The following is a 55562-nucleotide window of genomic DNA, read 5'->3' on the forward strand; positions in this document are numbered from 1 at the left end:
CCCGCCTGCCCGGTGACCGGCCGCCGGGGCCCCGGCGGCCGGTCAGGCCAGCCGCTTCAGCAGTTCCGCGGCCAGCGGGGCGGAGGAGGCCGGGTTCTGGCCGGTCACCAGGTTGCGGTCGGTGACCACGAACGGGGCCCAGGCCTCGCCCTCCTGGAAGTCGGCGCCCAGCGCCACCAGCCGGTCCTGCAGCAGCCACTTCGCCCGGTCGGCGAAGCCGGCCTGGGTCTCCTCGGCGTTGGTGAAGCCGGTCAGCCGGTACCCGGCGAACGGCGAGGCGCCGTCCTCGTCCCGGGCCGCCAGCAGCGCGGCCGGGCCGTGGCAGACCACGCCCAGCGGCTTGCCGGACTCCAGCGCCAGGGTGAGCAGCCGGCCGGAGTCGGCGTCCACCGCGAGGTCCTCCATCGGGCCGTGCCCGCCCGGGTAGAACACGGCGTCGTAGTCCTCCAGGGCCACGTCCTGCAGCTTCAGCGGGTGCTGGAGCCCGGCGATCCCGGCCAGGGCTTCCGTGACCGCCCGCGCGCCCTCCTCGCCGCCGTTGACCTCCGGGGCGAGGCTGCCCTTGTCGACGGTCGGGACCACGCCGCCGGGCGTGGCGAAGACGACATCGTGGCCGGCGGCCGTGAACGCCTGGTACGGGGTGACGGCCTCCTCGGCCCAGAAGCCGGAGGGGTGCTCGGTGCCGTCAGCCAGCGTCCAGTGGTCGGCGCCGGTCAGCACGAAAAGGATCTTTGCCATGGTCGGTTCACTCCGAGGGGTGGTGGGCCGGGCGCCGGCGTCCCGTGGCCGGAACGCCGGATCGCTCATCGCCTCGAACGTAGCCCCGCCCGGCATCGGCGACCAATGGGCGCACCGATGCCGGACATCGGAAGACCGATGCCTCGTCCGGGAATGCCCCGCGCGCCGGCGCGGCCCCCCCCGGGGCCGGGTGCGCGCCCGGTCCGGAGGGCCCCGGACGGCCCGTAGACTCCCGCCCATGAGCGATCGGGACGCCCCCGGGGCCGGCCCCCTGGACCTGAACCTGCTGCGCACCTTCCTGGCGGTCCACCGCTCCGGTTCGTTCACCGCGGCGGCCCACCGGCTCGGGCTGTCGCAGTCCACGGTCACGGCCCAGATCCGCACGCTGGAGCAGCGGCTGGGCCGCCGGCTGTTCGAGCGCGGCGCCCGCGGGGTGACGCCGCTGGCCTTCGCCGACGAGTACGCCGCCCGGCTCCGCACCCCGTTGGACCAACTGGCGGCCGTCGCCCGCGGCGAGGGGGAGCCGACCGCCGCGGAGCCGGTCCACCTCGCCGGGCCGGCCGAGTTCCTCGGCACCGTCCTCCTCCCCGCGCTGGCGCCGCTGGTCGTCGAGGGCCTGCGGCTGCGGGTGGCCACCGGGCTGACCGATCCGCTCCTGGAGGAGCTGCGGGCCGGCCGGCACGACCTGGTCGTCGCCACCCGGCGGCCCCGCGGCCGGACGCTCAGCGCCGTGCCGCTGGCCGACGAGGAGTTCGTCCTGGTCGCCGCGCCGGACCTGGCCCGGCGGCTGGCCGGGCGGGACCTGCCCGAGGCCTTGGACGAGGTGCCGCTGATCAGCTACGCCGAGGACCTGCCGATAGCCCGCCGCTACTGGCGGCACGTCTTCGACCGCCGGCTGGGCACCCGGGCCGCGGTGACCGTCCCCGACCTGCGCGCCGTCCTGGCGGCGGTCACCGCCGGCGCCGGCTGGAGCGTCCTGCCGGGCTACCTCTGCCGCGACCGGCTCGCCTCCGGGGATCTGGTGCTGCTGCACGACCCCGAGGACCCGCCGATCAACACCGCGTACCTGGTACGGAGGCCGGCCGGCCCGGACAACCCGCAGGTGGAGCTGGTCCGCGAGCGGCTGCTGGCCGTGGGGAGGACCTTGTGACGCCCGGCCGGGCCGGCTCCGGGGCCCGCCCGGCGCCCCGGACGCCCCGGGCGCGCCCGGCCGGCCGTCCCCGAACGGCGGACCAGCGGCGCCCGGCCGCGGGCCGCCGGCCCGCACCCGACCGAACCGACCCGAGGAGCACCGAGTGAAGCTGACCGACCTCCTGGCCGGCCACCCCTACACCGTTCTGCGGGGCGACCCCTCGCTGGAGGTCACCGGCGGGGTGTCGGACAGCTCGGCCCACGCCGGGCAGCGGTGGCTGTTCGTCGCCGTCGCGGGCCGTCGCGCGGACGGGCACGACCACCTGCACCGGGCCGCCGCGGCCGGTGCGGTGGCCGCGCTGGTCGGCCGCCCGCCCGCCGACCTGCCCGAGGGCATGTGCGTGGTCCGGGTCGAGGACACCAGGGCGGCGGCCTCGCTGGCCGCCGCCCGGTGGTTCGGCGAGCCGGGCCGCGCGATGGACGTGGTCGCCGTCACCGGCACGAACGGCAAGACGTCCGTCGCGGCGATGATCGAGAGCGTGGTCACCGAGCTCACCCCGGCGCCGGTCGGCGTGATCGGCACCGGCGGGCCGCGGCTCGGCGGCCGGCCGGTGCCGCTCGCCACCAGCACCCCGACCACCCCGCAGGCCGTCGACCTGCAGCGGATCCTCGCCCACCTGCGGGACGGCCGGGCCCGGACGGTGGTGATGGAGGTGTCCTCGATGGCGCTCGCCCAGCACCGCACCGACCACGTCTTCGCCCGGACCGGCGTGTTCACCAACCTCAGCCCCGACCACCTGGACGACCACGGCACGATGGCCGCCTACAAGCAGGCCAAACTGCGGCTCTTCGAAGGGCTCTGCGAGCGGGCGGTGGTGAACGCGGACGACCCCGTCGCCGCGGAGATCCTGGCGCTGATGCCGGCGGCGCTCACGTACGGGATCGACACCGCGGCGCACTACCGGGCGACCGATGTGGTGGTGACCCCCGCGGGCAGCGCCTTCCGCCTCCAGCACGCCGGGCGGACCCATCGCGCGCGGGTGCCGGTGCCGGGCCTCTTCGGCGTGTACAACGCGCTGGCCGCCGTCGCGGCCTGCCACCAGCTCGGGCACGCCGTCCCCGACATCCTCCGCGCGCTGGAGCGGCTCCCGCAGATCCCCGGCCGCTTCGAGACGACCACCACCCCCGCCGGGGCCACCGTGGTGGTCGACTACGCGCACTCCACCGACTCGCTGGAGAAGGCGCTGGCCACCGTCCGCGGCTTCGCCACCGCACGGGTGATCACCGTCTTCGGGTGCGGCGGCGACCGGGACGCGACCAAGCGGGCCCCGATGGGCGCGATCGCCGGGCGTTACTCGGACCTGGTCGTCCTCACCAGCGACAATCCGCGCAGCGAGGACCCGGAGGCGATCCTGGACGCCATCAGCGAGGGCCTGCGCGGCACCGGCGCGGCCCACGAGCGGATCACGGACCGGCGCCAGGCGATCGCCCACGCGCTGGAGCACGCGGGGCCGGGCGACATCGTCCTGGTCGCCGGCAAGGGCTCGGAGACGTACCAGCTGATCGGCGACCGGGCACTGCCGTTCGAGGACATGCGGGTGGTCCGCGAGCTCAGTGCCCGCTGACGGAGGCAGCCCGCCGCCCTCGGTCCCGCTTGTCGGCCCGTCACCCCGTCACCCCGTCGGCCCGTCACCCCGCGGGCCCGTCGCCCCGTCACCCCGCGGGCCCGTCGCCCCGTCACCCCGTCGCTCCGTCACCCGCTGGGCGGGGAGCGGAGCGGACGGCATCCGGGTGGACGCGAGGGCCGGAACGGCCCGGGGTCCCCGCCCCGGCGCCGGGCTGATGGTAGGACTGGGGCGGGCGGCCGCCGCGGCCGAGCCCCGCACCGGAGGAGCCGGCATGAGCATCGAACAGCACCCGCTCGCCACCGCCGTCCACGAGGTGGACCGTGAGCTGCGCCGTACCGCCGTGGACCCCGTCTGCCGGGCCCGCGACCAGCGCTTCCGGCTGGGCGACGAGGAGTACCTGCTGGCGGCGGTGGCCGCGGCCGTCCGCAGCCTGGAGCAACTGTCCGAGGGCCTGGCCGACCAGCTCACCGGCGCCGCCTCGCGCGGTGTCCTGGACACCGCGGCCAGGCGCCTCGCCGACGTCTCGTCCCTCCTGAGCGACGGCGTGTCCCGGGCCGCCCGCGCCGCCCGGGCCACGGTGTAGGACCTCCCACCGCCGGCCACCCCGGCGTCGGGGCGAGCCGGGCCCGAGAAGGGTGAGCGAATGCCGACCGTCGCCACGCGGGCGCGCCGACCGGTACCCGGGGGCGGGTCCCTCGCCGTGCCGGCGCCCCGGGCCGTCCGGTGAGCCGTCGCCTGCCGCAGTCCGCGGGCCCCAGGCTGGCGGCCTCGACGGTGGCCGGAGCCCTGGTCGGGCTGCTCGTCGGCGGGCTGGCCAGGGTGCCGCTCGGGATCCTGGCCGGCATCGCCACGGCCGGCTCGATCTTCGTGGTGGCGGGCTGGGCCGTGCTCTGGCCGATGGACGCCGACGCCACCCGGCGCAACGTCCGGCGCGAGGACTTCCGTCCGGTCACCGAGGAACTCCTGGTGGTCTCCGCCGCCCTGGGCGGCCTGCTCGGCATCGTGATGCTGCTCCTGATCGGCCGCCCCGGCGACGCGCACTCGGCCGGCGGCCGGGTGGCGGCGGCCGTCGCGCTCGCCGGTGTCTTCGCGGCCTGGGCGGCCCTGCACCTGATGTACGCCACCCGGTACGCCGACCTGTACTACGGGGAGCCGGGCGGCGGCATCGACTTCAACTCCGGGGAGCGGCCGAAGTACAGCGACTTCCTCTACTTCAGCTACAACCTCGGCATGACGTACCAGGTCTCCGACACCAGCGTCTCCAGCTCCAGGATCCGCGCGGTGGTCCTGCGCCACTGCCTGCTGTCCTACGTCTTCGGGGCGAGCATCCTCGCCACCACGATCAGCCTCGTCGTCGACTTCGTCACGAACTGACGCCCGGGCCCGTCGGCCCCGCACTCCGGGCGTGGGCCCGCCGGAGCGGCCGCCGTGAACGCCGGGGAGCCGTCCACGGCGAGCGCTCCCGCAGCGGCCCCGGGCCCGCGCCGGGGCTCTACATCCGGAGCCCACCCCTCGGCCCCTCGGGGCGGCAAGGCGACTGATATGATCCATTTGTCCGTGTTGCAGATTTTTGGCGCCCGCAGTGATGAACCACTGCCGCCCTGCCCGGCCCCTGGGAGTGGGAATGACTGGCCTTCCCGAACCGATCAGCCCGGCGGCCCGTACCGCGCTGGAGCAGGAACTCGCCACGCTGCGCACCGAGCGCGAGACGGTCGCCGCGACCTTGCGGGGCACCGACGCCGACTCGCCCGGTGACCTGGCGGACCAGGCGGACGAGTTGCAGCGGGCCACCGAGGCGGCCCGCCTGGACTCCCGGATCGCGGTGATCGAGGCGCGGCTCGCCCAGGCCGCCGCGGCCGCCCCGCCGGCCCCGGGCGTGGTGGGTGTGGGCAGCACCGTCACGGTGCGGTTCTCCGACGGCGCCACCAGGTCCGTCCACCTGGGCGAGATCGCCGATGCGGCGGACAACGCCCTGGTGACCGCCGACAGCCCGCTCGGCCGCGCCCTGCTCGGGCACGGCGCCGGCGAAACGGTGAGCTATCGGACTCCCGGGGGGCCGGCCAGCGCGGTCGTGGTGTCCGTCGGCGCTCCGCCCGCCCCGGCCTGAGCGGCCTCGGCCGGGCGGATGCGACCCGCCGGGCGGGCGTGACGGGCCGCCCGGGGGCCGGCCCCGTCCGGGGCCGGAATTCGGTGAAGAGCACCACCACCGGCCCGGGGCAGGGCAGACTTGCGGACGTGTCACCCAGCAACCCGCCCCGCCGCGCCCAGGTCGTCCTCTCGCCGTTCGCGGAGGAGCAGCTGGCCGGCCTCTCGGCCGGCCAGGCCCAGGCGCTGGACCGGGTGTTCGCCGTCCTGTCCGTCCGCCCCGACCTCGGTGAACCACGTTCGGGCGGCCGGCTCCGGCTGTACCGCGACGAGGTGGACCACGTGCTGGTCGTCTACCACGTGACGGTGCTTCGGACGGTGGTCGTCGTCGGGTACCTGGAGGTCGACTGACCGTCGGCGGGACGGACGGTCAGGTCCGCGGGGCGGGGGTCAGCCTCGCGGGCCGGTCCCGGCGGCCCGGCTCCGGCCGGCCCCGGCGGCCGCCCCGGTCGGGGCCTCCTCGGGGGCCGGGGACGGTCCGGGCTCCGGTCCGGTGCCGGCGGTGACGGCCGCCGCCTTGCGGGCGCCGGCGTCGGGCATGGTGAACGCGAACACGGCGGCCGCCGCCGCGATCACGGCGAGGGCCAGGTAGCTGTGCTGGTAGGCGGTCAGGGGCGGCCCGCTGCGGCCCGCGCCGGTGGGGTGGAGGACGAGCAGGGTGGTGACGGTCGCCGGTGCGAGGGCCGCGCCGGTCTGCCGCACCACGGTGTTGAGGGTGGCGGCGTGGGCCACGTCGGCCCTGGCGACGGTGGTGAACGAGGCGATCGTGGTGGGCATGAAGAACGCGCCCATCGCGAGGCCGAGCAGGAACATGTAGCCGCGCATCGCCCACAGGCCGGTGTGCGCGTCCGCGGTGGCGAAGAGCAGCAGGGCGGCGGTGACGCCCAGCAGCCCGGTGCCGATGATCACGCGCGGGCCGATCCGGGCGTAGAGCACGCTCACCACCTGCATGGTCAGCAGGACGCCGAAGGACTCGGTGAAGGTGACGCTGCCACTGGCCAGCGGGCTGCCGCCGAGGGCGTCCTGGACGAACAGGGGGGTGAGGAACATCGCGCCCAGCACCGGGACGAAGCCGACCAGGCTGATCAGGTTGGTGTCGCGGAACAGCCGGTCCCGGAACAGCCGTAGCCGCAGCACCGGCTCGGTCACCCGGAGTTCGGTCCGGATCGCCAGCGCGAGCAGCACGGCGCCGCCGGCCAGGGCCGCCAGCACCAGGGGCCGGCTCCAGCCGAGGTCCGGGCCGGCGCACACGCCGTACATCAGGGTGCCGGTGGCGGCGGCGCTGAGCAGCAGCCCGCGCAGGTCGAGCCGGCCCGGTGCGTGGTCGCGGTGCTCGGCCAGGAAGAGCAGGCCGAAGAGCATGGCCAGGGCGCCGATCGGCACGTTGACGTAGAAGACCCAGCGCCAGGACAGGCCGGTGACGAGCACGCCGCCGAGCAGCGGTGCGACGGCGGGGGCGATCTGCTGCGGGATGATCAGCAGCCGGGACAGCCTGACCTGTTCGGAGTGGCTGAAGGTGCGGAAGAGCAGGGCCTGCGAGGTGGGGGTGAGCAGCCCTGCGGCCAGGCCCTGGAGGGCCCGGGCGCCGACCAGCGAGGGCAGGTCGGGGGCGGCCCCGCAGAGTACGGAGGCGGCGGTGAACACGCCGAGGGACCACAGCAGCATCCGGCGCCCGCCGAATCGTTCCAGCAGCCACGCGGAGGAGGGGATCATGATGCCCAGGCAGACCGGGTACACGACCACGACACTGCTGAGCGAGGCTGCGGTGAGGTGGAACTGGCGGGCGATGCTGGGCAGCGCGACGGTGGTGATGGCGCCGTCGACGATGCAGATGAAGGTGATGGAGACGGTCATGATCGGTACGACGTAGCGCTGGCTGATGCGAGTGCTCATAGAAGCTGAGCATACTCACTATGATGGTGCTCATGAAGCGCGGGGACGAGGAGAGTCGCACCATGGCGGACGAACAGGGCTTTGGCAGCAGCGATGTACTGGTGGACGAACTCTTCGCCACCACCCATCAGTTGCGGGTCTTCGTCGACGGCCGGCTGCGGGAGCACGGGGCTTCGGTGGCCCGGCTGAGGGCCCTCCGGGTGCTCGCCAGGACCGGGGAGCCGCTGCGGATGCGCGACCTCAGCGACCTGCTCGGCAACGCCCCGCGCACCACCACGACGATCGTGGACAGCCTGGAGCGCGACGGTCTGGTCGAGCGGGTGCGCCATCCGGAGGACCGGCGGGCCTTCCTGCTCGCCCTCACCGACCTGGGCGCCCGGCACTACCGCGAGGCGGAGGAGCTGGACGGCGTCGCGCTCGCCACCGCCACCGGGACGCTGGCCCCGGCCGAACGGGAGCAACTGCGGGCACTGCTGGGCCGGATCCGGCAGGCGGTCGCCGACAGCACCGAGTGAGCGAGGTGGCCGGGGGAGGCGTCCGGGGGAGGCGTCCGGGCCGACCGTGCGGGACCGCGCCGTGTTGAACATCGTTGTGTTCGACCGCGTCGTGCCGGACTGTGTCGTGCTGGGCCGCGTCGTGCTGGACCACGCCGGACGTCCGGGTGACCGGTCCGCCAGCCGATCGGGTCGCGGGACGGCCGGGTGTCCGTCCCGTGCGGGGCCGGTGTGCGGGCCGGAGCCCGGTGCCCGGGGTCACGACGCGGGGCCGGCGGGCCATGACGGCCGCCGGCCCCGCTCAAGCCGTGGAAGGACGTCAGCCCTCGTTGATGCAGACGTTGCCGAACGCCGGGTTCAGCGCGCCCAGCACGTTGACGCTGTTGCCGCAGGCGTTGATCGGGATGTGGATCGGGATCTGGATGACATTGCCGGACAGGATGCCCGGCGACCCGACGGCGATGCCCTCTGCGGTGGACGAGGCGCTCGCCGCGCCGGCCGATCCGAGCACGAGCGCGGCGGCGGCACCGGCGAGAACGAGAGCCTTGCGGAGGTCTTTCACGGTCTTCTCCATTCCTGAGGGGATGGTGCAGGTTCATGAAGAAGCCACCGCCGGCAGCATGTCGTGCCTGGCGGTGACACCTCCCGACCAGTCTTTGCACCAACCCGGCCGCGCGTCGCGCGGGCACACGGTTCGTTCACCCGCCCGAACGGCATCCGGCCCAGCGCGGCCCCGGGAGGCCCGCCCGCTCCCGGTGCGCCCGGGGGAGTGCGGCCCGCCGGGCGGCCCCCGGCCCGGCCTGCGGAGGCACCGGCCGGCCCGCACGGTCCGGCGGCCGGTCCGGCCCGCTCAGCGTGGGCGGGCGGGCGGTCGACGGCCGGCCGACGGGTGCGGCACGCTCCGCAGGTGATCGACGGCCCGGGCGCCGAGCAGCCGGCGCAGCCGCGCCGTGCCCTTGGCGGTGCGGCGCCGCACGGCGCCCACCGGCAGGCGGAGGATCCGTGCGGTCTGCCGCTCGGAGAGGCCGAAGGCGTGCCGCAGGACGACGCAGGCCCGTACCCGGAACGGCAGCCGGGCCGGCGCCTCCCGTACGTCCGACACGGCGGCCGGGGCGGCGGCTAGGTCGTCGGCGGTCTCCGTACTACCCGTCAGGAGGGGGACGAGACGCGCGAGTTCGGCGTGTCGGCGTTCGAAGACGTGGGCGAACCCGGTGGCCGCCTCGGCGGAGATCATGCCCTCGGTGCGGCCTTTCGAGGATGAAATGTGAGCGTTGACAGATTCGGCGGACCGGCAGCGTGCCAGTCGGTCCGGGCCGTGCATGCTTGTCGGATACATGACGGTCACGGGAAATTCACGCACCGGCTCTACCCGCATAGACAGCCGGGGCGCCATCCTGGTCCGGCGGCACCGCTCCCCAGGTCCCGCCCCCTCCGGAAGCGCACCCCTGAGCCGTGCTCCGCCCGTCGTGCCCCGGCCCCGCCGTCGTCATCCGTTGCCCGGTCGGACCTCCGCCCCGGGCGCGGCCGGCAGCCGCGCCGGCCCCGGCGGACGGACGGCCAAGGCACCCGTACCCCCTCGTCCGAGGTCCACCGCCCCACCCGGGAGAGCGAATGAAGCCCCGTACCGCAGTCAGCGTCGTGGCCCTGGCCATGGCCGCGTTCAGCGTCACCGCCCCCGCGGCCGTCGCCAGCGGCAGCAAGGTGTCCCAGGCGACGGCCGCGAGCCAGTTCAGGAACGCCGGGATCACCTGGAGTTCCAGCGGCAACTGCACCACCCGCTCCAACTCGACCTGCACCTCGTTCGAGCAGATCAACTCCGGCACCGTCAGCACGATCATCACCCTGAAGCAGTCCAGCGGCTGCGCCATCAACATCACGGGCGGGACTGAGGTCGGCCACGCCTCCGGCACCTACAGCCACTACAACGGCTACAAGGTCGACGTCTCCCGGAACTCCTGCATCGACGCGTACGTCCAGAACAGCTTCACCTACATCGGCTACCGCGGGGACGGCTACCCGCAGTGGAAGGCGGCCTCGGGCAACCTCTACTGCAACGAGGGCAACCACTGGGACATCACGGTCTACTGACACCGGCGGACCACGGGTGCGGGCCGGTCGCCGGTCCGCACCGGCCGTGCTCCCGCCCGCCCGCCTTCGCAGACCGGGGCCGGCCCCCGGGGCCGGTCTGAGTACGCCGTGGCGCCGGACCTGAGTAGTGGCGGGGAAGCTGAGTATCCGAGCGCTGCCGGACGCCGGGGTGCCCGGGCCAGGATCGCCGCATGACCGATTCCGTTGCCCCGTCAGTTCCCCGGGCCGCCGCCACGCGCGGTCGGTGGTGGCGGGCCCCGCTCGTCTCCACCCTGGTGAGCGTCCTGCTGCTACCGGTGGTGCGCGCTCTGCGGGGATTCGCCGAGATGGCCACCGACCCCTGCTACGAGCCCGGTTCCTGTCCCTCGACCTTCGCGCACCTTCAGGTCGCCGACGTCGCCCTGGTCGTGGCGCAGGTGCTGATCCTCCTGCAGTGGCCGGCCGCCTACCTGCTCCGGCCGGTCCGGGTGCTGGTCTCGCTGGCACCCGCCGCGGCCTACCTGGTGGTCGTCGGCGCCGTGTTCAGCATTCCCGCGGGCCGGTGAACCGGCAGGTGCCCGGGGCGGGAAGGTCCGGCCGGGCCGGTGCGGCCGGGTGCCCGGCCCCTCGGGTGCCGGCCGGGGCCGGTAGCCTGCGCGCATGACCGCGACCACCGATGACGACCGCCGATTCCCGCCCGCCCTGGCCGAGGTGGCCCTGGTGGAGTTCGACTACGGCGACGAGGGGGAGGGCGTCGACTTCGAACCGTACGACGCCTTCGACCCGGCGGCCGACACGACCGACTGGCTGCGCAGCTGGACGGGCAACCGGGAGGCCGACGGCGGGGCCTACCGGATCTTCGGGCAGGACGGCACCGGCGGCCTGGCCGCCCTGTGGTGCGTGCGGCCGGGGCGCCCCCTCGCGGATCAGCCCGTGGTCTTCGTCGGCTCGGAGGGCGAGAGCGGTGTGGTGGCGGGCAGCCTCTCCGACTTCCTGTGGCTGCTGGCCGACGGTTTCGGGCCACTGGAGGCCGCCCTGGAGGAGGGCCGGGAGGCTCGCCCGGACGCCGTCCTGACCGCCGTCGCCGAGCGGCACGCCACCACCCCGCGGCGGCCGGCCGGCCTGATCATCGCCGAGGCCCGGGCCGAGTTCCCGACCTTCACCGAGGATCTCCAGGACCTCTGCCGCTGATCGGCTCCGCCGGCGGGGGGCCTGCGCCGGGAACGCGACGGTGCCCGCGAGGCGTGCGGGGCACGTCCTCACGGGCACCGGTCCGGACGCCGTGTCCGGGGCCGTGCGTCCCGCCGTCGCGGCTGTAGCCGCCCGGTGGGCCGGCACGGCCGTGCGGGTGGTGCGGGCGGTGGTCGCCGCCGCCCTACCGGGCCACCGCCGGGGCGCGGACGCCGACGGCCCGGCCGCGGGTGCGGGCCACCAGCTCGCGGGCCTCCTCCGGCGAGGCCACCGCCGGCGGCGAGCCGGGCAGCGGGCGGCCGGCGCTCTCCGGCATCAGCCAGACCGCGACCGCGCCGATCACGGCGGCCGCCATCATGTAGTACGCGGGCATCATCCGGTCCCCGGTGGCATTGATCAGCGAGGTCACCACCAGCGGCGTGGTGCCGCCGAACAGCGAGACCGAGATGTTGAACCCGACCGACATCGCGCCGTACCGCACAGGGGTCGGGAACAAGGCCGGCAGCGAGGCCGGCATGGTGCCCGTGAAGGCGGTCAGCAGCAGGCACAGCGCCCCCACGCCGACCAGCACCCCCCACTGCTCACCCCGGCGGATCAGCAGCAGCGCGGGCACGGAGAGCAGCAGGAAGCCGAGGCAGCCGGCCATCAGCACCGGCCGGCGCCCGATCCGGTCGGAGAGGTGTCCGACCGGCCCGTTGACCGCCATCATCAGCACCATCGCGGCGATGATCACCAGCAGGCCGTGGGTGGCGTCGAAGGCCAGCTCGGCGGTCAGGTAGGTCGGCAGGTAGGACAGCAGCATGTAGTCGGTCACGTTGTAGACCAGGACCAGCGCCATGCAGAGCAGCAGGGCCCGCCGGTGCGTGGTCAGCAGCTCCCGCAGCCCGCTCTTCGGGCGCTTGCGCCCCGCCGGCTCGGCCTGCTCCTGGAGCTTGCGGAAGGCCGGCGTCTCCTCCAGCCGCATCCGCAGGTAGAGGCCGATCAGCCCGAGCGGTCCGGCGATCAGGAACGGCAGCCGCCAGCCCCAGGAGAGCAGGCTCGACTCGTCCAGGGCGGAGGTCATCAGCGTCACCAGCGCGGCGCCGGACACGTACCCGACCAGGGTGCCGAACTCCAGCCAGCTCCCGAGGAAGCCCCGGCGCCGGTCGGGGGCGTACTCGGCGATGAAGGTCGTCGCACCGCCGTACTCCCCGCCGGTGGAGAAGCCCTGCACCATCCGGGCGGCCAGCAGCAGGACCGGGGCCCAGATGCCGATGGTGGCGTAGGACGGGATCAGCCCGATCGCGAAGGTTCCGGCGGCCATCATGATCATGGTGGCCGCGAGCACCTTCTGCCGGCCGATCCGGTCGCCCAGCGGCCCGAAGACCAGCCCGCCCAGCGGCCGGATCAGGAAGGCCGCGGCGAAGGTCCCGAAGGTGGCCAGCAGCTGGGTGGCACCTCCGGCGGTCGGGAAGAAGACCTTCCCGAGGGTCACCGCCAGGTAGCTGTAGACGCCGAAGTCGAACCACTCCATGGCGTTGCCGAGGGCCGCGGCGGACACCGCCCGCCGCAACATCCCCCGCTCGACGACGGTGACGTCCCCGACCGCGAGGGATCTGCCGGCGGGCGCCGGGGGGACGGCGCCGGCGGTGCGGGTGCTGTCGGCGGGGGCGCTGCCGCCGCCGTTGGACAGTTCGGCTCTCGATGACGCTGGACTCAAGGGTTCACTCTTCGTGCCGGGAACAGGGACCGCTCCCGTCTGACCCGTTCGTCTGCGCTCAAACCCCTCGCGGCCGGTACTGAGAGATGCCTCACCCCTGGTCCGCGCGCTACTGCCGGGCGCCGGCCCCGGTGACGGGCAGCGGGTCCGGCACCTCGTCGAGCAGCTGCGCGCCGTTGTTGCGGACGGAGTTCACGGCGGTGGAGACCGGCGTGATCCGCAGCTCGTCGCCGGCCGGGGTGTGCAGCAGCCGGCGCAGTTCGGCGGCGTCGGTCAGCTCGGGGTCGAGCCAGGCGTCGAAGTCCGCCGCGTCGATGGTCAGCGGCATCCGGTCGTGGACCCGGCCGGCCGCGTCGGTGGCGTCGGTGGTGATGATCGTCGCGGTGGTGAGCCAGGCCGCCGGGTCGTCCTCCGGCACGCTCCGGTCCCGCCAGAACTCGTACAGCCCGGCCATCGGCATCAGCGTCCCGGCGGCCGGCGCCAGGAAGTACGGCTGCTTGTAGGCCTTCGTCCCCCCGGCGGCGGGCACCGGCTTCCACTCGTAGTACCCGTCGGCCGGGATCAGGCACCGGCGGGTGGCGAACGCCTTGCGGAAGGCGGGCTTCTCGTGGACGGTCTCGGCCCGGGCGTTGATCATCCGGGACCCGCCGCCCGGATCCTTCGACCAGGACGGCACCAGGCCCCAGCGCACCTGCCGCAGCCGGCGGACCAGCTCACCGGTCTCCCGGTCCAGGCGTTGCAGCGCCACCACGATCGGGTCCGTGGGCGCCACGTTCCAGCTCGGGGCGAGCGTCTCGGCGGTGGGCAGGCCGACCGCGCCGAAGAACTCGGCGAGGTCCTGGACGGAGGAGGTGGAGACGTAGCGACCGCACATACCCCCACCGTGCCATCCCGGGGGCCCCGCCGAGGGGCCGACGCACCAATCCGGCGCACCGACGCGACCACCGACGCGACGCACCAAAGCGACGCACGGACCCGGCCGGCCGGCCGCGGCGGCGGAGTGCCCCGGAGCGGGACCGGGCGGTCGCTCCGGGACGCGGGCCAGGCGGGTGCCCCGGCGCGGCGCCGGGGCACCCGCGGCGTTCAGCGCCCGTCCGCGGTCGGCCGGTGGTGGACGTACTCGACCACCGTCCCGTCCGGGTGGCGGGCGTTGAACCCGGCCCCGGTGGGCACCTGCTGGAGCGGGACGACGATCTCCGCCCCCTCGGCGACCAGCCGGTCGTGGTACGGCCGCACGTCGTCGACCAGCAGGGTGCCGGTGGTGGAGCGGAACGGCGCCAGCTCCTCCTCGGCGCCCTCGATCAGCAGGAAGGCCCCGACGGTGGCCAGCCGCAGGGCGCCGAAGGTGAACCGGGCGTCGGTGGTCACCCCCTGCAGCAGCTCGTAGAACCTGGTCCCCGCCTCCAGGCCGCCCGGGTCGAGGAAGACCCGGACCAGGACCCGGGGCACCGTCCGATGGGAGGAGTCGCTCTCACGGCGCCACACCTCGGGCGCCCGCTGCTGTTCCGTCATGCCGCCAGGCTGCCCCGGGCCGCCCGGGGCGACCAGGCAGGTGTTCATGGGGGTGACCGGCGCTCATAGGACCGGCGCGCCGGCCGGGCCCCGGCGTCAGTAGCTCCAGGGGTGCTGATCGGCCGGGTCGGCCTCGGCCGCCAGGTCGTCCGCCAGCGCGGCGATCACGGCGCGCCCCTCGACCTGGGCCAGCCAGGCGTGCGGGAGGCGGACGTCCCCGTGCAGCGCGCCCAGCAGGTTGCCGCAGAGGGAGCCGGTGGAGTCACTGTCGCCGGAGTGGTTGACGGACAGCAGCAGGGCCGCCTCGACCGGGGTCCGCGGCGGGTCCGGGTGGCTGTGCCTGCCGTCCTGGTCCACGTAGAAGACCTGCGGCCGGGTGGGGGCCAGCGCCGCGTAGACCGCGATGCCGAGCGCCTCCTCGGCGACCCAGCCCGCGCCCAGGCTCTCCACCTTCTCCGCGGTCGCCTCGCCGTCGCCCGCCAGGTCGAGAGCCGCGCGGAGGGCGGCGGTCGTCTCCTGGTGCCCCGGGTAGCGCGACAGCAGGTGCAGCGTCCGCAGCACGGCGGCCTCCAGCGACTCACCCTGGACGAGGTGGCCGACCAGCGCGGCGAAGGCCCCCGCCGCGTAGTAGCCGGTGGGGTGGCCGTGGGTGATCCGCGCGCAGGTGGCGGCGAGTTCGAAGGCCCGCTCGGGCGCGAGGCCGGTGAAGCCGAACGGCGCCGAGCGCATCACCGTCCCGCAGCCCTTGGAGTCCGGGTTCACCGGCCCGGGAGTGCCGTCCGGCCGGCCGTTCCCGCGCGGGACGTGCGCCGACCGCAGCCCGGACAGGCAGGCGTTGCCGGGGGCGCGGCGCGCGTACAGCCAGGCCTCCTCGCGCAGCCACCCGTAACGGTGGCCGGCGCCCCCGGCGGCGGGCGGGGCCGGGTGGTCCTGGGTGTCGAGCCAGCGCAGGTACGCCTCGCGGACCAGGCCGGTCTCGTCGACCGGGCTGCCCGCCGCCCTGGACCGGGCGGACCCGAGCAGCAGGCCCTCGGCGGTGAACAGCGTCATCTGGGTGTCGTCGGTGACCCGCCCGGTCACCCCCTCGGCGTCCGGGACCGGCCCGGTGACCCCGGCCGCGCCGTACTTCGCCCGGATCGCGTCCAGGGACAGGAACTCGACGGGATTGCCCAGGGCGTCCCCGATCGCTCCGCCGAGCATGCTGCCGCGGATCCGGGCGCGGCGGACGGCCGACTCGTCCCACGAACGGTGCTTCACTGACAACTCTCCCGTCTCCGCCGGCCGACGGGCGCCACCCGCTGCGGCGCCGCCGGTCCGGCTGCCGGCCCATCCTGCCAGGCGGGCCCGGGGAACGGACCTGACGGTCCCTCCGCCCGGTCGCTCCGTCCGGTCCGTCCGTCCGGTCCGTCCGCCCGGTGACGGGGCCGGGTGCGACCGGTGGCTCCCGGCGCGCGGCGGTGATCGCCCTACGGGGTCCGCGCCCCGGCGGCGACATGGGCGCGGTCGCCGCCGAGGGCTGTGTAGAGCTCGGTCCAGCGGCGGTCGGTGCCGGTGGCGGGCCTGCCGTCGCAGAAGTCCTTCGTGCCGTTGGCGGTGTAGTAGCGCATCAGCTCCAGCACCGACCCGGTGTCGGCGTGCTCGCCGGCGGTGTAACGGCTGCCGGGAGCCTTGGACTGGTGCACCAGGCAGGTCGGGGCGGCCGCACCGGCCTGGGCGTCGAGCGAGCCGTCGTCGGACGCACCGCAGCCGCTCAGGGCGGCGAGCAGGAGCAGTACGGCGAACGGGACGGGGCGTCGGTTCATGACGGGGTCTCCGGGAGGTCGGGCGGTCAGAGGAGCGGAGGCAGGCTGCGGATCATCAGGCCGAGCCCGACGACCAGCACCAGCACCGCGGTGAGCAGGGCGGTGTAGGGGGTGAGGCGGCGGAGCAGGACGAACGCCGGGCGTGCGGAGAGCCGGCCGAGCCGGTCGCCGACCCGTACCAGGAGGAGTCCGACGGCGGTCAGGGTGGCGGCCATGCCGAACCCGTAGGCCACCACCAGGGCCGCGCCGAACACCGTCCGGCCGAGGGCCACCGCCCCTAGGAGCACCACCAGGGCCGAGGGGCTGGGGACCAGACCGCCGGCGACCCCCAGGCCGACCAGGCCCCGGGTGGTGAACGGCTGCGCCTCGGCGGCGGCCGGGCCGTGGGAGTGGCGGTGCCCGAAGAGGCCGTGGCGATGGGGCTTGTCGTGGTGGTGCTGCGGCTGGGTATCGTCGTGCGGGTGGGCCTCGTCGTGCACGTGATGGTGCCCGTCGTGCGGGTGGGGGTGCTGGTCGTGCGCGTGCTGCTGTCCGTCCGGCACCGGGTCGGCGGTGACGCCGACGGCCGCCCCGACCAGTACCGGCCGCCGCGCCGGGTCGGAGGCCGGAGCGCCGCCGGGGCGGTGCTCGTGCAGGTGCTCGTGGTTGTGCTCGTGCCGGCCGGGGTGCTTGTGGTGCCCGTCGTGGTGGTACTCGTCGTGCTCGCGCTCGTGATCGTGCCCGTGGTGCTCCGGGTGGCCGTGGTGCTCGTGCGCTGCCTCGCGCCGCCGGGTCCCGCGCTGCCCGCGCCGCGCGTCGGCGAGCAGACCGGCGCCGACCAGCGCGACCAGGGCTCCGCCGGCCACGCCCAGCCAGCCGAGCACGGTGTCCCCGGCCAGGGCCGAGAAGCTGGTCAGGGCCAGCCCGACGAGCAGCACCCCGGCCGTGTGGGTGGCGGTGACCGTCGCCCCGACCGTCACCGCGTCCCGGGTGCGGCCGCGCCGGCCGGCCAGGTAGGCCGCCATCACGGTCTTGCCGTGGCCGGGCAGCAGCGCGTGGCCGGCGCCGAGCAGGACGGAGAGCAGGACGGCGAGCAGGCCGACCGGCACCGTGAGCCGCTCCGCCCCCGCCAGCGCGGTCAGCTGCCGGGCCAGCCCCTCCAGGCGGGCGGCCGGACCGTCCGCCGCGGGCGTGACCGGCCGCGCGCCGCCGGTACCCGCTCCGGCCCCGCCCGCGACGGCGGTGAACTCGGCCCGGGTGTCCCCCCGCGGGGTGTCCAGCAGATCACGGGGGTAGTCCCGCAGCTCGTCGGAGGCGGAGGTCTCCGGCACCCCCGACTCCGACAGGCGGGCGCCCTCCGCCCGGGCGGTGATCTCGTTCCAGCCGACCCGGGTGGGGTCCGCGCCGGTGTCCACCCGGAGCGCCACCGGCCCGCCCGTCAGGTCGAGCGGCGCCCGTAGCCGGCACTCCAGCCGGCTGGTGCGCAGCGCCGCCTGGCCGGGCGCGTAGCCGAAGGAGGCGGCGGTGACGGTCCAGCCGAGCCGCCGGCCAGGCCCGGCCGGTGCGCCGGGGCCCGGTGCGGCGGTGGCCACCAGCCCCTTGGCGGTCTCGGCGCAGCGGGCGCCCGCCCAGGCCGCCCGTTCGGCCTCGCTCGGGGTGCCGTCGCCGTCGGTGTCGACGGCGGGTGCCGCCTGCAGGGTGGGGATCTCGGCGGTGTCGGTGACGGCCAGGGCCTCGACGCGGTCGGTGCGGACGGTCAGCCCGGTGTAGTGGTTGACCGAGAAGTTGCCGAGCGGGTGGGCCTGGGCGGCGGGCGCGCCGGCGCCGAGCAGCCAGAGCGCGCAGCCGGCCACGGCCGCCGCGCGTCGCGGGACATGACGGTGTGTCACGGGGTGCCTCCGAGGGCGGCGAGGGCGCTGCGGGCCTGCGGTGCGTGCAGCGGGGAGAAGTGGGGGTCCAGGCGCAGGGCCTCGGCGAGGTGCTCGCGCGCGGCGTCCGGCCGGCCCAGGGCGCGTTCGATCTCGCCCTGGTGGTAGGCGAAGAGGGCGTTCCGCCAGCCGTGGCGCCGGGCCTGCCCGGCCAGCGGGAGGGCCTCCTCGTCCTTGCCCTGCCGGTGCAGGGCCCAGGCCAGGGCGTCGGCGACCAGGACGGACCGCCGGCGCTCCCACTCCCCGCGCAGCAGCGCGACGGCCTGCGCCGGGTCGCCGTGGTCGGCCTGGAACCGGCCGAGCGTGAGGTCGTCCAGCACACCGTTGGCGGCCGCGAGTTGCTGCTCGGCGGTGAGCAGCCGGTACTGCTCCTCGGCGGCGGCGCGGTGGCCCAGCGACTCCTGGAGTTCGCCGAGTTCCAGCAGGTACTGCGGCAGCGGGACGCGGGCGACGGCCGCGGTGTAGTCGCGGACGGCGGCGTCCGGGTCGCCGAGGGCCGCCTCGGCGCGGGCCCGGCCGGCCAGGGCCGGGGTGAAGGAGGCGTCGTCCGCCAGGGCCTCCCGGTAGCCGGCGATGGCCGGCCCGGGCCGGCCGGAGTCCTGGTCGAGCTCGGCGATCTGGTACCGGCAGAAGGCCCGGTCGGCCGGGTCGTAGGAGCTGTCGAGGGCCTGTTGGAGGGCCTGGCGGGCTTCGTCGGTACGCCCGTGCTGTTCGAGTTCGTAGGCGGCGCGGGTGAAGGAGGCGGTGCCGGGGTGGCGGTCCAGCAGGTCCTGGACGGCTTCGGTGGCGCCGGCGTCGTCGCCGAGCTGGGTCCGGGCGTCGGCGAGGACGGCGTAGGCCTGCCAGTGCAGCGGCGCCAGGCCGATCGCCCGGTCGGCGAAGTCCCGTGCCTCGCTGAAGAGATGCCGGGCGTTGGCCAGGGCGCCGAGCGCGGTGAGCGCGTCGACGTTGTCGGCCGGGCGCAGGGCCAGGGAGCGGGCCAGCGCCTCGTCCGCCTTCGGGTAGTAGGACGGGTCCGCGGTCAGCCGGGCCTGCTCGACGTACTCGGCGCCGAGCCTGGCCCAGCCCCCGGCGTCCTGCGGGGTGTCGCGCAGGTGTCGCTGGTCGGCCGCGATGCCCCGGCCGAGGGCGTCGCCGTCGGGCGTACCGGCCGTGGCGGTACCGGCGTCGCGCCGGTCGGCACCTGGCGCAGGCGCGGGGGCCGGTCCTTCGCGGCCGAGCGCGCCGAACGCGGCCAGCGTGCCGCAGAGCGCCACGGTGGTGAGCAGCAGGGGCAGTCGGCGCATCGGGGATCCTTCGGGTCGGGCTGGGGTGCGGGACGGGCCGGGGTCCCGCACCGCGTCGGGTCCACCCGGGGGCGGGGCCCCGCCCGGCCGCGCCGGGGAGCGGGCGGCCGGGCGGGGGAGAGCTGTGCCGTGCCGGGGTCGGGTGGGGGCGCTCCGGGTGCGCGGTCGGCCCCGGGCACCCGTACCGGTGCGGGCCCGGCCGTCAGGACCCGGCCCGCACCCGCTTCCGTCAGCCGGCCTGGTTGACGGCCTTGGCGTAGGGCAGTGCCACGTACGGGAACGCGGCGGCGAACGGACGGCCGGCCTGGTTGACGCCGTCACCGGCGGCGAGGGCGGGGATCAGGTTCCCGGGGGTGGCGCCCTCCATCACCTGGAGCGCGATGTCGACCACGTCGTCGCCGAGGCGCCGGCCGTTCGGGAACCCCTGGAAGTCGCCCGCCAGGATGCCGAGGCGGTTGGGGGAGGCGGCGACGGGGGTGGACATGTTGAGCCGCAGCTCCTCGGCCGGCACGAACCGCCGGGCGTCGATGTCCTGGTTCATCAGCTGCGAGTTGAGGTCCACCTGGAAGGGGCCGCCGGTGGCCTTGGCGATCCCGGTGAGGAAGATCTCCTGGAGGTCGGTGCGCGGCGTCGCCGGGGCGGGCAGGCCGTAGATCGCCTGCACCAGCTTCGGGACCTCGGGGTCGAGGACCTTGGCCACCACGGCGGGCTGGTTGTGGTCCTCCGAGGGCGGCAGCGCGTTGAAGGCGTCCTTCAGCCCGGCCGGCACCACCACCTCGTTGACCAGCGGGTTGCCCAGCCGGGAGACCTGGACGTACTTGCCGGTCGGCTCCTCCTTGCCGGGGCTGAGCTTCATGGTCCGCTTCTCGGTGCTGCTCCACACGCCGATGACGGGGTTGCGGGTGGCGTCGCCCTTGTAGGCCAGCCGGCTCTTGGGGACCTGGATGGAGAGGGTGTTGACGTTGTATCCGGCCAGGGTGTTCTGGCCGGTCTCGGTGAGGTTGCCCCCGTAGAGGAGGTCGAAGACCCGCAGGTCGAGGAAGAACGGGTCGGCGGCCTGGGTCGCCACGGTCTGCCCGCCGCCGGGCAGTTGGACGGTGGCCTGGCTGCGCAGCCGCCCGTAGTCGGGCATCGAGGCCTTGCCGGTGTCCGACGGCGCGGCGGTGCCGTGCTCGACCAGGGTCTTGGGCTCGCAGCCGGAGCGGAGCTCCTGGAGCGTGTAGTACTGGCGGAACAGCAGGGTCGGGTCGGCGAGGTTGTTCACCGGGCCGTTGTTGTAGAGGAAGGTGTTGGTGCCGCGCTGGTCCTCGGTGTGGAAGGTCCAGCGGTAGGTGAGGTCGGGCTTGCCGGTGCCCTGGGAGTCGATGTTGATGTCGTAGTGGGCGCCGTCGGCCCAGGGGTAGAAGTTCGGGCCGCCGTTGGGCTCCTGGAAGGGCAGCCAGTTGGCGACCAGGGTGACGCTGTCCTGCTGGTCGGGGCTGGTGAAGGCGTACACGTCGGTGTTGTCGACCTGCGGGTCCGCGGCGATCAGCGGTGCCTCGCGGTGGCTGGACGCCGCGCCGACCCCGGCGCCCGGGCCGGCCAGCGCGCTGGTGGCCAGCGCGAGGCCCATGGCGGCCGTGGCGGCCGCGGTGCGGAGGGTGGACTTGGATCGGGCGCGCCCGAGCACAGGGTTCATCGTTCTCGCTTCCGGTGGGGGCGACTGGGTCGCCCGGTCGGCGTGCGGCGACCGCCGCCCGGTCGGGCCGGTCAGGTCGATCGCCGCACTTCACGGGCCGTTCGACGCGGCCGGCGGGCCGGATTGCCCGGCTCACCCGCACGGCGCAGTCCGTCCACCCGATCGGCCCCCTGCCGGCCTCGGGGCGCGGCCCCGGGCGGCGGGCCGGACCGGGACGCGCGAGTCCCGAGGCCCCGTCATGTCCCCCGTTCGGTCGGCCCCCGGGCCCTGCTGACGGAGGGTCGGACCGACCCGTCGACGGTTGGCCCAGTTGGCCCAGCTCCCCGGGAGATCGCTGCGGCCCCGTGTGATCGTCTTTCCACAGCTGAGCTTTCCTGGGTGGGCGGCAGGTCCGACGTGGTGAAGAGCCGCGGCCCCCCGGTCCGGAGGGCCGTCGTCGACCGGCGGCCCGGTCTTCCAGGGGCTCGACCCCAGGAAGGAAGACACCATGACCGGCAAGCTCTCCCTGACCGTCATAGCCCGCGCGGCCACCGCGACCGCCGGCGCCCTCCTGCTCGCGCTCGCCGCGCTTCCGGGTCAGGCCGCGGTCGCGGCACCGGTGGTGCTCCAGCTGCGGCTCACCCCGACCGGCGCCACCGCCGGCGCCGAGGTCTCCGCCACCCTCACGGTGCTGTCCTCGCGATGTCAGACCGTCCGGTCGCTCGGGGTCGGTGTCCGGGACTCCGCCGGGCACAACCTGGACTTCCCCGGTTCGGCGTCGGACGTCCGGATCTGCCCCACCGGAGTCACCTTCACCACCCGGGCCCGGGCCTTCCCGGCCGGCACCTACACCCAGTTCGGCTTCTACCGGGACGCCTCCGGCTACCACAACCTGACCGGCACGACGCTGACGGTGCGACCGGCCGCGGTCCCGGCCGTCCCGGTCGTGCCCGCCGTGCCGGCCGTCCCCGCCGTCCCGGCCACGGCGCCGCCGCTGGGCGGCAGGTCGCCGGTCTTCCTGGAGGAGTTCAGCCGCCCCCTCGACTGGGGCGCCACCTGGGTCGGCACCCGGACCAGTGCCTACGAGTACGGCGACCACAACCCCAAGGACAACAAGCTGGACCAGCTCACCCAGGACGCCGTCACCGTCGCCGACGGAGCCGCCACCTTCACCGCCCGGCCCGGCTCGCGGGTGCTGGAGAACGGCCTGCGGTCCTGGACGACGGGCCTGCTCACCACGGAGGGGTCGGCGCAAGGTTTCAAGGTCCGTACCGGCGACTACATCGAGACCAGGGTGCAGCTCCCGGCCCGGACGGGGGCCTGGCCGGCCCTGTGGACCTGGAAGGAGGGCGGCAACGAGGTCGACGTGTTCGAGTACCACCCCGACCACCCGGACCTGCTCGAACTCACCAACCACGTGCGGAGCGGCTCCGCCGACTATGCGAACCCGAGGGCGGTCGCCCCGGGCGGCTGGGTCACCATCGGGGTGCTGTGCGGCGCCGGCTCGGACGACTGGTACGTCAACAACACCAAGGTCTACTCCGACCGGACGGGCGTCGGCAGCCAGTGGTCGGCCTACCTGATCCTCAACCTCTCGGTCAGCGCCGGGCGCTACCACCCGGCCCCCGACAGCACGAAGCCGATCACCTTCGCCGCCGACTACGTGCGGGTCTGGCGGTAGGGCCCGCCGGGCGGTGTCCCGGGCCGGCCGCCCGGGCCGTATCCCGGGCCGGTCGCCCGGCCGGCCCGGTGGGCCTCGACACGCGGGGCCGGTCCCTCCTTCGGAGCAACCGGCCCGGCGTGTCGTACGGGCAGTCAGCGGGTACCGGGAGGCGGTGGGACGGCAGGCCAGGGCCGTCCCACCGGCCGTACGGGCGGTGCCCGCCGGGGCACGGGCGGGTGAATCCGGCTGGCCGTCAGGGCCGCCCGGCGGTTGCATGAGGTCAAGCCATTCCCGCCTGACCTTGGGAGGGTCCCGTGCACGAGATGCGAGCCGAAGCCGACCACAGCACCGAGGGGCGGAGTCTGCTGTGGCATGTGGTCGCGAAGGAGGACGGCAGCCGGTCCCTCTGCGGCAGCCGGTTGCAACCGACCGGACCGGCGCCGGCGCCCGGTCCCGGTGGGCCTGACGGGCTGCCGGACCGCTACTGCGCGCCCTGTCTGGACGCCGTGCGCCGCACGATGCAGGCAGCCGGCGGCGCGCCGGGTTCGGCGGCGGTCCCCCCCGCCGCGATCGGCGTGGCCGACGCGCCGCCGGTCGGTGATCCCCAGCCCGCGGGGTGACGCGTGCCGGGCCGGGAGGACCGGCCCGGACGGACGGGTGCGACCCCGGCCGTGCGCGTAGGCCCTGCGGATGGGCCGTGCGTGGAGGCCGTGCGTGAAGCAGGACCGGTGCCCCGGCGCCCCGGGGACGGCGTGATCCGTCCCCGGGGCGCCGGGGCGTTGCCCGTGCCGGGGCTCGTCCGCCGGCCGCTCCCGGGCGCGGGGGTGTTCCCGGCCCCGCCTCTCCGGCGCCCCGTTTGCTCTCCCCGTTTGCCTTCCCCAGGGGCGGAGCGCTTTAATAAATGAATAAGCATTTATTAATGAGGGAGCAGCGGTGGCCGGACGTCCCAGAGGGGTCGACGACGTGGTGATCCTCCGCGCGGCGGCCGAGGTGATCGGCCGGGTGGGCCCCGCCGGATTCACCCTGGCGGCGGTCGCCGCCGAGGTCGGGCTGGTGCCCGGCACCCTGGTCCAGCGGTTCGGCTCCAAGCGCGGCCTGCTGCTGGCGCTCGCCGACCGCTCCGTCGCCGACGCGGACGAGCTGCCCGCGGCACTGCGTCCCGAACATCCGTCGGCGCTCGCGGCACTGGTGGCGCTGCAGGTCGGGTGGGCGGCCCCGATGGCCACCCCCGAGAGCTTCGCCAACCATCTGGCCTTCCTCTGCACCGACCTCACGGACCCGCAGCTGCACGAGCGCGCCCTCGCCGTCCACCGGGCGCAGCGCGGCGCGGTCGAGGCCCTGCTGACGGAGGCCGTGCACGCCGGCGAGCTGCTCGACGGGACGGACGTCCCGGCGCTGGCCGGCACCGTGCAGGCGATCACCGCCGGCGCGGGTCTCACCTGGGCGCTGGAGCGGGACGGCACCCTGCCCGAACGGCTCCGGCGCGAACTCGACGCCGTACTGGCCCCGCACGTACCGCCCCGCCACGGCCACCACCTGGAGGAATCATGACGACGAAGGACCTGCCGCTGGCCGGACGGGTGGCCCTGGTGGCCGGTGGCACCCGGGGCGGCGGGCGCGGGATCGCCGTCGAGCTCGGCGCCGCCGGCGCGACGGTGTACGTGTCGGGCCGCAGCAGCGCGGCCGGCCGCTCCGAGCTGGGCCGCGCCGAGACCATCGAGGGGACGGCCGAGCGGGTCACGGCCGCCGGCGGCCGGGGCATCCCGGTGCGCACCGACCACAGCCGGCCGGAGGAGGTCCGGGCGCTGGTGGACCGGATCGCGGCCGAGCAGGACGGCCGGCTCGACGTGCTGGTCAACTCGGTCTGGGGCGGCGACCCGCTGACCGACTGGGAACACCCGCTGTGGGAGCAGGACTTGGATCGTGGCCTTCGGCTGCTCCGGCAGGCCGTCGAGACCCACGTGATCACCAGCCGGTTCGCGCTGCCGCTGCTGGTCGCCCGCGGCAGCGGGCTGGTGGTGGAGGTCACCGACGGCAACACCGCCCGCTACCGCGGCTCGTTCTTCTACGACCTGGCGAAGTCCGCGGTGATCCGGCTGGCCGTCGCCCAGGCCGCCGAGCTGAAGCCGTACGGCGTCGCCGCGGTGGCGATCACCCCCGGGTTCCTGCGCTCGGAGGCCATGCTGGAGCACTTCGGCGTCACCGAGGAGAACTGGCGGGACGGCGCGTCCCAGGACCCGAACTTCGCCTACTCCGAGACCCCCGCCTACCTGGGGCGCGCGGTCGCCGCGCTGGCCGCCGACCCGGCGGTGCTGGCGCGGACCGGGCGGGCCCTGGCCACCTGGGACCTGTACAAGGAGTACGGGTTCACCGACGCGGACGGCAGCCGGCCGGACTTCGCCGCCCACTGGGCCGCCGAGCTGGAGGAGGAGTACGGGCCGCTCGGCGATCCCCTGTGACGGGCCGGCCAGGGCCGGTTCGTGGCAGCGCCGGCCCGGGCCGGCCCGCCCGCCCGGCCCGGTCGGGTTTCACGGTGCCGTGAGCTGCTCCAGCAGGGTGGTCAGCGTCGCGCCCAGGGGCAGCGAGAGCGTGGTCCTCGCGTACTCGTCCCCGCGGGTCGCCCCCTGGTTGACGATCGCGACGGGTTTGCCGGCCCGGGCGGCGTGCCGCACGAAGCGCAGCCCCGACATCACGGTCAGGGAGGACCCGAGGACCAGCAGCGCCCGGGCGGCGTCGACCAGGTCGTAGCACTGCTGGACCCGGGGCTTGGGGACGCTCTCGCCGAAGAAGACCACATCGGGTTTGAGGACGCCGCCGCAGGCCTCGCACGGCGCGACCCGGAAGGCCTCCACCAGCGCGCCCGGGAGCTGGACGTCCCCGTCCGGGTTGAGCGCCGCGTCCGGGACGAAGAGGGTGCCGTTGAGCGCGTGCAGCCGCCGGTCGAGGTCCGCGCGGGAGCTGCGCCGCCCGCAGCCCAGGCAGACCACCCGGTCGAGCCCGCCGTGCAGCTCCACCGCGCCCAGGGTGCCGGCCGCGCGGTGCAGCCCGTCCACGTTCTGGGTGATCACCGACGAGACGAACCCGGACCGCCGCAGCCCCTCCACCGCCCGGTGCCCGGCGTTGGGCTCGGCCCGGGCGATCGCCTGCCAGCCGACGTGGCTACGCGCCCAGTACCTGCGGCGGCCCTGCTCGCTCGCCACGAACTCCTGGTACGTCATCGGGGTGTGGCGGCGCCGGCTGCCGGTGGCGCCCCGGTAGTCGGGGATGCCCGACTCGGTGGAGAGGCCCGCGCCGCTCAGCACCGCGACGTCCCGGCCGGCCAGCAGGCGCTCGACCTCCGCCAGTCCGCCGGTCCGAGGTGCCGGGCCGGTCTCCGGCCCTCCGGGTGTCCGATGCACATGCATAGAAGCAGCATAGATCGGCCCGGGCGGGAACGGCCGGGTGGCCTGTGCGGCCCGGGGCGGGCGGCCGCACCGCCGGGTCAGAGCTCCGCCAGCCAGGGGTGTCCCGGATGCACCCGGCCGAGCAGCCCGGCGAGCCTGGCCCGCCGGCCCCCGTCCAGCAGGGGGAGGGTGGCCGTGAAGTCCCGCCGGTCCTTGGGGCGGTCCCCCTTGGCCTTGAAGAGCAGGACCAACTCCGGTGCCAGGTAAGGAATCCCCTCCGGTGAGTGCTCGACGACCGCGGTGTACGGCAGCCGGATCGACGGGTCGCGCCGGCAGATCCAGGTCGGGCCGTCGTGCGGCTCGCGGAACACGTCCACCAGGTACTCGCCGGTCGCCCGGTCCCTGAGCCAGGTCTGGTGGGTCAGTTCCAGCAGTTCGGGGGAGAGCCCGGTCCAGAGCAGCCCGGACGCCACCACGTCGAAGTCGTGGCCGGGGAAGCAGGCCGCCACCTCCGGGAACCGCCCGGCCGGGACGCAGATCTCCAGGTCACCGTGCTCGCGGCTCCGGCCGCCCCGGAAGACGTCCAGGGCCCATCCGCCGGCGACGCACCAGGGCGCCGAGAGCCCCGCCAGCCGGCCGGTCACCTCGGCCGGGGTCCAGGCCCGCGTCCAGCGGGCGGCGGCCTCGGCCTCGGTGATCGCGACGCCGCCCGGCGGTGGTTCTTCGCTCATCCGGCCAACCTACCGACGTGAGGGGCCCTGGCGCAGCGCCGGCGACACGGCGCCAGGCCCGAGATTCTGCGGTCGTGTTGACGATCGGTCAGTCCGTCCCTTCGACGGGATACAGGCCGGGGAGGTTGACGACGATCGCCTCCTGGGTGCTCCGGGCGATCACCACCACGGCCTCCACCTCCGGGTCGGGGTTCTCCTCGCGGTGGGGGACGAACGGCGGGACGAAGATGTAGTCGCCAGGGCCGGTCTCCAGTCGCACCTCCTCCGGTTCTCCCGCGGAGTCGTCGGCGAAGACGAAGACCGGGTGCCCGCTGACCACGTAGATGGCCGTCTCGGACTCGCCGTGGTGGTGGTCGGAGGAGGAGGTGGCGGGCGCGACATGGGTCTGGCCCATCCAGAGTTTCTCCGATCCGACCGTGTGACCGCTGACGGCCGCGAACCTCCGCATCCCGCCGGTCTGCGCGGTGTCGCCGTCCAGCGCGCCGGCCCGGATGTGGTGCAACCTGGCTGCCAGGGGGGCGGGTTGGGCCTCGCGGTCGGGCAGGTGCGGGTGGAACCCGGCCCCGGCCTCGGTGGCGGGACGGCCCGTGCTCCCGGCGTGGCCGTGCGCGCGGGCGGCGCCGCCGGCCTCGGACGGGGAGGCGGACTCGGGGTGCGGGTGCGCTGCTGAGCTCATGACGTTCCTTGTACGGGAGTGGACGTGCGGACGGGAGATGCCACGCGGAGGAGTGGGCGCGCGAGAGGCGGGGCCGGACGGGACGGGGCGTGCCGGCGGCGTCCGGCGAGGGTGCGGGGGAGCCGGTCCGGGGAGGCGGGGCGCCGGGGGCGCGGGCCGGGCGGCGGGTGGACCGCCCGGGCGGCGGTGTCCTTCAGCTGGCGCGACAGGGCGCGAACGGTGCCGACGGACAGTCGGTGCGGTTCGCGGCGCGGAGCAGGACACGGCGGGGCATGGACAGGACGCTAGGGCCGCGGCCGAAAGGATGTCAAGAGGTGTCCATTGCCGCCGCCGGCCGCCGGACCGGGGCCCGCGCACGGACTTCGCTTCCGCCGCCGGACCGGTCGCCGCCCTGGTCGGAGGGCCTCCCGCCGCCCCGAAGGCGGGTCCTCCGTGACCGAAAGGCATTGTGACGGCGACCCGACAGGGGATAATGGTGCACATGCATATTTCCGCGAAGGCGGACTACGCCGCGCGGGCTCTGGTCGAACTCGCCCGCGACACGGCCCGTCCGCTCACCTGTGAGAGCATCGCCTCGTCCCAGGAGATTCCGTTCCGCTTCCTGAAGTCCGTGGTCGGCGACCTCCGCCGCGCGGGGCTGGTGCGCAGCCAGCGAGGCTGTGAGGGCGGGTACTGGCTGGGCCGGCCCGCCGAGGAGATCAGCCTGCTCGATGTGATGCGCGCGGTCGACGGCGGCCTGATGACCCTGCGCGGCGAGCCGCTGGCCGAACTCGACTACCCCGCACCGGCGCAGGGCCTGCCGGACGTCTGGCGCGCCGTCGAGGACAGCGCCGCCGAGATCCTCGGCCGGGTCACCATCTCCGCACTGGTCGACGCCCCCGGTGCCGCGCGCCCCGGTCCGTCGTCCGTCCGGCAGCGGGCGGACGTCCTGGTATGACCGCCGCCGCCCGGCCGGGCGTCCCCGAGCCACCCGCCGACGCGGCCGCCGGCGTGCTGGAGGTGGTGGAGTACACCGACCCGCTCTGTCCCTGGGCCTGGGGCTCCGAGCCCAAACTCCGCAGGCTGCGCGCCCTGTTGGGCGGCCAGGCCGTCTGGCGGCCGGTCTACGGGATGCTCTTCGACGAGGAGGAGGACGACCCGGCGCCCGACCCGGCCGCCGAGACCGCCTGGTACGCCCGCCACGTCGCCGGGATCAGCGCCCACACCGGCGCCCCGCACGCCGTCCGGCTGGCCCGGGTGGCGGCCTGCAGCCGCCCGGCCTCGCTCGCCGCCGTGGCGGCGGAGCGGCAGGGTGCGGCGGTGGCCCGGGCGGTGCTGCGCCGGCTGCGGGAGAGTGCCTTCGTGCTGGGTGAGCCGGCCGACAGCACGGACGGGGTGCGCGCCGCCGTCGCGGGCCTGCCCGGGCTCGACGAGGGCCTGCTGCTGGCGGACATGACGATCCGTCAGGTGCGGGACCGGTTGGCGGCGGACCGGGCCGAGGCGCGCGCGCCGGTGCCCGAGGTGCTCGGACTGAGCGGCCCGGCACCCCACCCGGGCGCGGCCAAGGAGGCCGGTGACGGGTACCGCTACGCCCTGCCGACGCTGCTCTTCGTCGGGCCCGCCGGCCGTCGGGTGGTGCCGGGCTGGCGACCGCTGGGGGAGTACCTCGCGGCGGCGCGGGCGGTGGCCCCGGGCTTGCGGGCCGAGGCCGGGCCGCTCGACCCGGACGCGGCGCTGGAGCTTCATCTGAGCCTGACCCGCGCCGACCTGGAGCAGCTGACGACGGACGGCCGCCCGCCGGCCCGCGCCGTCCGGCTGGAGAGCGGGAACGGCCCGCTCTGGCTCCATCCGGCGTACGCCGAAGGGCATCCGGCGTGCACGGAGCGGTATCCGGCCCCGGCCGCCGACCGGTCGCCGGGGCACTGAGCAGGGCCGCCCGAGCGGGCCCCCGCGGTGCTCCGGGCGGCCGTCCCAGGGGCCTGACCGGCGGGTTCGGCCGGGCGCTGACGGTCCGACGAATGAGACACCGTTTGGTGTCCATTGACAGGGCGGCGCGGCCCGGACAGGATGAGCGCATGCTTTCGACGCACCCCGGTGTGGTGTGCCGCTTCGTGGACTTCCGGCGCACCAGCAGCGACCTCTGTCGCTGACCCAGCGCCCTCCGGCCGCCACCACACCTGCCGATCCACGGCCCACGACGGCCTGACCGTCGTCCCGGCCGCACCCCGTCAGGCCTGACCGGCCGCGCCCGTTGCCCCTGCGCCGGGCCGAAACCCCCTTGTTCCGGGCTCCCCGGGCCGCCGGCCCCTGCCCGCACCCATCGGCTCGCCCTTCCCGGCCCCGACGGCCCCGCCGTCGTACGGCCCGTCCCGGCGCACCCTGATCCCGCACGCCGTGTCCCGGCACACCCCGTCCTGCCCTCCCGCGCCGTCGGCCCGCCCCGACGCAGCGCCCCTTGCACTGCCCGGCCGCCCCCGACGAGGGCCGGTCCGGCATGCACCCGAAAGGTGACGCAGCATCATGAACGCCCCCATCAGCACCCGTTCGGCCCTTGCCAGACGCTCCTTCCTCGGCCTCGCCCTGGGCACCGCAGCGACCCTCGCCCTCGCCGCCTGCGGCTCGGGCGCACCTGTCACGGCCGGCGGCGCGGCCGGTGGCACCGTCAAGTGGGGCTGGGCCCTGCCCACTTCGTGGGACCCGGTGTTCTCCTCGGCGGGCTGGGACGTCCACGACCTCTCGCTGGTCTACGCCGGGCTCACCAAGCTGGACGAGAAGGGCGACGCCGTCCCCGCCCTCGCCACCGGCTGGACGTACAGCCCGGACGGCACCACCGTCACCTTCAAGCTCCGCACCGGCCTGAGCTTCAGCGACGGCACCGCACTCGACGCGGCGGCGGTCAAGAAGAGCCTGGACCGCGGCCGTGGCGACGCCAAGTCGCTGGTCGCGCCGCAGTTGGTGCACATCAAGGAGATCGCCGCACCGGACCCGCAGACGGTGGTGCTCACCCTCACCCAGGCCGACTACCAGATCCCCAACCTGCTGGCCGGCAAGACCGGGATGATCGTCAGCCCGAAGGCCTTCGAGGAGGACGCGGCCGGCCTCGCCTCCCGCCCGGTCGGCGCCGGCCCCTTCACGCTCAGCTCCTACACCCAGAACGCCAAGGCCGTGCTCAAGCGCAACCCCGGCTACTGGGACGCGTCCAGCATCAAGCTCGACAACTTCGAGATCTACCCGCTGCCGGACGCCTCCACCGTGGTCGCCGCCCTGCAGTCGGGCCAGTACAACGTCGCCCAGATCCCCGGCAGCCAGGTGGCCGCCGCCAAGGCGGCCGGCCTGGAGGTCCAGGTGATCCCGTCGCTGGTGGTCGCGGTCCTGGACATCAACCCCACCAAGGCACCCTTCGACAACCCGCTGGTGGTGCAGGCCCTCAAGTACGCCATCGACCGCGAAGCCCTGCTCAAGACCCAGCAGTTCGGCTTCGGCGACGTCAGCTACCAGCCGTTCCCCAAGGGGTACGTCGGGTACGACGCCGGCTCCGCCGACCTCTTCCCGCACGACCCGGCCAAGGCCAAGGAGCTGCTGGCCCAGGCCGGTCACCCGGACGGGGTGGAGCTGACCATCACCACCACCTCCGCGCAGGGCCTGCCCGAGCAGTTGCAGGCCCAGCTGAAGGAGGTCGGGATCAAGACCACCATCGAGGTCATCCCGGCCGCCCAGGCCACCCAGATCATCTACATCCAGCACTCCCGGGCGCTGTTCACCGACCAGTTCGCCGGCCGCGACTCCGCGCCGCAGGCCTTCCAGGTGCTCTTCGGCGAGCAGGGACTGATGAACCCCGGCCGCAGCACCCCGCCCGAGCTCAAGGCCGCCGTCGACCTGGTCTCCCGGACCCCGCTCGACTCGCCCGACTACCCGAAGAACCTCCAGGCCGCCACGGCCCTCGCGGTCCGCACCATGCCCAACACCTTCCTCTACAGCGTGCCGCGGATCCTGGCCCGGCAGAAGACCGTCTCCGCCATCCCCCCGTACACCGTCGTCCAGCGCTTCGAGGGGGTGACCGCGCCGTGACAGCGCTCCTCGTGCCCGCGCCCGCCCGCCGGGGCGGGCGGGGCCGGGTGCTCGCCGCCCGGGCCGCGCGGGCGCCGCGCGGCCCGGCCCGGGCCCTGCTGACCACCGCCACCGTCTTCCTGATCTCCTCCCTGATCACCTTCGGCCTCGGCGCGCTCTCCGAGGCCAACCCCGGCGCCGCCGTCCTCGGCGAGACCGCCACACCGGCCGACATCGCCCGGATGAACCACGAGTTCGGGCTCGACCGGCCGCTCACCGAGCAGTTCACCAGCTGGCTCGGGCACGCCCTCGGCGGCGACCTCGGCCACTCCTGGTTCACCACCCTGCCGGTGGCCGACAGCATCGCCGCCGCGCTGCCCGTCGACCTGTCGATCGCCGGCCTCGCCCTGCTGTTCGCCGTCCTGCTCGGCGGCGCCGCCGGGATCGCCGCCGCCCGCAGCAACGGCGGCCGGCTGGACCTGGCCGTCACCGGCATCTGCTCGGTGCTCGGCACCCTGCCGGCCTTCGTGATCGCCATCGGCCTGATCGCCGTCCTCTCGGTCCAGGCCGGGCTGCTCCCCTCCGGCGGCTACGTCCCGTTCGGCCAGGACCCGGGCCAGTGGCTGCGGTTCGCCGTGCTGCCGGCCCTGGCCCTGAGCCTGGACGCGGCGGCCGGCATCGCCCGGCAACTGCGCACCTCGCTGGTCGGCGCGCTGCGCGAGAACTACGTGACCGGCGCCGTGATGCGCGGCCTGCCCGCCCGCCGGGTGCTCTTCGGCCACGTCCTGCGCAACGCCGCCGGCCCGGCCGTCACCGTCCTCGGGATGAGCGTGCCGATGCTGATCGGGGGCGCGGTGGTCACCGAGCGGATCTTCAACCTGCCCGGCATCGCCCAGCTCTCCCTGCAGGCCGCCCAGCAGCACGACGTCCCGGTCATCCAGGGCACCCTGCTGGTCACCGTCGCCGTCGTGCTGATCGCCAACCTCGCCGTCGACGCCGGCCTGCTGGCCCTCAACCCGGCCGCCCGCCGGGCCGCCAAGTCCCGCCCCGGGGAAGGGAGCCAGCCATGAGAACACTCCGCCGCACGCTGCGGCTGCGGACCGCGCGGACCGCCCTGCCGGTACTCGCCGCCGTCGCCCTGCTCGCCCTGTTCGGCGGGGCCCTCGCCCCGCAGGACCCGCTCGCCCAGGACACCGCCCAGCTGCTCCACGCCCCCGGCGGCGCGCACCTGCTCGGCACCGACTACCTCGGCCGCGACGTGCTCAGCCGGCTGCTGGCCGGCACCGGCGACTCGGTGGCCGGCGCGGTGGAGGCGGTGGTGGCGGCGATGCTGCTCGGCATCGTCCCGGGAATCGCCTCGCTCTGGCTCGGCCGGGTCTTCGAGTGGGTGTCGCTGCGGGCGGTGGACGCCCTGATGACCCTGCCGTTCACGCTCTTCGCGATCGCCGCGGTCGGGGTCTTCGGCAACGGCCTGCACCAGGCGATGCTGGCCCTCGGGGTGCTGCTCTCGCCGCTGTTCTTCCGGGTCACCCGGGCCGCGGCGCTGGGCTTCACCCAGGCCCAGTACGTCCAGGCGGCCGAGCTGATGGGCGCCTCGCGCCGCTGGATCCTGCGGACCCACCTGTGGTCCAAGATCCTGCCGACCGTGGCCGTCACCACCGCCCACGCGCTGGCCACCGCCCTGCTGACGGTCACCTCGCTCACCTTCCTCGGCGTCGGCGTCCAGCCGCCGGCCCCGACCTGGGGCGGCATGCTCGCCAGCGACCTGGGCTTCCTCGCCCAGCAGCCCTGGGCCCCGATCCTGCCGGCCACCCTGATCATGCTCACCGTCGGCGCGCTCAACCTGCTCGCCGACGCCGTCCGCGACGCCGGGGCGGCCGGGACGGAACCGGCCAGGGCCCGCACCGCCGCCCCCGCACCGGCCGGACGTCCGCACCGCGCCGGCCCGACCGAGCAGCCCGCACCGAAGGAGCAGGCCGATGCCCCCCTCCCCGCCTGACCCGGACGCCACCAGCCGCACCACCGTTGCCAGTAGCACCGCCGGCCCCACGCCCGGCGCCCCCGTCCTGACCGTGGACGGGCTGCACATCACCGTCGGCGCCGGCCGCGCCGAGGCCGTCCGCGACGTCAGCTTCCGGGTCCGGGCCGGCGAGGCCGTCGGACTGGTCGGCGAATCCGGCAGCGGCAAGACCCTCACCTGCCGTTCGGTGCTCGGCGTCGGGGCCCCCGGCGTCGCCGTCTCCGCCGGACGGATCGACCTGGCCGGCACCGAGCTCACCGCCCTGACCGAGCGCCAGTGGGAGCAGGTGCGCGGCACCCGGCTCGGCGCCGTCTTCCAGGACCCGGCCTCCTACCTCAACCCCTCCCTCACCGTCGGCCGCCAACTGGCCGAACCGCTGCGGCTGCGGCACGGCCTGAACCGCGCCGCCGCCCGGGAGCGCGCGGTCGAACTGTTCGCCTCGGTCGGCCTGCACCGGCCCGAGGAGGTCTACCACCGGTACCCGCACGAGCTCTCCGGCGGCATGCTGCAGCGCGTCCTGATCGCCGTCGCGGTGGCCGGCGAGCCCGAGCTGCTGGTGGCCGACGAGGCCACCACCGCACTGGACACCGTCGTGCAGGCCGAGGTGCTCGAACTGCTCGCCAAGCTGCGCACCGAGCGCGGCCTCGCCCTGCTGCTGGTCACCCACGACCTCGCGGTGGTCGCCGAGGTCTGCGACCGGATCCTGGTCTTCTACGCGGGCGAGATCGTCGAGGACGGCCCGACCGCCGAGGTCGTCGCCGCCCCCGCCCACCCCTACACCGAGGCCCTGCTGCGGGTCGCCTCGATCGGCGACTGGCAGCGCCGCGACCTCGCGGTGATCCCCGGCCGCCCGCCCGAGGCCGGCGCCGCCCCCGTCGGATGCCGCTTCGCCGACCGCTGCGCGTTCGCCACGCCCGCCTGCTCCGACGCCCCCGTCCCGCTGACCGTGCGGCCCGACGGCCGCCGGGTGCGGTGCGGCCGGGCCGGCGAACTCGCCCTGGCCGGCGCCCTCGACACCCGCACGCCAACGTCCGCCGACCCGGCCGGCACCGCCGGCCGGACCCACCGCACCCTCCAGGAGGTGACCGCATGAGCCCCAGCACCGCCACCGCCACGGCGGCCGCCCACCCGGCGACCGCCGCCACCGAACCGCTGCTGCGGATCAGCGGGCTCTCCGTCGCCTACGGCCGCCGCCCCGGCCGGGCCGCCGAACGCGTCCTCGACGACGTCTCCCTGGACGCCCGGGCCGGCGAGATCCTCGGCGTCATCGGCGAGACCGGCTCGGGGAAGACCACCCTCGCCCGCGCCGTCGTCGGCCTGGCCCCGGTCGTCGAGGGCCGGATCACCGTCGACGGCGAGGAGGTCACCGGCCTGCGCGGCCGCCCGCTGCGGGAGTTGCGCCGCAGCGGCCGGATCCAGTACATGTTCCAGGACCCGCTGCGCTCGCTCGACCCGGACCTCACCGTCGGCGAGATCGTCGGCGAACCGCTCACCGTCGGCACCGGCACCGAGCGCGGCGAGCGGGCCGGGCGCGTCCGGGAGGCGCTCGAACTGGTAGGCTTGCCCGCCGAGTTCGCCGAACGGACGCCCGGCCGGCTGTCCGGCGGCCAGCGCCAGCGGGTCTCGCTGGCCCGGTCCGTGGTCACCCGCCCACGGCTCCTGCTCGCGGACGAGCCGGTCAGCGCGCTCGACGCCTCCAACCGCAACCACGTCCTGCTGCTCCTGGACGAGCTGCGCCGCAGCCTCGGCCTCGCCGTCGTGATCATCTCGCACGACCTCAGCTCACTGGCCGGCATCGCCGACCGGATCGCCGTCCTCTACCGCGGCCGGCTGGTCGAGCAGGGGCCCGCCGAGGACGTCCTGACCAGCCCCCTGCACCCGTACACCGCGCTGCTCACCGCCTCGGCGCCCAGCGTCCGCCGCGAGCACCGGATCACCCCCGCCCAGCTGCGCCCGCGCGACCCCCGGCCCGAGTGGACCCTCCAACCGCCCGCCGATGCCTGCGTGTTCGCGCACCGCTGCCCCTTCGCCGGCGAGGACTGCCGGCAGGCCCCGGCCGCCGCGGCGCACGGCGGCCCGGCCCGCACGGTGGCCTGCCACCGCGCCGCCGACTGGCGCGAGCGGCTCACCGCCGACGCCCTCTGACGCCGGCGGCGGCCCCCCACGCCCCCGGCGGCCGCCGCCACCCCGCACCTGATCGCACCACCCCCGTACCGACCCACGTCTGGAGTACCGCCATGCCCGTCGAGTTCATCGGCCTCGCCGCCACCAAGCCGTTCACCGAGACCGACACCCAGGACACCGGCCCCGCCGTGCAGCCCGGCTACCTGCGTGAACTGGCCCTGGCCCACGAGGAGTCCGGCTTCGACCGGGTGCTGGTCGCGCACTCCTCGGCCAGCCCCGACGGCTTCACCGTCGCCGACCAGGTGCTGACCCACACCAGCCGCCTGGGCGTCCTGCTCGCGCACCGCCCCGGTTTCGTCTCGCCGACCGTCGCGGCCCGCAAGTACGCCACCCTGGACGCCTTCCACCCCGGCCGGATCGCCCTGCACGTGATCACCGGCGGCGACGACGCCGACCAGGCCAGGGACGGCGACTTCAGCGACAAGGAGACCCGCTACCGCCGCACCGACGACTTCCTCCAGGTGGTCCGCCGCACCTGGGACTCGGCCGAACCCTTCGACCACGAGGGGGAGTTCTACTCGGTGAAGGGCGGCCTGTCGTCCGTCCGGCCCGAGCGGCCGATCCCGGTCTACTTCGGCGGCGCCTCCGCGGACGCCGTCCGGGTCGGCGGCCGGCACGCGGACGTGTACGCCTTCTGGGGCGAGCCGCTGGCGGGCATCGCCGAGCGGATCCGCCAGGTCCGCGCGGCGGCCGAACCCTACGGCCGGGACCCGGCGTTCAGCGTCAGCCTGCGGCCGATCCCGGCCGAGACCGAGGCCGCCGCCTGGGAGCGCGCCGCCGAGATCCTGCGGCTCACCAAGGAGAGGACCGGCGACCTGCGCAAGGCCTTCAACCTCGACCACTCCGCCCAGGAGGGCTCGCAGCGCCTGCTCGCGGCCGCCGCCGAGGGCGACGTGCACGACAAGCGGCTCTGGACGGCGGTCGCCAAGGCCACCGGCGCGGCCGGCAACTCCACCGCCCTGGTGGGCTCCTACGAGCAGGTCGCCGAATCCCTGCTGGACTACACCGCGATCGGCGTCGGCACGCTGCTGATCCGCGGCTTCGACCAGCTGGCCGACGCCCGGGACTACGGCAAGCTGATCACGCTGGTCCGCGACCAGGTGGACGCCGGCGGCGCGGTGCTCGCGGGAGCGGCGAGCGCATGACCGCCGTCCTCCCACCCCGGACCTCGCCCACCACCTCGCACTGGGGCGCCTTCGGTGTCCGCCCCGGTGCGAGGGGCGGCGTCGAGGTACTGCCGCACCCCGCCGACCCGTCGCCGTCCCCGCTGCTCGGCGGGGTGGCCGGCGCGCTCGACCACCCGACCCGGGTGCGCCGTCCGGCGGTCCGGCAGGGCTGGCTGGAGCACGGCCCCGGGCCCTCGACCGCGCGCGGCGCCGAGCCGTTCGTCGAGGTGGAGTGGGAGCACGCGCTGGACCTGGTGGCCGCCGAACTCGACCGGGTCCGCCGCGAGCACGGCAACCAGGCCGTCTTCGGCGGCTCCTACGGCTGGGCCAGCGCCGGCCGGTTCCATCACGCACAGAGCCAACTGCACCGCTTCCTCGGCCAGTTCGGCGGCTACACCGGCTCCCGGAACTCCTACAGTCTGGGCACCTCGCTGGTGCTGCTGCCGCACCTGGTCGGCGACGCCGAGACGGTGCTGCGGGCCGCGTCCTCCTGGCCCACCATCACCCGGCACACCCGCCTGATCGTCGCCTTCGGCGGCGTCCCGGCCAAGAACGTCTACGTCACCCCGGGCGGAGTCACCCGGCACGGCACCCCCGGGCACCTCGCCGCACTCGCCGCCCGGGGGGTCGAGGTGGCCCTGGTCAGCCCGCTGCGGGACGACCTGCCCGACGGGCCCGCCACCGACTGGTTCCCGGTCGCCCCGGCCACCGACACCGCGCTGATGCTGGCCCTCACCCACACCCTGGTCGCCGAGGGACTGCACGACCGGGCCTTCCTCGACGCCTGCACCACCGGCTTCGACACCCTGGCCGACTACCTGCACGGCGGGCCGGACGGCGTCGTCAAGGACGCCGACTGGGCGGCCGCGATCTGCGGGATCGAGGCCGGCCGGATCCGCGCCCTGGCCCGCCGGATGGCGGCCACCCGCACGCTGGTCACCGTCACCTGGTCGCTCCAGCGCGCCCGGTACGGCGAGCAGCCGGTCTGGGCCGGACTGGCGCTGGCCGCCGCGCTCGGCCAGATCGGCCTGCCCGGCGGCGGCTTCGGCCACGGCTACGGCTCGATGGGCGACGTCGGCGACCCGGGCCCGCAGCTGCGGCTGCCGTTCCTGCCCCAGGAGCCCAACCCCGTCCGGGACTTCATCCCCTGCGCCCGGATCGCCGACCTGCTGCTGCACCCCGGCGAGGCGTTCGACTACGACGGCGCCCGCTACACCTACCCCGACATCCGGCTCGTCCACTGGGCCGGCGGCAACCCCTTCCACCACCACCAGGACCTCGGCCGGCTCCGCCGCGCCTTCGCCCGCCCCGACACCGTCATCGTCCACGAACCGCACTGGACCTCCACCGCCCGGCACGCCGACATCGTGCTGCCCGTCACCACCGCCCTCGAACGCGAGGACTTCGGCGGCGGCCGCCGCGACACCCACCTGATCGCCATGCACCGCGCCGTCGACCCGGTCGGCGAGGCCCGCGACGACCACGCCGTGCTGGCCGCCCTCGCCGACCGGCTCGGCTTCGGCGAACGCTTCACCGAGGGGCGGACCCCGCGCCAGTGGCTGGAGCACCTGTACGCCGAATGGGCGGCCGAGCTGACCGCCTCGGGCCGGGCGCAGCCGCCCGCCTTCGACCGCTTCTGGTCGGCGGGGGAGTGGCAACTGCCCGAAGGCCCGTCCGAGTTCACCCTGTTCGAGGAGTTCAGGGCGGACCCGCAACGCTCCCCGCTGCGCACTCCGAGCGGTCGGATCGAACTCGCCTCGGCCACCGTCGCGGCGATGGGCCTGCCGGACTGCCCGGGCCACCCGAGCTGGCTGGAGCCCGAGGAGCGGCTCGGCGGCCCGGCCGCCGGCCGGCACCCGCTGCTGCTGATCGCCAACCAGCCCGCCACCCGGCTGCACAGCCAACTGGACACCGGCGCCGTCAGCCTGGCCGCCAAGGTCGCCGGCCGGGAGGCGGTCCAGCTGCACCCGGACGACGCCGCCGGGCGGGGGATCGCGGAGGGTGACCTGGTCCGGATCTTCAACGACCGCGGTGCCTGCCTGGCCGGCGCCGTGCTCACCGAACGGGTCCGGCCCGGAGTCGTCCGGCTGCCCACCGGCGCCTGGTTCGACCCGGTGCCCGGGGTGGAGCCGCCGCTCTGCGCCCACGGCAACCCCAACGTGCTGACCGCCGACCTGCCCAGCTCGCGGCTCTCCCAGGGCTGCGTCGGCCAGCACGCCCTGGTCCAGCTCGAACGCTGGAGCGGGGGCGAGCCGCCCCCGGTCACCGTCCGCACCCCGCCCGCCTTCGTCCGCCGTACCGGCGTACCCACCGCCGCGCCCGCCGGCGTGCCCGCCGCACCGGCTGCCCCCGCCGAGCCGCCCACCGACCCGAAAGCCCCGTGATGACCCAGCACCCGGCCCAGCAGCTGATCCAGCCAGGGGCCCAGCCACCGCCCGCCCCACCCGCCGTGCCGCCCGCACCACCCGCCCGGCCCGCCGCCCCCCGCCTTCCCGCGCCCGACCTGGACGCGCTGCCGGCCGTCACCGCGGCCCTCGCCGCGCACGCCGAGGAGCACGACCGCGAAGCCTCCTTCCCCTACCGGGGCATCGAGGCCGTGCACCGGGCCGGGCTGCTCACCGCCACCGTGGGCGCCCGCTCCGGCGGCCTCGGCGGCCGGCTCGCCGACACCGTCCGGATTCTCGGCGCCCTCGGCGCGGGCGACCCTGCGGTGGCGCTGGTCACGGCGATGACCCTGTTCACCCACGCGGCCGAGGCCCGCACCCCGTACTGGCCCGCCGAGGTGTACGCGGAGCTGGTGGCCGAGTCCGCCGAGCGCGCGACCCTGGTCAACGCGCTGCGGGTGGAACCCGACCTGGGCACCCCCGTACGCGGCGGACTGCCCGCGACCGTGGCGCGGCGCCGCGGCGACCACTGGGAGCTGACCGGCCGCAAGATCTTCTCCACCGGCGCGGAGGCCCTGCGCTGGATGCTGGTCTGGGCCCGCACCGACGAGCCCGAACCCCGGGTCGGCAGCTTCCTGGTCCGCTCGGACGCGGCGGGCCTGACCGTCGAGCGGACCTGGAACCACCTCGGCCTGCGCGCCAGCCGCAGCGACGACGTCCTGCTCGACGCCGTCCGGGTGCCCCACGGGCACGTCGCCGGGCTCGCCCGGCCCGGTGCGGACGGCGGCCGGGACACCGTGGCAGGCGCCTGGAACTCGCTCGGGCTCACCGCCCTCTACCTCGGCGTGGCCCGGACCGCCCTGGAGTGGCTGACCGGCTTCCTGCACGAGCGCGTCCCGACCGCGCTCGGCGCGCCGCTCGCGAGCCTGCCGCGGTTCCAGAACGCCGTCGGCGAGATCGAGGTGACGCTCGACGGCGCCGAACGGCTCGTCACCGCGCTGGCGCAGGCCGTCGACGCGGGCGAGCCGGCCGCCGCCGAGCAGTCCGCCGGCGCCAAGGTGCTCGGCACCCGGGCCGCGATCGGCGCCGTCGAACAGGCCGTCGCCCTGATCGGCAACAACGCGCTCACCTACGACAACCCGCTCCAGCGCCACCTGCGCAACGTGCTCTGCAGCCGCATCCACACCCCGCAGGACGACACCGTCCTGCTCGCCGCCGGGCAGCGCGCCCTGCTGCGCACCCGCCCCTGACCCGCCCGCCCCTGACCCGCCCGCCCCGACTCCCGCTCCCCGGCCGCGCTTCCCCGCGGCCGGCGCACGAAAGGCCCTGACACCATGCCCGTCGAGTTCATCGGCATGATCGGCACCACTGACGTCTCCGAGACCCGCCCCGCCACCGGCCCGGTCGTCGACCCCGACTTCACCAGGCGCTTCGCCAAGGCCCACGAGGAGGCCGGCTTCGACCGGATCCTGATCGGCTACGGCTCCTCCAGCCCCGACGGCGGCCAGGTCGCCGCCCACGTGGCCGCGCACACCGAGCGGCTCGGCCTGCTGGTCGCGCACCGGCCGGGCTTCGTCGCCCCCACCCTGGCGGCGCGCACCTTCGCCACCCTGGACCAGTTCTCGGGCGGCCGGGTCGCCGTCCACATCATCACCGGCGGCCACGACGCCGAGCAGCGCCGGGACGGCGACTACCTGCCCAAGGACGAGCGCTACGACCGCAGCGACGACTACCTGGACGTCCTCACCAAGGCCTGGACCAGCGAGGGCCCGTTCGACCACCAGGGCCCGCACTACCGGCTGGAGGACTTCCACGCCGAGGTCCGGCCCGTCCAGCAGCCGCGCATCCCGCTCTACTTCGGCGGGTCCTCCGAGGCGGCCTACCGGGTCGGCGGCAAGCACGCGGACGTCTTCGCGCTCTGGGGCGAGCCGCTCGCCGAGACGGCCGAGCAGATCGCCTCCGTCCGGGCCGGCGCCGAGGCGGCCGGGCGCAGCACGCCGCCCCGGATCAGCGTCTCCTTCCGGCCGATCCTGGGCCGCACCGAGGAGGAGGCCTGGGAACGCGCCCACGGCATCTTGCACACCATCCAGAACCGCGGCCGCGGCGGTGGCTCCTTCGTGGGCAAGCGCGCCGTCCTCCCGGTCGGCCCCGACGCCCGGCCGCAGAACGCGGGCTCGCAGCGACTGCTCGCCGCCGCCGCCAAGGCCGACCGCCACGACCGCGCCCTGTGGACCGCCCCGGCCGCCGCCACCGGCGCCGCGGGCAACTCGACCGCGTTGGTCGGCACCCCGGAGACGGTCGCGCAGGCACTGCTCGACTACGTCGACATCGGCGTCAGCACCCTCCTGATCCGTGGCTACGACCCGCTGGAGGACGCCCTGGACTACGGGCGCCACCTGCTGCCGCTGGTCCGTCAGGAGGTCGCCCGCCGCGAGCGCGCCGAGGCCGCCCGTGAGGCCGCCGCCCGCCTGGCCGCCCCGGTCACCGCGGGGAGCGCCCGATGAGCGCCGCGGTCGCACCGGCCCCGCCCGCCCCTGCTGCCGCTGCGGCGACGGCTCTGCCCGGCCCGCAGTCCGGCACGCTCGTCTGGGAGCCCGCCGAGGGCGCCGCCCGGCGCGGCACCGTGGTGCTGCTCCCGGGCCGGGGTGAGAACCCGGCCGTCTACCAGCGGTTCGGCCGCCGGCTGGCCGCCGACGGCTACGGCGTCCACGCACTCGCGCTGGGCCAGCAGGCCGCGCCGGCCGACGTGGCGGCCGCCTTCGCGGCCGTCGCCGGGACGGCCCCGGCACCCGTGGTGCTGGCCGGCTCCGACACCGGCGCCCTGCGGGCGCTGGCCGCCGTCCGGGAGGCCGGCGCGCGGCCGGCCGGTCTGCTGCTCGCCGCACTGCCGCTGACGGCCGACGCCCCGCCGCCCGGCGACTGGGAGGAGGAGCTGGCGGCCCGGACGTCCTGCCCGGCCCACCGCGGCGTGCTGACCGCCGATCCGGGGTTCGGCCGGGGCCGCTTCGCGGACCGCGTCCCCGACGCGCTGCTCGCGCCGGCCCTGGAGCCGGCCACCGTACTCGGCCCGGACCCCGTCCGGTCCGGGGCACCGTCCCCGGCGTCGCCCGGACGGCTGCCCGTCCTGGTCCTGCACGGCGCGGCCGACCCCGTCGCCCCGCCGCAGGCCGTCCGCGAGTTCGCCGCCGGCCTGCCCACGACCGTCCTGGTGCTGGTCGAGGACGGCCGGCACGACGTGCTCAACGACGCCGCCCACCGCAGCGTCGCGGCGCAGACCGTCCAGTGGCTGGAGCGCCTGCGCGTCGGCCCTGAGCTTCCCCGTCTGCTGACGGTCGAGGAACCGCCCCGCTGAGTTCGCTCCCCTCCGCGCCACCACCGGCGTCACGGGGCCGGTCCGTCCAGAGCGTCCGGACCGGCCCCGCCCCGCCGGTCACCGCCGGCAGCGCCCACGAGGCCGGCCGCCCGACCACCGGCAGCGCCCACGAGGCCTGCCGCCCGACCACCGGTCCCGTAGCACCGATCCACGTCCCAGGAAGGACATCCCGTGACCATCACCCAGGACCTCCCCGCCACCCAGCTCCGGCCGACCGGGCCGGCGCCCGTACCGGCCGACCGGCTGCGCCGCACCCTGCGTCGGCAGGCCGCCGGCGTCACCGTCATCACCGTGCCGGGCCCCGCCGGCTTCACCGCCACCTCGTTCACCTCGGTCAGCCTGGACCCGGCCCTGGTCTCCTTCTACGTGTCGGCCACCGCCTCGGCGGCCCCGGCCGTCCGGGCGGCGGGCAGCTTCGCCGTCCACATCCTCGGCCGCGGCCAGGAGGAGCTGGCGGCCCGCTTCGCCCGCAGCGGCGCCGACCGCTTCGCCGGCACCGACTGGACGCCCGACGAGCTGGGCACGCCCGTCCTGGCCGGGGTCGCCGCCTGGCTGACGGCGCGTCCGGTGCTGCTCCAGGAGGTCGGCGACCACCTGCTGGTGGTCGGCGAGGTCGTCGACACCCTGGCCCGCGAGGACGTCGGCCCGCTGGTGCACCACGACGGCGCCTTCGGCGGGTTCACCTCCGCCCCGGGCACCGGCGCCCGCCGGAGCTGACCAAGGCCCGTCCGGTGCCCCGGGCCTCAGCCCGGCACCTCCACGCGGCCCGCACACCCGGCCGCCGCCCGTCCCAGGAGTCCGCGATGTCCCTGACCTTCCACTGGTTCCTGCCCACCACCGGCGACAGCCGTCACGTGGTCGGTGGCGGCCACGGGTCGACGCCCGGCACCGCCGGCGCCGACCGCCCCCCGAGCGTCGAATACCTGGGCCAGATCGCCCGGACGGCCGAACAGCTCGGCTTCACCGGCGCGCTGACCCCCACCGGCGTCTGGTGCGAGGACGCCTGGCTGACCACGGCGATGCTCACCCAGGTCACCGAGCGGCTCAAGTTCCTGGTCGCCTTCCGCCCGGGGCAGCTCAGCCCGACCCTCGCCGCCCAGATGGCGGCCAGCTACCAGCGCCAGTCCCACGGCCGGCTGCTGCTCAACGTGGTGACCGGCGGCGAGTCGGCCGAGCAGCGCGCCTACGGCGACTTCCTGGACAAGGAGGGGCGCTACGCCCGGGCGGACGAGTTCCTCGGGATCGTCCGCCGGCTTTGGGCAGGCGAGACCGTGGACCACCAGGGAGACCATCTGCGGGTCGAGCAGGCCCGGTTGGCGCGGCTGCCGGATCCCGCGCCGGAGATCTACTTCGGCGGCTCCTCGGCGGCGGCCGGCGCGGTGGCGGCCCGGCACGCGGACGTCTACCTCACCTGGGGCGAGCCGCCCGCGCAGGTACGGGAGAAGATCGACTGGATCAGCGGCCTGGCCCGGGCCCGGGGCCGTACGCCCCGGTTCGGGATCCGGCTGCACGTGATCGCCAGGGACACCTCCGCACAGGCCTGGGCCGAGGCGGAACGTCTGCTCGCCGGGATGAGCCCGGAGCGGATCCGCAGTACCCAGCTCGCCCTGGCCCGCAGCGAGTCGGACGGCCAGCGGCGGATGCGGGAGCTGCACGGCGGCGCCACCTCCCGGCTGGAGGTGCATCCGGGCCTCTGGGCGGGCATCGGGCTGGTGCGCGGCGGCGCCGGGACCGCGCTGGTGGGCAGCCACCGGGAGGTGGCCGATCTGATCGTGGAGTACCACCGGGCGGGAGTGCAGGAGTTCATCCTCTCCGGCATCCCGCACCTGGAGGAGGCCTACCAGGTCGGCGAGGGCGTCCTGCCGCTGCTCGCGGCCCAGGGCCTCTGGCGGCACCCGGCGGTCCCGGCCCGGCTCTGAAGCGGCGCCGCCGGGGAGCCGGGCCGCACCGGCTCCCTCAGCGCCCCGCCCGCAGGACGCGCCCTCAGCGCCCGGCCGGGAGCAGCCCCGGGGCCGGCGGCGCGGTGACGTGCACGGACAGGTCGTCGTTGTCGTCGTCCGTGCCGAAGGTGCCGGTCAGCGAGGAGGTGAGCGAGGCGGCGATCCCCACCAGGATGAAGACGACCAGCAGTCCGCGCCCCGTGCCGCTGAGCACCAGCGGCCTGGTCGCCGACGCCCCGGGCACCGCGTCCGCCGGACCGGCCGCCGGGTCCTCGCCGAAGAGCTGCTTCGGGTAGGCGGCGGTGAGCATCAGCAGGTAGGCCTGGAACCGCATCCGGTAGCGCACGATCGCCGCGCTGGCCTCGAACAGCGGCCGGGGCATCCGGCCCAGGATCAGCACCACCAGCCAGCTGATGAACGACACCGTCCACCACCCGGTGAGCAGCACGCTCTGCACGATCGCCGCGGGAATGGCCAGGATCAGGCGGAAGAAGACCGCCAGCCGGTTGAGCTCGCCCGGCTTCAGCCCGACCTGGACGGGGTAGCCGGGCGCCTGGAAGGCGAACGGCGGGTACCGGTCGTGGGTCAGCATCGCGTAGGCGTTGACCCGCGTCTCGTACGCGACGAAGCCCCCCAGGTAGGTCGCGGCGAAGTCCGGCAGCCGCCCCAGCACGAGTGCCCCGAACCAGCCGATGATGCTCACGAAGAAGGCCACCACCGACAGCGCCCACAGCACGATGAACTGCGGGATCAGCATCAGCAGGCGCAGCAGCACGGTCAGCCGGTTCTGGTCGGCCGGTTCCGGCATGTCGAGCGTCGGCAGGAACTCGGCCGCGGCGGGCGCAGCGGCAGGGGGAGCGTCCCACATCCGGGCCTCCAGGCGTCGGGTCCGAGGCGGAAGCGGCGGAGGTGCCGCGTGCTCCGAAGATCGCAGCCGTCCGCCGCCCCCGCCCGTCCGGTGGACCGATCGGGCGACGCCCGGGCCGTCGCCGCTCCGGGCCGGTCCGGGGGCCGGCCCCTCGGGCGGTGCGCCGGCCCGGCCCGGGGCAGGGCAGGGAGGCGCGGCCTGAGGCGGTCCCGGACGGGCGGCGGCCCACGCGGCGACCAGGTCCGGCCGGCGCCCCTGCCGGAGCGGGACCTGGTCCGGCAGGCCCGACCACCGGTCAACCAAGCGTCTGGAAAAGGGCTTTGCGACACCCGCGGGCCGACGGTGAGAAGCGCCGGTCGGTATCGTCGGGCCATGCCCGAACTGATCGCGCCCACCGTCCGTCTGCATTCCGCCTGGCTTGAGGCGCGTGAGGAGTGGGGACCCGGCGCCCACGAGGACGGGTTCGGGCTGCGGCCGGCCGACGAGGTCGTGTCGCCGGCCGGATTCGCGGCCTGGGTGGCCCGGCTGGCCGAGCCGCCGCGGCGGCCGGACCAGGGGCAGGACGCGGACCACCAGGGGCAGGACGCGGACCAGGAGCAGTCCGTCCCGGCGGGTCAGGTGTACCGGTGGATCGTCGAGGACGGCCGGGTGCACGGCGGGATCGCCCTGCGCCACGGGCCCGGCGACCTGGTGCCGCGGTTCGGCCACATCGGCTACGGCGTCCGGCCGTCCTCGCGCCGGCGCGGGCTGGCCGCCTGGGCCCTGGGACGGATGCTCGGCGAGGCGCGGGCCCGTGGCCTCGGCCGGGTGCTCCTCGTCTGCGAGGCCGGCAACGTCGCGTCCGTCAGGACGATCGAGCACCAGGGCGGCGTCCTCGAAGGCCTCCAGGAGACCGGGTCCGGGGTCGTGCGGCGGTACTGGATCACCCTCTGAGGCCGGCCGGGCCGCGCCCGGGTCAGGGTCGCCGGGTGCCGCCGTCCGGCCGCCGATACGCGCGAACGGTCGCTTTGTCGACGGAAGTTGAGCGCGGGCCCGGACCGGAGCAAGATGGGCCCGGACGCGGTGGCCCGGCGAGGGCCCGGTGGCCGTCAGGCGTGCCGAGGACTCCGGCTCCTGACGGTTCCGGCCGGGCCGCTGCCTGCCGCGAGGCCGCAGCGGCCGCCGCGGGACGTCACCGATCACGCCCCGGCCGGGCCGTGACGACTGATCGACGGACAGGGCAGGGTGCATGGCACAGCGCAGCTATTGGCGTGAGGCGGACGGTTCTGCGGTCACGGCGGCGGAGGCCCAACGGCTCTGGGCGGGCGAGGCCTACCCGCACCTGGTCACCGTCGCCGGGACGTACCACGCCGTCATCACCTACAAGGAGCTGGCGGAGACGGTCCAGAAGACGTCCGGGGTCCGGACCACCGCCCTCCTGCACAACTGGATCGGGGGCGTGCTGGGGCAGGTGGTCCGGGAGGCCCACCGGCGAGGTGACCCGCCCCTGACGGCGCTGGTCGTCCGCACCAGTGACGGGATGGTCGGGGAGGGCTACCGGGAGGTCCTGACGGTCGCCGGGGAGTCCGCCGCCGCCGAGGAGCTGGACCGGGAGCACCACGCGGCGGCGGCCCGGCTGGACTGCTACCGCCGCTTCGGCGCCGCCCTGCCGCCCGACGGCGGCGTCCCCGCGCTCGCGCCCCGGCTGCTGGCGGCCATCGAGCGCCGACGCGCACGGCTCCCTGAGCCGGTCGCACGGATCTGCCCCGGCTGCTACGTCCAGCTCCCGGCGACCGGGATCTGCGACTCCTGCCAGTAGGCGCCGGCCTGCCGCCCGCCGCCCGCCGCCCGCCGGCAGCCCGGGGGACGGGGGACCGGGGACGGGGACTCGACGGTCCCCGTCCCCGGACGGCCGCAGGCGCCCGCCGGCCGGTGCCCGGATGCCGCTACGGGGTCAGCCGGTTGGGCCCGCGGAACAGGAAGGTCGCCTCGCGGATCGAGTCCAGGCCGAGCAACACCATCAGCACCCGGCCCAGGCCCATGCCTAGGCCGCCGTGCGGCGGGCAGCCGTACCGGAAGCAGTTCAGGTAGTCCCGCAGCGAGTCGGTGCCCATGCCCTTCTCCGCGGCCTGGTCGAGCAGCACGTCGTACCGGTGCTCGCGCTGCGCGCCGGTGGTGATCTCCAGGCCCTTCCACAGCAGGTCGAAACTGAGCGTCAGCCCCGCCTCGGCGGCCGCACGCATGTGGTAGAACGGCCGGATCCCGGCCGGGTAGTGGGTCACGAACACGAACTCGTGCCCGGTCTCCCGCCGGACGTGCGCGGCGAGCGCCCGCTCGCCCTCGGGGTCCAGGTCGGCCTTGCCCTCCGGGTCCCAGCCGCCGGCCCGCAGGATCTCCTGGGCCCGTGCCATGGTGACCCGGGGGAAGGGCACCGCCGGGACGGTCACCTCCACCCCGAACCGCTCCCGGATCGCGGCGCCGTGCCGCTCGGCGACCCGGGCGAGGGTGTGCGCCAGCATCCGTTCCTCGAAGGCCATCACGTCCTCGACGTCCTCGGTCCAGGCGAGTTCGAGGTCGACCCCGGTGAACTCGGTCGCGTGCCGCGAGGTGAAGGAGGGCTCGGCGCGGAACACCGGCCCGATCTCGAAGACCCGGTCGATGCCGGCGGCGATCGCCATCTGCTTGTAGAACTGCGGGGACTGCGCCAGGTACGCGCTGCGGCCGAAGTAGCCCAGCTCGAACACCTCCGCGCCGGACTCCGAGGCGGTGCCCATCAGTTTGGGCGTGTGCATCTCGGTGCACCCCTCGGCGTACGCGAACTCCCGCAGGGCCTGCTCGACGGTGGTCTGCACCGCGAACAGCAGCTGCGCCGCGGGGCGCCGGCGGATGTCCAGGAACCGCCAGTCGAGGCGGTGTTCCAGTCCGGTGTGCTCGTCGACGGGCAGCGGCGTCCCGGCCCGGTTGAGCAGTTCGACGCGCTCCGGGACCAGTTCCAGGCCGCCCAGCCGGACGGCGGGGTTCTCGACCACCAGGCCGGTGACGCGAACGGCCGACTCGACGGTCAGCTCCTCGATCCGCTCTTCCAGCGGGTCGGCCGCGCCCGGGCGCCGGTGGGTGACCTGCGCGGTACCGGTGTGGTCGCGGACCAGCACGAACTGCATCGTGCGTTGCAGGCGCAGGGTGTTGACCCAGCCGCAGACCGAAACGGTTCGGCCCAGGTGTTCCCGCAGGTCGGCGACCAGGACACGGGGGGTGGGGTGGATCATCGCAGTCCTCCGTAGGACGTCGGGTGATCCCTTGGGAGTGCGGGCGAGAAGGGACTCGCGGTGCCACCGCACTTTCGCTCCCGCCGGTGGCGGGAGCCTCGTTCGGGCCCGTCACGGGGGCCGGCCGGCGGGGCATTTCCTCCCCGCGCTCAGGAGTGTCTTCGCCTCGGGCGCGATGCCGCCTTCACAGCTGCCGGCGGCTCTCTCGACTCGCGGGATCCCTCGGGTACTCGTCTCCCTCATCGCGTTGCGCACAGGCTAGACGGACCGGCGCGGTCGTCGCAACGCTCTTTCGGGCACCCCCGAGGGGCCTTTCGGGCAGCCGCCCCGGCCCTCCGGGCGGCATCGGGTCCACGCGCGTCTGCCGCTCGGCCGCCCGGCCGGGGCCGGCCGGGCCCGTCCTTGCGGCGGCGGGCCCGGCCGGTCCTGCCCGCCGGCGCCCGGCACGCGGCCCGTCCGGCCCGGGCCCGCGGTGCCCGCCGGCGGCGGGTCGCAGCCCGTCGGGCACCCCCGGCCGCGCGTCGTGCCCACCTGGGCTGGTAGAACGGGGCTGGTGAGAACGGGGGCGGGACGGACCGGGAGGCGGGGGCGGGGGCAGGACCAATCGGGGCGCGGGGGCGGCGGGGGAACCACAGCCATGGCCGGACACGTCGACATGCAGCAGGGGTTCGCCCTGCCGCGTTCATGCCGGGTGTCCCGGCGGTGCGGGGCGGGGCTTCCGGCGGCGCGGTGCCGCAGGCACGCGTGCCCCGGTGTCCGGGTGTCCCGCAGGCCGTGACGGGCGGCGCCGCGCGGACGCGCGGCAGCGCGCCCGCGCGGTCCGTGCCGGTGCTCCTGTTCGTGGTGTGTAGGACGGCCGTGGCGGCGACGTCGCGGCGTAGTGGAATTGCGGTGCGTACCGGCGCCGCGAAGCAAGGAGCATGATGACCCTGGCGCTCGCCGCCACCTGGAACCCGCTGGACTGGCCGCTGACGCACGGGCCGATCGCGTACGCCGTGCTGGCGGCGGGCTGGGGGGCGTTGCTGATGCTCGCCGTGGCCCGCGGCCGGCGGTGGGGGCTGCGCCTGCTGCCCTGTGCGGTGGTTCTGGCCGTGGCCCTCACCCTGCTGATCGACGTGGCGGTCGACGACTGGTGGCAGCCCTTCCCCGAGGGACTCCCGGACGAGGTGACGGTGTGGATCGGCACGGCGGTCCTCGGGCTGTCGCTGGCCGGGTTCCGGCTGCGCCGGCTGCCCTGGTGGCCCGGCCGGGCGCTGGTCGCGCTCGCCGCCGGGCTGGCGGTGCTGATGGCGTCCTCGCAGGTCAACCGACTGTTCGACCAGTACCCGACGGCGCGGGTGCTGCTCGCACCGTGGATCAGCGACACCGGCACCCTGGACACCACGCAGGCCGACCGGACGCTCGCCGCGCCGCCCGGCAAGGCGCTGGCCGACGTCTGGACCCCGCCCGCCGACCTGCCCGTCAAGGGCACCATCGCCGGCGTGCGGATACCCGGCCCGCGGTCGGCCTTCAGGACCCGCCCGGGCTTCGTCTACCTGCCGCCCGCGTACCAGGCCACACCGCGGCCGCTGCTGCCGGTGCTGGTCCTGCTGCCCGGCCAGCCCGGCGCGCCCGAGGACTGGATCAACTCCGGGGGCCTGCAGGACATGATGGACGGCTTCGCGGCCGCCCACCGGGGCCTGGCCCCGATCGTGGTCGTCGCCGACCCCACCGGCTCGCCCTGGGTGAACCAGCTCTGCATGGACTCCCGGCTGGCCAAGGCGCAGACCTACCTCGCCCACGACGTCCCGGCCTGGGTGCGCGACACCCTGCAGACCGCGACCGGACGGCAGTCCTGGGCGGTGGCCGGACTGTCCTTCGGCGGTACCTGCTCCCTGCAGCTGGCCCTGAACGCGCCCGAGGTCTACGGCTCCTTCATCAACATCTCCGGCCAGCAGGAGCCCACCCTGGGCAGCCACGGCAAGAGCGTGAAGGAGGCCTTCGGCGGTGACGAGGCGGCCTTCGAGGCCGTCGACCCGATGCACGTGATGGCCCGCAAGAAGTTCCCCGACACGGCCGGGATCTTCGTGGTCGGCGCCAACGACCAGGAGTTCCGCCCCCAGCAGGAGAAGGTGTACGCGGCCGCCGTCCGGGCGGACGTGTCGGTGCAGCTCCAGATCAAGCCCGGCTGGCACGACTGGACCGTCTTCCGGGCGGCCATCAACGACAACCTGCAGTGGCTCGCCAAGCGGACCGGACTGATCGGATGAGCGCCCCGGCCACCACCCCGGCCGACGGGCCCGCCGAGGCCCGCCCGATGTCCGCCGCCGGTCCGGCCCCCGCCGGTCCGGCCCCCACCGCTCCGTCCCCCGCCGGCCCGCGGCCGCCCGCCCCCACGGAGCCCGCCCGTCCGCCCGCCCCCACGGACCCCGCCCGTCCCGCCGATCCCGGCGCCGGACCTGGCGAGGGCCCGACCGCGCCGGCCCCCGAACCGGCCCGCTCCCGCTGGCTGCGACAGGCCCGCAGGCTGCGCGAGGCACCGCTGACCCTCGGCCTGCTCGCGACCCTGTGGATCATCGGCGCGGCCACCGGCAGCCTCCGCCACGGCCCCTCCGGCCCGCTGCTGGAGCACGTCGGCGTGGGCCTGCCCACCCTGGACGCCGGCCGCTGGTGGACCCCCCTCACCTCGCTGGTCTGGTGCTCCGGCCTGAGCGCCTACGCCTTCACCAGCCTGCTGCTCCTGCTGGTCGGCCCGGTCGCCGAACGCCGGCTCGGCCGCCGCCGGAGCGTCCTGGTCCTGGTCGTCGGCCAGGTCGTCGCCACCCTGCTCGGCACCGCCCTGGTCCGGCTGGGGATCGCCGCCGGCGAGGGCTGGACCCTGGACATCGCTGACCAGATCGCCACCGGACCGGGCGTCGGACTCTTCGGCCTCGCCGCCGTCCTCGGGTACCGCCTGACCGCCCTGTGGCGCCGGCGGATGCACCTGCTGGTGGTGCTCGTCCCCCTGGTCGCCACCCTGTACATCGGCCATCTTCAGGGCCTGCAGCGCTTCACGGCCGCGGTCGTCGGCCTCCTCGTCGGCGGGCTGCTGCACCGCCCCGGCGCGCACCGCGACCCGGCCGCCGAGCCGGACGGCGTGCGGCGCCGGCGCCGCCTGCGACTGCGCCGGCGCGGCCGCCCCTCGCACAACGAGACCCGGGTCCTGGTGGCCCTCTGCCTGGTCGCGGCGGCCGTCGGCCCGCTCTTCGCCTCGCTGTACGACAACGCCATCGGCCCCTTCAACAGCCTCTCCGACCTCTACCTCTCGCGCTCCTACGCACCGGACGAGATCGCCGACCTCTGCTCGATCTCCGTCCACGAATGCGCCCGGGCGCACGCCGTCCAGGACTTCTTCGACTCGCCCGGGCGCCTGATGGCAGCCGCCGTCCCCGCCCTGCTGCTGGTGCTCGCGGAGGGCCTGCGCCGGGGCCTGCGGTCCGCCTGGCGGATCACCGTCCTCACCGAGCTGATCTGGATCTGCCTGCTGGGCCGGCTGCTCGCCGACGACCTCTCCGTCCTCCAGGACCCGGCCGACACCGCGGCCGTCGTCGAGTTCTTCGTCGAGGCCCTGCTGCTTCCGGTGCTGACCACCGGCCTACTGATCCGCACCCGGCACCGCTTCCAGCTCCGGATGGGCCGACGGGTGGTCCGCCGGCTGGCCGCCGTCATCGCGACCGCCCTGGTGCTGACCGCCACCGCCTACGTCGGCGTCGGCGCGCTGGTCCGCGAGCAGTACGACCCGGCCGTCACGACGGGGCGGCTGGTCGCCGGGCTGCCCGCGGCCTACCTGCCGCCGGCCTACGCCGAACTGCTCTCCGACTACCCGATCGCCACCGGCCCGGTGGCGAGGCTGCTGGTCACCTACTGCGGACTGCTGTTCTGGACGGTGACCCTGTCCGCCCTGCTGGTCGCGCTGCGCCGGCCGGTGGTGCACGTGGACGCCGAGGACGCCGCCCGGGCCCGGGCCCTGCTCACCGCCCACGGCGGCAGCACGCTGTCCTTCATCAGCACCTGGGACGGCAACCACTACTGGTTCGACGAGGCCGGCGAGGCGGCGGTGCCCTACCGGGTGCTGTCCACCGTCGCGCTGACCACCGGGGACCCGTTCGGCGAGCCGGAGGCGAGGCGCCGGGCGGTGGCCGGGTTCGCCCGGCACTGCGACGCGCGCGGCTGGACCCCGTGCTTCTACAGCGTCACCCCCGAGATCCGCGAGGCCGCCGCCGAACTCGGCTGGCGCTCCCTCCAGGTCGCCGAGGACACCGTGGTGGCGCTGCCCGAACTCGCCTTCACCGGGAAGAAGTGGCAGGACATCAGGACGTCCCTGAACAAGGCCGGCAAGCAGGGCATCGTCGCCGAGTGGTGGAGCTACCGCGACGCCCCGGCCGACATCAAGGACCAGATCCGGTCCATCTCCGAGGAGTGGGTCTGCGACAAGGGCCTGCCGGAGATGGGCTTCACCCTCGGCGGCCTGGACGAGCTTGAGGACCCGGCCGTCCGGGTGCTGATCGCCGTCGACCCGGAGCGCCAGGTGCACGGGCTGACCAGCTGGATGCCCGTCTACGAGGACGGCCGTCCGGTCGGCTGGACCCTGGACTTCATGCGGCGCGGCTCCGACGGGTTCCGGGGCGTCATGGAGTTCCTGATCGCCTCCGCGGCCCTCGGCTTCAAGGAGGAGGGCGCCAGGTTCCTGTCCCTCTCCGGCGCGCCGTTGGCCCGCGCCGACCGCGGCCAGGACCCGACCTCCCTGCAGCGGATGCTGGACTGGATGGGCAAGGTGCTGGAGCCGGTCTACGGGTTCCGTTCGCTGCTCGCCTTCAAGGCCAAGTTCCAGCCCGAGTACCGGCCGCTCTTCATGGTCTACCCGGACCCGGCGGCCCTGCCGAGCATCACCCGCGCGATCGGCAAGGCGTACCTGCCGCACCTGACCGCGGCCCAGGGCGTGCGCCTGATGCGGAAGCTGTCGGCCTGAGGCCGGGGAGCCGTGGCCGGCCGGCCCGGCCCACCGCCCCCGGGGCGGCCGCCCGCCGGAGCGGCCCGTGCGGCCGCCCGGCCCGGCCGCTCCGCGCGGACGGGCCGGGCGGTGGCCGCCGGCGGGCCGGTCAGTTGTCGGCGATCTGGCGCAGCTCCGCGGTGACCGTCATGTGCTCGTCGTGGACCTCCAGGAACCGCCTGGTCCACTCCAGGGCCTCGGCCTTGTCCTCGGTCCGGATGATGGCGTAGCCACCGACGACCTCCTTCCCCTCGGTGAACGGGCCGTCGGTGCAGGTGACCCGGCCGCCGGACCAGGTGAGCCGGGTGCCCTCGGAGGTGGGGGCGAGCCCGGCGGTGTCCACCATGACCCCGGCCTTGGTGATCTCCTCGAACAGTGCGCCCATCCGCTGCTCGAACTCCGGGCCGGGCGCCTGCTGGGGGGCGCTCTGCTCGTCGACGCGGATCATGGACAGGAAGCGCGGCATGGTGACTCCTCGGCCGGTGCGGCGGGGCGTTTCCCCGCCTCTTCACCCTTGCGTCGAACGGGCGCCGCCCGGATCGACAACTCCCTCGGACATTTTTCGGGGAATCTTCCGGGCCCGCCCGCGGGCGGGACGGACCTGCCCTGCCCAGCCCCGTCCTGCGCAGCCCCGTCCTGCTCCGCTGCGCCCTGCCCGGGCCCGGCGGCCGGGCCCGGGGCCGGCCGGGGCTCACAGCCGGACGATGACCAGCGCCGCGTCGTCCGTGGCGGGGCGATCCGCGAGCAGCGCGGCCAGCACGCAGTCGGCCAGGGCCTCCGGGTCCTCCCGCCGGTGCTCGGCGAGCGAGTCGGCGAGCCGGGCCAGCCCGACGTCGATGTCCTCGTAGCGGCGTTCGATCAGCCCGTCCGTGTACAGCACCAGCGTGTCGCCCTCGTCGAAGGTGGTGGTCGCCTGTGGTCTGGGGACATGTTCGGGCCGGGCCCCCAGCGGGGGATCGGTGGCCCGGTCGAGGAACTCGATCCGGCCGTCCGCGTGCAGCAGCAGGGGCGGCGGATGCCCGGCGCTGCTGTAGGTGACCGTCCCGTTGTCCCAGTCGATCAGGGTGTTCACCGCGGTGGCGGACTCGGCGCCCGCCACCGAACGGGCGTACAGTCCCAGGACCTCCAGCGCCTGGGCCGGGCCGTCGGCGACCCGCGAGGCGGCGCTCAGCGCGCTGCGCAGCTGGCCCATCACGCAGGCCGCGCGCAGTCCGTGCCCCACGACGTCGCCGACCGCGACACCGATCCGGTCACCCGGCAGGTCGACCAGGTCGTACCAGTCCCCGCAGACGTTCAGCGCGTCGACGGCCGGCCGGTAGCGGACCGCCATCCCGTGGTGCCCGACCGGGCCGGGCGCCGGCAGCAGCGCCTCCTGCAGGGCCAGGGCCACCTCGCGGTCACGGGCGTTCGCCCGGCGCAACCGCTCGTTGACCTCCTGCAGCTCGCGGGCCCGAGTGTAGAGCTCCGCCTCCAGCACCCGGGCCCGCGACCCCTCGGGGCCGCCCCGGGCCCGGATCAGCTCGGTGACCTCCTCCACCCGGTGGACCAGCAGCACCACCCGGCCGTCCGGGCCCAGCACCGCCTCGTTGACCGGACTCCAGTACCGCTCCTCCCACACACCGGGCCGCTTCGGGGACTCCAGGTCGTACCGCTGGAGCGCCATCGCGTCCCGCTCGCCGCTCTCCAGCACCCGCTTGAGCGAGGCCGCCAGGTTGCGCGCACCGGTGGCGGTGGGATCGTTCGGA

50 protein-coding genes (1 of these 50 running past the window's edge) are annotated in these 55562 nt (G+C 75.5%); 31 read left to right on the plus strand and 19 right to left on the minus strand.

All coding sequences use genetic code 11. The features are described from left to right. Window positions 1–42: 42 nt before the first annotated feature. The gene (locus IE329_RS32585) at window positions 43–738 is read right to left on the minus strand and encodes a type 1 glutamine amidotransferase domain-containing protein (RefSeq protein WP_190214638.1); all 696 of its coding nucleotides are present in this window, start codon (window positions 736–738) and stop codon (window positions 43–45) included. Window positions 739–976: 238 nt separating this feature from the next. Here IE329_RS32585 and IE329_RS32590 point away from each other — a divergent pair, with 238 nt between their 5' ends. The 6 genes from IE329_RS32590 to IE329_RS32615 all read left to right on the plus strand — a co-directional run bounded on the left by IE329_RS32590 (window position 977) and on the right by IE329_RS32615 (window position 5993). Beyond that, entirely contained in the window at window positions 977–1888 is a 912-nt protein-coding gene (locus IE329_RS32590) for a LysR family transcriptional regulator (protein WP_190214639.1), read from the plus strand. A gap of 145 nt (window positions 1889–2033) precedes the next feature. Beyond that, entirely contained in the window at window positions 2034–3494 is a 1461-nt protein-coding gene (locus IE329_RS32595) for a UDP-N-acetylmuramoyl-L-alanyl-D-glutamate--2,6-diaminopimelate ligase (RefSeq protein WP_190214640.1), read from the plus strand. A gap of 274 nt (window positions 3495–3768) precedes the next feature. Next, a complete protein-coding gene (locus IE329_RS32600; protein WP_073925511.1) occupies window positions 3769–4080 on the plus strand; it encodes a hypothetical protein in 312 nt (103 codons plus the stop codon). Window positions 4081–4220: 140 nt separating this feature from the next. Further along, window positions 4221–4871 (plus strand): DUF1345 domain-containing protein, encoded by a 651-nt coding sequence (locus tag IE329_RS32605; RefSeq protein ID WP_190214641.1) that lies wholly within the window; start codon window positions 4221–4223, stop codon window positions 4869–4871. A gap of 250 nt (window positions 4872–5121) precedes the next feature. After that, entirely contained in the window at window positions 5122–5604 is a 483-nt protein-coding gene (locus IE329_RS32610; RefSeq protein ID WP_190214642.1) for a GreA/GreB family elongation factor, read from the plus strand. Window positions 5605–5732: 128 nt separating this feature from the next. Further along, on the plus strand, window positions 5733–5993 hold the full coding sequence (locus tag IE329_RS32615) for a hypothetical protein (RefSeq protein ID WP_190214643.1): 261 nt from the start codon (window positions 5733–5735) through the stop codon (window positions 5991–5993). Between the two features lie 39 nt (window positions 5994–6032). Here the strand turns inward: IE329_RS32615 and IE329_RS32620 are convergent, their stop codons facing one another. Further along, window positions 6033–7535 carry a DHA2 family efflux MFS transporter permease subunit gene (locus tag IE329_RS32620; RefSeq protein WP_190214644.1) on the minus strand — a complete coding sequence of 501 codons (1503 nt, stop codon included), beginning with the start codon at window positions 7533–7535 and terminating at the stop codon, window positions 6033–6035. Between the two features lie 32 nt (window positions 7536–7567). Between IE329_RS32620 and IE329_RS32625 the strand changes: the two genes are divergently transcribed. Further along, window positions 7568–8050: a MarR family winged helix-turn-helix transcriptional regulator gene (locus tag IE329_RS32625; protein WP_373311371.1), complete on the plus strand. Its 483-nt coding sequence runs from the start codon at window positions 7568–7570 to the stop codon at window positions 8048–8050. Window positions 8051–8348: 298 nt separating this feature from the next. On the opposite strand, the gene IE329_RS32630 is transcribed toward IE329_RS32625, so the two are convergent. Further along, the gene (locus IE329_RS32630) at window positions 8349–8603 is read right to left on the minus strand and encodes a chaplin (protein WP_073925514.1); all 255 of its coding nucleotides are present in this window, start codon (window positions 8601–8603) and stop codon (window positions 8349–8351) included. A gap of 276 nt (window positions 8604–8879) precedes the next feature. Continuing rightward, window positions 8880–9263 (minus strand): sigma factor-like helix-turn-helix DNA-binding protein, encoded by a 384-nt coding sequence (locus IE329_RS32635; RefSeq protein WP_190214645.1) that lies wholly within the window; start codon window positions 9261–9263, stop codon window positions 8880–8882. 377 nt (window positions 9264–9640) lie between these two features. On the opposite strand from IE329_RS32635, the gene IE329_RS32640 reads away from it, so the two are divergent. The 3 genes from IE329_RS32640 to IE329_RS32650 all read left to right on the plus strand — a co-directional run bounded on the left by IE329_RS32640 (window position 9641) and on the right by IE329_RS32650 (window position 11287). Next, on the plus strand, window positions 9641–10117 hold the full coding sequence (locus IE329_RS32640) for a hypothetical protein (protein WP_190214646.1): 477 nt from the start codon (window positions 9641–9643) through the stop codon (window positions 10115–10117). Between the two features lie 191 nt (window positions 10118–10308). Further along, window positions 10309–10662 (plus strand): hypothetical protein, encoded by a 354-nt coding sequence (locus IE329_RS32645; RefSeq protein WP_190214647.1) that lies wholly within the window; start codon window positions 10309–10311, stop codon window positions 10660–10662. A gap of 94 nt (window positions 10663–10756) precedes the next feature. After that, the gene (locus IE329_RS32650; protein ID WP_190214648.1) at window positions 10757–11287 is read left to right on the plus strand and encodes an SMI1/KNR4 family protein; all 531 of its coding nucleotides are present in this window, start codon (window positions 10757–10759) and stop codon (window positions 11285–11287) included. 184 nt (window positions 11288–11471) lie between these two features. On the opposite strand, the gene proP is transcribed toward IE329_RS32650, so the two are convergent. From proP to IE329_RS32690, 8 genes are all read right to left on the minus strand, one after another. Further along, window positions 11472–12986 (minus strand): glycine betaine/L-proline transporter ProP, encoded by a 1515-nt coding sequence (gene proP, locus IE329_RS32655; protein ID WP_190214649.1) that lies wholly within the window; start codon window positions 12984–12986, stop codon window positions 11472–11474. Between the two features lie 109 nt (window positions 12987–13095). Further along, the gene (locus IE329_RS32660; RefSeq protein WP_190214650.1) at window positions 13096–13860 is read right to left on the minus strand and encodes an SOS response-associated peptidase; all 765 of its coding nucleotides are present in this window, start codon (window positions 13858–13860) and stop codon (window positions 13096–13098) included. Window positions 13861–14069: 209 nt separating this feature from the next. Continuing rightward, window positions 14070–14498 carry a VOC family protein gene (locus tag IE329_RS32665; protein ID WP_190214651.1) on the minus strand — a complete coding sequence of 143 codons (429 nt, stop codon included), beginning with the start codon at window positions 14496–14498 and terminating at the stop codon, window positions 14070–14072. Between the two features lie 96 nt (window positions 14499–14594). Next, a complete protein-coding gene (locus IE329_RS32670) occupies window positions 14595–15755 on the minus strand; it encodes an ADP-ribosylglycohydrolase family protein (RefSeq protein ID WP_229927952.1) in 1161 nt (386 codons plus the stop codon). A gap of 209 nt (window positions 15756–15964) precedes the next feature. Beyond that, a complete protein-coding gene (locus IE329_RS32675) occupies window positions 15965–16300 on the minus strand; it encodes a hypothetical protein (protein WP_190214652.1) in 336 nt (111 codons plus the stop codon). Window positions 16301–16326: 26 nt separating this feature from the next. After that, window positions 16327–18168 carry a sulfite exporter TauE/SafE family protein gene (locus IE329_RS32680; RefSeq protein WP_190214653.1) on the minus strand — a complete coding sequence of 614 codons (1842 nt, stop codon included), beginning with the start codon at window positions 18166–18168 and terminating at the stop codon, window positions 16327–16329. Beyond that, window positions 18165–19493, minus strand: coding sequence for a tetratricopeptide repeat protein (locus tag IE329_RS32685; protein ID WP_190214654.1), 1329 nt, complete (start codon window positions 19491–19493; stop codon window positions 18165–18167). Before IE329_RS32685 ends, IE329_RS32680 begins: the two co-directional genes overlap by 4 nt. 229 nt (window positions 19494–19722) lie before the next feature. Next, the gene (locus IE329_RS32690) at window positions 19723–21171 is read right to left on the minus strand and encodes a DUF4331 domain-containing protein (protein ID WP_190214655.1); all 1449 of its coding nucleotides are present in this window, start codon (window positions 21169–21171) and stop codon (window positions 19723–19725) included. 487 nt (window positions 21172–21658) lie between these two features. Between IE329_RS32690 and IE329_RS41700 the strand changes: the two genes are divergently transcribed. From IE329_RS41700 to IE329_RS32705, 3 genes are all read left to right on the plus strand, one after another. Continuing rightward, a complete protein-coding gene (locus IE329_RS41700; protein WP_268257361.1) occupies window positions 21659–22831 on the plus strand; it encodes a glycoside hydrolase family 16 protein in 1173 nt (390 codons plus the stop codon). Between the two features lie 915 nt (window positions 22832–23746). Continuing rightward, window positions 23747–24364 carry a TetR/AcrR family transcriptional regulator gene (locus IE329_RS32700; protein ID WP_190214656.1) on the plus strand — a complete coding sequence of 206 codons (618 nt, stop codon included), beginning with the start codon at window positions 23747–23749 and terminating at the stop codon, window positions 24362–24364. Next, window positions 24361–25272 carry an SDR family oxidoreductase gene (locus IE329_RS32705; RefSeq protein ID WP_190214657.1) on the plus strand — a complete coding sequence of 304 codons (912 nt, stop codon included), beginning with the start codon at window positions 24361–24363 and terminating at the stop codon, window positions 25270–25272. The genes IE329_RS32700 and IE329_RS32705 overlap by 4 nt, the downstream gene beginning before the upstream one ends. A gap of 69 nt (window positions 25273–25341) precedes the next feature. On the opposite strand, the gene IE329_RS32710 is transcribed toward IE329_RS32705, so the two are convergent. The 3 genes from IE329_RS32710 to IE329_RS32720 form a co-directional block, all read right to left on the minus strand. After that, window positions 25342–26217 carry an NAD-dependent protein deacetylase gene (locus tag IE329_RS32710; protein WP_190214658.1) on the minus strand — a complete coding sequence of 292 codons (876 nt, stop codon included), beginning with the start codon at window positions 26215–26217 and terminating at the stop codon, window positions 25342–25344. A gap of 77 nt (window positions 26218–26294) precedes the next feature. Next, on the minus strand, window positions 26295–26927 hold the full coding sequence (locus IE329_RS32715) for a nucleotidyltransferase domain-containing protein (RefSeq protein ID WP_190214659.1): 633 nt from the start codon (window positions 26925–26927) through the stop codon (window positions 26295–26297). 88 nt (window positions 26928–27015) lie between these two features. Beyond that, entirely contained in the window at window positions 27016–27603 is a 588-nt protein-coding gene (locus IE329_RS32720) for a cupin domain-containing protein (protein ID WP_190214660.1), read from the minus strand. A gap of 481 nt (window positions 27604–28084) precedes the next feature. Here IE329_RS32720 and IE329_RS32725 point away from each other — a divergent pair, with 481 nt between their 5' ends. From IE329_RS32725 to IE329_RS32790, 14 genes are all read left to right on the plus strand, one after another. Continuing rightward, on the plus strand, window positions 28085–28540 hold the full coding sequence (locus IE329_RS32725; RefSeq protein ID WP_190214661.1) for an RrF2 family transcriptional regulator: 456 nt from the start codon (window positions 28085–28087) through the stop codon (window positions 28538–28540). Next, window positions 28537–29508, plus strand: coding sequence for a DsbA family oxidoreductase (locus IE329_RS32730; protein ID WP_190214662.1), 972 nt, complete (start codon window positions 28537–28539; stop codon window positions 29506–29508). Before IE329_RS32725 ends, IE329_RS32730 begins: the two co-directional genes overlap by 4 nt. A 594-nt stretch (window positions 29509–30102) precedes the next feature. Beyond that, window positions 30103–31650, plus strand: coding sequence for an ABC transporter substrate-binding protein (locus IE329_RS32735; protein WP_190214663.1), 1548 nt, complete (start codon window positions 30103–30105; stop codon window positions 31648–31650). Beyond that, complete coding sequence (locus tag IE329_RS32740) at window positions 31647–32699, plus strand: ABC transporter permease (protein ID WP_190214664.1); 1053 nt, start codon at window positions 31647–31649, stop codon at window positions 32697–32699. Before IE329_RS32735 ends, IE329_RS32740 begins: the two co-directional genes overlap by 4 nt. Continuing rightward, a complete protein-coding gene (locus IE329_RS32745; RefSeq protein ID WP_190214665.1) occupies window positions 32696–33628 on the plus strand; it encodes an ABC transporter permease in 933 nt (310 codons plus the stop codon). Before IE329_RS32740 ends, IE329_RS32745 begins: the two co-directional genes overlap by 4 nt. Continuing rightward, entirely contained in the window at window positions 33609–34742 is a 1134-nt protein-coding gene (locus tag IE329_RS32750) for an ABC transporter ATP-binding protein (RefSeq protein ID WP_190214666.1), read from the plus strand. Before IE329_RS32745 ends, IE329_RS32750 begins: the two co-directional genes overlap by 20 nt. Further along, window positions 34739–35794 carry an ABC transporter ATP-binding protein gene (locus IE329_RS32755; RefSeq protein WP_190214667.1) on the plus strand — a complete coding sequence of 352 codons (1056 nt, stop codon included), beginning with the start codon at window positions 34739–34741 and terminating at the stop codon, window positions 35792–35794. The genes IE329_RS32750 and IE329_RS32755 overlap by 4 nt, the downstream gene beginning before the upstream one ends. 92 nt (window positions 35795–35886) lie before the next feature. Beyond that, window positions 35887–36978, plus strand: coding sequence for an LLM class flavin-dependent oxidoreductase (locus tag IE329_RS32760; protein ID WP_190214668.1), 1092 nt, complete (start codon window positions 35887–35889; stop codon window positions 36976–36978). Further along, on the plus strand, window positions 36975–39383 hold the full coding sequence (locus IE329_RS32765) for a molybdopterin-dependent oxidoreductase (protein ID WP_190214669.1): 2409 nt from the start codon (window positions 36975–36977) through the stop codon (window positions 39381–39383). The genes IE329_RS32760 and IE329_RS32765 overlap by 4 nt, the downstream gene beginning before the upstream one ends. Next, window positions 39383–40633 (plus strand): acyl-CoA dehydrogenase family protein, encoded by a 1251-nt coding sequence (locus tag IE329_RS32770; protein ID WP_190214670.1) that lies wholly within the window; start codon window positions 39383–39385, stop codon window positions 40631–40633. The genes IE329_RS32765 and IE329_RS32770 overlap by 1 nt, the downstream gene beginning before the upstream one ends. An 84-nt stretch (window positions 40634–40717) precedes the next feature. After that, complete coding sequence (locus IE329_RS32775; RefSeq protein ID WP_190214671.1) at window positions 40718–41887, plus strand: LLM class flavin-dependent oxidoreductase; 1170 nt, start codon at window positions 40718–40720, stop codon at window positions 41885–41887. Then, window positions 41884–42735, plus strand: a complete 852-nt coding sequence (locus IE329_RS32780; RefSeq protein ID WP_190214672.1) for an alpha/beta hydrolase — start codon at window positions 41884–41886, stop codon at window positions 42733–42735. The genes IE329_RS32775 and IE329_RS32780 overlap by 4 nt, the downstream gene beginning before the upstream one ends. A 192-nt stretch (window positions 42736–42927) precedes the next feature. Continuing rightward, window positions 42928–43473, plus strand: a complete 546-nt coding sequence (locus IE329_RS32785) for a flavin reductase family protein (protein ID WP_308438423.1) — start codon at window positions 42928–42930, stop codon at window positions 43471–43473. 86 nt (window positions 43474–43559) lie between these two features. Continuing rightward, the gene (locus IE329_RS32790; RefSeq protein WP_190214673.1) at window positions 43560–44675 is read left to right on the plus strand and encodes an LLM class flavin-dependent oxidoreductase; all 1116 of its coding nucleotides are present in this window, start codon (window positions 43560–43562) and stop codon (window positions 44673–44675) included. A gap of 64 nt (window positions 44676–44739) precedes the next feature. Here the strand turns inward: IE329_RS32790 and IE329_RS32795 are convergent, their stop codons facing one another. Beyond that, window positions 44740–45564, minus strand: coding sequence for a DUF4389 domain-containing protein (locus tag IE329_RS32795; protein WP_190214674.1), 825 nt, complete (start codon window positions 45562–45564; stop codon window positions 44740–44742). A 372-nt stretch (window positions 45565–45936) separates the two neighbouring features. Here IE329_RS32795 and IE329_RS32800 point away from each other — a divergent pair, with 372 nt between their 5' ends. After that, window positions 45937–46497 carry a GNAT family N-acetyltransferase gene (locus tag IE329_RS32800; protein ID WP_190214675.1) on the plus strand — a complete coding sequence of 187 codons (561 nt, stop codon included), beginning with the start codon at window positions 45937–45939 and terminating at the stop codon, window positions 46495–46497. A gap of 295 nt (window positions 46498–46792) precedes the next feature. Beyond that, entirely contained in the window at window positions 46793–47362 is a 570-nt protein-coding gene (locus tag IE329_RS32805; RefSeq protein ID WP_190214676.1) for a hypothetical protein, read from the plus strand. Window positions 47363–47489: 127 nt separating this feature from the next. Here the strand turns inward: IE329_RS32805 and aspS are convergent, their stop codons facing one another. Then, complete coding sequence (gene aspS / locus IE329_RS32810) at window positions 47490–48809, minus strand: aspartate--tRNA(Asn) ligase (RefSeq protein WP_190214677.1); 1320 nt, start codon at window positions 48807–48809, stop codon at window positions 47490–47492. Window positions 48810–49729: 920 nt separating this feature from the next. Here aspS and IE329_RS32815 point away from each other — a divergent pair. Continuing rightward, complete coding sequence (locus tag IE329_RS32815) at window positions 49730–51058, plus strand: alpha/beta hydrolase (protein WP_190214678.1); 1329 nt, start codon at window positions 49730–49732, stop codon at window positions 51056–51058. Beyond that, window positions 51055–53796, plus strand: coding sequence for a phosphatidylglycerol lysyltransferase domain-containing protein (locus tag IE329_RS32820; RefSeq protein WP_190214679.1), 2742 nt, complete (start codon window positions 51055–51057; stop codon window positions 53794–53796). The genes IE329_RS32815 and IE329_RS32820 overlap by 4 nt, the downstream gene beginning before the upstream one ends. 130 nt (window positions 53797–53926) lie before the next feature. Here the strand turns inward: IE329_RS32820 and IE329_RS32825 are convergent, their stop codons facing one another. Both IE329_RS32825 and IE329_RS32830 read right to left on the minus strand, forming a co-directional pair. Further along, entirely contained in the window at window positions 53927–54283 is a 357-nt protein-coding gene (locus IE329_RS32825; RefSeq protein WP_190214680.1) for a YciI family protein, read from the minus strand. A 225-nt stretch (window positions 54284–54508) separates the two neighbouring features. Then, window positions 54509–55562, minus strand: partial view of a PP2C family protein-serine/threonine phosphatase gene (locus tag IE329_RS32830; protein WP_190214681.1) — the 3' portion only. 173 nt of this gene lie beyond the right edge of the window; only the last 1054 of its 1227 coding nucleotides appear in the window; its start codon lies beyond the right edge, outside the window; the stop codon is at window positions 54509–54511.

It is taken from the genome of Kitasatospora indigofera (assembly GCF_014655955.1).
Taxonomy (GTDB): Bacteria; Actinomycetota; Actinomycetes; order Streptomycetales; family Streptomycetaceae; genus Kitasatospora; species Kitasatospora indigofera.

Bases quoted from the DNA above. Each gene is read 5' to 3' on its own strand.
- IE329_RS32585 (WP_190214638.1), bottom strand. From the start codon at position 738: ATGGCAAAGATCCTTTTCGTGCTGACCGGCGCCGACCACTGGACGCTG.
- IE329_RS32590 (WP_190214639.1), top strand. From the start codon at position 977: ATGAGCGATCGGGACGCCCCCGGGGCCGGCCCCCTGGACCTGAACCTG.
- IE329_RS32600 (WP_073925511.1), top strand. From the start codon at position 3,769: ATGAGCATCGAACAGCACCCGCTCGCCACCGCCGTCCACGAGGTGGAC.
- IE329_RS32610 (WP_190214642.1), top strand. From the start codon at position 5,122: ATGACTGGCCTTCCCGAACCGATCAGCCCGGCGGCCCGTACCGCGCTG.
- IE329_RS32620 (WP_190214644.1), bottom strand. From the start codon at position 7,535: ATGAGCACTCGCATCAGCCAGCGCTACGTCGTACCGATCATGACCGTC.
- IE329_RS32625 (WP_373311371.1), top strand. From the start codon at position 7,568: ATGAAGCGCGGGGACGAGGAGAGTCGCACCATGGCGGACGAACAGGGC.
- IE329_RS32630 (WP_073925514.1), bottom strand. From the start codon at position 8,603: ATGGAGAAGACCGTGAAAGACCTCCGCAAGGCTCTCGTTCTCGCCGGT.
- IE329_RS32635 (WP_190214645.1), bottom strand. From the start codon at position 9,263: ATGATCTCCGCCGAGGCGGCCACCGGGTTCGCCCACGTCTTCGAACGC.
- IE329_RS32640 (WP_190214646.1), top strand. From the start codon at position 9,641: ATGAAGCCCCGTACCGCAGTCAGCGTCGTGGCCCTGGCCATGGCCGCG.
- IE329_RS32645 (WP_190214647.1), top strand. From the start codon at position 10,309: ATGACCGATTCCGTTGCCCCGTCAGTTCCCCGGGCCGCCGCCACGCGC.
- IE329_RS32650 (WP_190214648.1), top strand. From the start codon at position 10,757: ATGACCGCGACCACCGATGACGACCGCCGATTCCCGCCCGCCCTGGCC.
- IE329_RS32660 (WP_190214650.1), bottom strand. From the start codon at position 13,860: ATGTGCGGTCGCTACGTCTCCACCTCCTCCGTCCAGGACCTCGCCGAG.
- IE329_RS32665 (WP_190214651.1), bottom strand. From the start codon at position 14,498: ATGACGGAACAGCAGCGGGCGCCCGAGGTGTGGCGCCGTGAGAGCGAC.
- IE329_RS32675 (WP_190214652.1), bottom strand. From the start codon at position 16,300: ATGAACCGACGCCCCGTCCCGTTCGCCGTACTGCTCCTGCTCGCCGCC.
- IE329_RS32685 (WP_190214654.1), bottom strand. From the start codon at position 19,493: ATGCGCCGACTGCCCCTGCTGCTCACCACCGTGGCGCTCTGCGGCACG.
- IE329_RS32690 (WP_190214655.1), bottom strand. From the start codon at position 21,171: ATGAACCCTGTGCTCGGGCGCGCCCGATCCAAGTCCACCCTCCGCACC.
- IE329_RS41700 (WP_268257361.1), top strand. From the start codon at position 21,659: ATGACCGGCAAGCTCTCCCTGACCGTCATAGCCCGCGCGGCCACCGCG.
- IE329_RS32705 (WP_190214657.1), top strand. From the start codon at position 24,361: ATGACGACGAAGGACCTGCCGCTGGCCGGACGGGTGGCCCTGGTGGCC.
- IE329_RS32710 (WP_190214658.1), bottom strand. From the start codon at position 26,217: ATGCATGTGCATCGGACACCCGGAGGGCCGGAGACCGGCCCGGCACCT.
- IE329_RS32715 (WP_190214659.1), bottom strand. From the start codon at position 26,927: ATGAGCGAAGAACCACCGCCGGGCGGCGTCGCGATCACCGAGGCCGAG.
- IE329_RS32720 (WP_190214660.1), bottom strand. From the start codon at position 27,603: ATGAGCTCAGCAGCGCACCCGCACCCCGAGTCCGCCTCCCCGTCCGAG.
- IE329_RS32725 (WP_190214661.1), top strand. From the start codon at position 28,085: ATGCATATTTCCGCGAAGGCGGACTACGCCGCGCGGGCTCTGGTCGAA.
- IE329_RS32730 (WP_190214662.1), top strand. From the start codon at position 28,537: ATGACCGCCGCCGCCCGGCCGGGCGTCCCCGAGCCACCCGCCGACGCG.
- IE329_RS32735 (WP_190214663.1), top strand. From the start codon at position 30,103: ATGAACGCCCCCATCAGCACCCGTTCGGCCCTTGCCAGACGCTCCTTC.
- IE329_RS32745 (WP_190214665.1), top strand. From the start codon at position 32,696: ATGAGAACACTCCGCCGCACGCTGCGGCTGCGGACCGCGCGGACCGCC.
- IE329_RS32750 (WP_190214666.1), top strand. From the start codon at position 33,609: ATGCCCCCCTCCCCGCCTGACCCGGACGCCACCAGCCGCACCACCGTT.
- IE329_RS32755 (WP_190214667.1), top strand. From the start codon at position 34,739: ATGAGCCCCAGCACCGCCACCGCCACGGCGGCCGCCCACCCGGCGACC.
- IE329_RS32760 (WP_190214668.1), top strand. From the start codon at position 35,887: ATGCCCGTCGAGTTCATCGGCCTCGCCGCCACCAAGCCGTTCACCGAG.
- IE329_RS32765 (WP_190214669.1), top strand. From the start codon at position 36,975: ATGACCGCCGTCCTCCCACCCCGGACCTCGCCCACCACCTCGCACTGG.
- IE329_RS32770 (WP_190214670.1), top strand. From the start codon at position 39,383: ATGACCCAGCACCCGGCCCAGCAGCTGATCCAGCCAGGGGCCCAGCCA.
- IE329_RS32775 (WP_190214671.1), top strand. From the start codon at position 40,718: ATGCCCGTCGAGTTCATCGGCATGATCGGCACCACTGACGTCTCCGAG.
- IE329_RS32780 (WP_190214672.1), top strand. From the start codon at position 41,884: ATGAGCGCCGCGGTCGCACCGGCCCCGCCCGCCCCTGCTGCCGCTGCG.
- IE329_RS32790 (WP_190214673.1), top strand. From the start codon at position 43,560: ATGTCCCTGACCTTCCACTGGTTCCTGCCCACCACCGGCGACAGCCGT.
- IE329_RS32795 (WP_190214674.1), bottom strand. From the start codon at position 45,564: ATGTGGGACGCTCCCCCTGCCGCTGCGCCCGCCGCGGCCGAGTTCCTG.
- IE329_RS32800 (WP_190214675.1), top strand. From the start codon at position 45,937: ATGCCCGAACTGATCGCGCCCACCGTCCGTCTGCATTCCGCCTGGCTT.
- IE329_RS32805 (WP_190214676.1), top strand. From the start codon at position 46,793: ATGGCACAGCGCAGCTATTGGCGTGAGGCGGACGGTTCTGCGGTCACG.
- aspS (WP_190214677.1), bottom strand. From the start codon at position 48,809: ATGATCCACCCCACCCCCCGTGTCCTGGTCGCCGACCTGCGGGAACAC.
- IE329_RS32815 (WP_190214678.1), top strand. From the start codon at position 49,730: ATGATGACCCTGGCGCTCGCCGCCACCTGGAACCCGCTGGACTGGCCG.
- IE329_RS32820 (WP_190214679.1), top strand. From the start codon at position 51,055: ATGAGCGCCCCGGCCACCACCCCGGCCGACGGGCCCGCCGAGGCCCGC.
- IE329_RS32825 (WP_190214680.1), bottom strand. From the start codon at position 54,283: ATGCCGCGCTTCCTGTCCATGATCCGCGTCGACGAGCAGAGCGCCCCC.